The organism is Curtobacterium pomorum, assembly GCF_044497295.1.
In the GTDB taxonomy this organism is placed as follows: domain Bacteria; phylum Actinomycetota; class Actinomycetes; order Actinomycetales; family Microbacteriaceae; genus Curtobacterium.
The window spans coordinates 1,756,804-1,813,964 of sequence record NZ_CP172409.1 but is presented as its reverse complement, the minus strand read 5'-3'; the positions used below and the strand labels follow the sequence as shown (position 1 = coordinate 1,813,964).

Sequence of the window (57,161 nt, the reverse complement as noted above, 5' to 3'; positions counted from 1 at the left end):
CTGCGGCTCCACCGGGGACTACGGCCGCCGGCTCACCGCGGTCGTGATCGGCTTCGGGGCCACCGCCCGCGGTGCCGTCACCGCGCTGAACGCCCACGGGATCCACGACGTCCGCGTCCTGACCAACCGCGACATCGCGGCCGTGGGGTCGCCGATCCCCTCCGTCGACATGCTGCAGATCAGCCAGGACGACCACGACCCCAGCGGCAACACGGTGAAGACCGAGGACGGTCCGGTGCCGCTGGCGCCGTACCTGGCCGAGAACGACATCGTCGTGAACTGCACGCTCCAGGACCCGAACGCCCCACTCACGTACCTGCGCACCGAGGACCTGGGCGTGTTCCGTCCGGGCAGCCTCATCGTCGACGTCTCGATCGACGTGGGGATGGGGTTCGAGTGGGCGCAGGCGACGACCTTCGGGGAACCGATGATCACCGTCGGCGAGAGCACGAACTACTACGCCGTCGACCACAGCCCGTCGCTGCTCTGGAACTCGACGACGTGGGAGATCAGCGAGGCGCTCATGCCGTTCCTCCGACCGGTGATGGAGGGCCCGTCGTCGTGGGCCGAATCGGACACGATCCGACGCGCCGTCGAGATCGAGGACGGCCACGTGCGCAACCCGGCGATCCTCGCGTTCCAGGGGCGCTCGGACGAGTACCCGCACGTGGTGGCCGGCTGACGCGGGCGCTGAGGGCTGGTCGGCGCTGACCCGATGCGGAACGACGAGGTCGACGTCGTGCGACAACGGCCTCGTCGTACCGCGTCGGCGGTGCTCACCGGAGCGCCGCAGCAGCCTCCCGCAGCTCGGCGAACGCTGCGAGCGCATGACCCGCGAGTCCGTCGTCATCAGCGCGTGCCGCACCGGCCCACCGGTCGAACCCCTGCTTGAAGGCGAGCACGCCCATCTCGCTCGCGAGCCGGGCCGTCGGTTCCGCGACCCCGCGCTCGATGAGCGCATCGGTCATCGCGGCGGCCATCCCGACGCTCTTCAGGGCGTCGCGCTCCTGGAGCTCGGCGCTCGCGGCGACCGCGGCCTTGAGTCGCGGACCCAGCTCGCGGTTCATCGGACCCATCTCGCCCGATGCACGTTCGAGTCCAGCAGCGACGGCGTCGAGCGGTGAACGTTCGGGCGCCGCGTCGGTGATCCCCTCGGACAACAAGCGGCTCAACGTCTCCTGCCCGGCGACGAGCAGTTCGCGCTTGTCCGGGAAGTGTCGGAAGAAGGTGCTCTTCGTGACCCCCGCGCGCTCGGCGATCTGCGTCACGGTCGTCTCGTCGTACCCCTGTTCGGAGAACAGGTCGACGGCGGCCAGGACCAGCCGTTCCCGAGCTCCCGGTTCCCATCGCGCCATGGGAGCATCCTACGGGACGGGACAATTGTCTCATCACGGGTGTACGGTGACGAGACACTTGTCCCATCACTGGAGGATCCATGCGCGTCTTCATCACCGGCGGCACCGGCACCATCGGTACGGCCGTCGTCGCCGAACTCATCACCGCAGGCCACAGCGTCACTGCGCTCGCCCGCTCGGAACGCTCGGCCGCAGCCCTCACCGCGGCGGGCGCCGAACCAGTCCGGGGCGGTCTCAGCGACCTCGACGTCCTCCGTGCCGGTGCGCGCGCCGCCGACGGCGTCGTCAGCCTCGCGTTCTCGAACGACTTCAGCTCGCCGGAAGCCCTGACCCGGGGCATCGCCGAGGAAGCGGATGCGATGGCCGTACTCGGCGAGGAACTCGTTGACTCCGACCGCCCGTTCGTCGTCGTGTCCGGCACACCGTGGGTCCCGGGCAGGGCGTCGACCGAGGCGGACCCCCTGCCCCTCGAGGGACCGGTCGCCGGTCGCGCCCGATCGGTGCTCGCCGTGCTCGACCTGGCCGAGCGTGGCGTGCGGGTGTCCGCGATCCGGTTGCCGCGCACCGTGCACGCCGACGGCGCGGGCGGCTTCGCCGGCATCCTCACCGAGACGGCCCGAGGCAGCGGTGTGGCCGGGTACCCCGGAGACGGCGAACAGCGCTGGCCCGCCGTGCACGCGCGGGACGCTGCCGTCCTCTTCCGACTGGCGCTGGAGGTCGCACCGGCCGGCACGGTCTGGCACGCCGTGGCCGACGAGGGCGACCGGGTGCGCGACCTCGCCGAGGTGATCGGCCGACGGCTCGGACTGCCGGTCGAGCGCGTCGCGGACGAGGCGTTCGGGGCGTTCGCCCCGATCTTCGTGATGGACCAGCCGGCGTCGAGCGAGCACACGCGTCGCACGCTCGCTTGGGAGCCGGTCCACGAATCGCTGCTGGCGGACCTGGAACACGTCGAGCGCTGACGTCGTGCCCTGGGCGCGACGTCAGGGACGGACGGGAGGCGCGGTGCAGGCCCGCACCGCGCCTCCCGTCCGCCGTCGGCGCACGTGACCCGCGCCGCGTCGGTCGCGCGGACCGGTGCGGTCGGTCAGGCGGTGCGGTCAGTCGCCGGGCGCCGACACCCAGACGTTGGGAGCGAGCTCCTGCAGCGGGTCCGCCCCGACGCTCGTGTACCCGTCGGACACCAGGAGGGTCTGGTGCTCCTGCTCGTCGATCATGCTCGTGACGACGGATGCCCGATGGATGTCCTGCCTCCCCCCGCACACCGAGTAGTTCGCGGCACTGTCGGGGTCGCCGTTCCACGCGACCAGGCACGCTCCACCGTCGGCGACGGCAGCGATCCAGTAGGCCGTGCCGTCGTGCTCGACGGCGAACCGCGCGCTGTTCGGGACCATGTCGTCAGGAGTCGTCGTCAGATCCGCGGGCAACGCGTCCCGCGCAGCGATGGGCTTGCGCAGGATCGAGAAGAAATCGGACGCGTCGCTCGCCGTGTCCGACACGGTCGTCGGCGTCGTGTCCGGGCGGTGCGTACTCGACGACGGGTGCGGAGCAGCGTCGCCGTCCGAGCAACCCGTGAGCACGACGACCGAAGCGACCGTGATCGCAGCGACCGCGCCGAGCAACCGCAGGGTTCGTGGTGCACCGATCACCGGGTCAGTTCCCCCACACGAGGAACGCGATGACCCCGCCGATCAGGACCGCGCCGATCGGGACGAGGTACACCCAATCGTGACGGATCGGACCCTGTCCGGGCTGGTGGTCGCGCTGGAACGGTGCGACCGGGTTCCCACTCGTTCCCGGCAGGAAGTCGACAGAGTGCTGTCGGACCGGTTCGTGTCGTCGGCTGTTCATCGGACCCCCGTGATCGCTTCTGCGGTGGGCTCTGGCGGGCTCGAACCGCCGACCACTTCGGTGTAAACGAAGTGCTCTACCAACTGAGCTAAGAGCCCGCGACTCGATCCTAGAGGTCGATCCCCCGTATCGTGGCGCTGGACAGCCCGGCCGCGAACCAGTTCAGTGCTCGGCTTCATTTCGCCGATAGTAAGCCGTACACTTAACCCATGTCGGACGAGCCCATCTACGCCGTGATCCTCGACCTCGTCGACTCCCGCACGCTCGAGGACCGCCCCGCCGCGCAGCGCGACGTCGAGCGGGCGTTCCGCGAGACGACCGACGTCACCCCGGTGGACCCGGTGCACGCGACCGTCGGCGACGAGTTCCAGGTGATCTACGCAACGCTCACCGACGCGCTCGTCGCCAGCACCGCGGCAATGCTCGCGCTGCCACCGACGGTGCAGGTCCGGCTCGGGATGGGTCGCGGGACGGTGCGCACGGTGGGGTCCGGCACGAGCGGTCCGCTCCAGGACGGCCCGGCATGGTGGTCCGCCCGCGACGCCATCAACGAGACGCACCGCCGCGAAGACGGCCGGACGTCCTTCCTCCGGTCGTGGTTCCACGCGTCCGACGACCGCCACGGCACCGAGGAGCGACTCGTGAACGCCTACTTCCTCAGTCGCGACCACGTCGTGGCCCGCCTGACACCACGGGGCCGACGCATCGCGCTCGGACTCGTCCAGGGCCGGACCCAGGCGCAGATCGCCGCGACCGAGGGGATCACCCCGTCAGCGGTCTCCCAGTCGGTGCAGAAGTCGGGCGTGGCCGCGATCGTCGAGGGTCTCCGGGTCCTCGCGGGACAGGAACGCTGATGCTCGCCGGGATCCTCCTCGCACTCATCGGGCTGGGCGACGTCGTCCGGGCACGGACCGGTACTGACGCGCACCGACAGCGCACGCTGACCACCATCGCTATCGTCGTGCTGTGGGCCGGGGTGTCCGCTGTGGCCTGGCTCGGTCTCGGTGTCCCCGTGTGGAGCGTCCTCGTCACGGTGGTGCTCGCAGCGGCGTGGATCGCCACGACCGCGCCGGTCCGAGCCGGTGGCGGGACCGCGGACGGCGACCGTGGCGAACCGACGGCCCGGGGGCTGCTGCGAGGGTCCGGGTCCTGGCCCGCGGTACTGCTCGCCGTCGCCGTCGCCGTGCTGCTGCTCTGGGGGCCACTGCCCGACGGCACGGGCTTCGTGGTCGACTGGCACGACGGCTCGGGCCTGGCGTTCGTCGACGCCGTTCCGCTCGCCGCCGTCGTGGGCGGTGTCGGCTCGGCGCTGTTCCTCGTCGACTCCGCGAACGTGGTCGTCGCCCAGGCACTCCCGCCGGGACTCCAGCGCGGAGCCGTCACGGGCGCCGAGGCCGATGACCTCCGCCGCCGGTTCGGGCGACGCCGACGCTCCGACGCCGACGCCGAACAGTCCGGGGACAGCACGGTGCGTCTCAAGGGCGGTCGCCTGATCGGCCCGATCGAACGACTGCTGCTGGCCGGGTTCGCGGTGGCGGGGGCCTTCCCGGTGGTCGCTGCGCTGATCGCGGCCAAGGGCATCGTCCGGTTCCCCGAGATCCGCCGAGAGACCACCGGCTACCAGGCGGAGTACTTCCTGATCGGCAGCCTGGTGAGCTGGGCGATGGCCTTCGCGGCCGCCGGCATGTGCTGGCTCCTGGCGCACAGCTGACCCGCGCGGAGCCCGTCGGCCCGCCCGTCCCGTCCCGTCCCCCGAGGTTCCGAAATCTCGGCATCTCGCGGCCCTGAGCACGTCAGTGTGGAACCTCGGCGACGAACGCACGGCGAGTTGTGGAACCTCGGCGCAGCGAGTCCACCCGCACCGCGCCGCTTCGGAGACGCGTCAGGCCGCGTGTCGGGCCCGACCCTCGACCTGGCGTTGGACGAAGGCCTGTCGGAGTCGCTCGAACAACACTGCCGGACGCCCGGTGTCGGCGGATGTTGCGTGGATGACGATCCAGCCGTTCACCGCGAAGCCGTTCGACCGGCGCTGATCGTGCTGGAAGGTCCGGCGGTCACGGTGGTGATCGCCGTCGTACTCGAGGGCGATCCGGAGCGTCGGCCACGCGAGGTCTGCTCGGCCGAGGAAGGAACCATGGTCGTCCACGACGTCGACGTTCACCTCGGGTTCCGGGAACCCCGCATCGACCACGCCGAGCCGGAGACGGGTCTCCATGGGCGACTCGACTCCGGTCCGCACCCTGTCGAGTGCGGCTCGTGCTCGTCGTGCCGAGCGACTCCCGGCAACAATCGCGGCCGCCAGTCCGTCGATGGTGGCGAGCCCGCTCGGACCGACGAGGTGGTCACCCAGGACGACGAGTTCGACGACGGTGAGCAGTGACGCCGATTCGAACCACGCGCGCGCTGGCGGGCTGACCGGGATGCCGCGGACGAGTTCCGGCCGGAAGCCCTCGATCCGAAGCCGGTGCGGGATGACCTGGGGGCGACGCATGATCGGCGCGGTCCCGATCGCCGTCACGTGCACGAGTTCGTCGTCGAGCCGTGACGGGAGCGGCGCTCCCCAGAGCCGAGCGGCCGTGGTGTGGCTGACGAACTGGTCGCTCCGGAGGACGACGGCGATCGCTTCCACGACCGTCACGGGGACGTCCGCTCGGACGCGGACGCCGTGGACCGGAGCCCTGAGGTCGCGGCGGGTCAGCCGCGATGGGCTCGCTCCGGCCGCCAGCGCCTCTCGCACCGGGAACGGCCTCGGCGAGTGGTCGACGCGTGCTCGATTCCCCATGACGAGAGCATCGCGCACGAGGTGTCGGGCCCGACCCCGGTGGGACGCATCTGTGGAGAACGACGCGGGACGGGCCTCCAGTCCGAACCAGAAGGACGTGGCGAGGTTCCACGACATGCCGCGCGATGATCGCCGAGGTGCCGATCCCGGGCGAACAGCGGCCCGAGATGCCGAGATTTCGGAACCTCGGGGCACACCGCGGAACCTCGGGGCAGCACGGACCGACGGACGGACGACGGGCGGGCGGGCAGCAACGGCGCGTACCCTCTCCCTCGTGAACGGTGCCGGTGTCCTCGACGAATCCGGGCGGCTGCGGCTCCTCGGCTCCGGGGTGACGGGTGCGGCGTTCGCGGTCGTCCTCGTCATGCTCGTGTTGTCGTCGTGGACCGAGGCGACCACCACCGTCCTGGTCTCCGTCGGCATCCCGTCCGCGGTGGCAGGTGCCGCGATCGCCGTGTACCTGCAGTTGCGCGCCTGGCGTGCCGAGGGCGGGTACGAGCGCTCGATCGCGGTGCGCGAGTGGATCGCCGACGGTCAGGTGCCGTACGGGGTCCCGGCGGAACTGTGGATCCCGCTGGTCCAGGCGCAGGCCGACCGCGAGGGCGCTGGCTGGGGCAAGGTCGTCCTCGGCACGCTGTGGATCGCGATGACGTGGTCGATGCGCGACCAGCACGACGCCCTCATCACGACGATGTTGATCCTGCTCTGGGCCGGAATGGTGCTGTGGGCGGCGGTGTGGGTCATCCCCCGCGCTCGAGCGGCCCGTGCGCTCCTCCGCCGCGGGGTCTCCACCATCGGCTGAACGACGGCGCGAAACCATCGGCTGAACGACCGCGCGAACCCGCTGACTACGATCGGCGCCATGCAGAGTCGCACCCTCGGCCGAACCGGCCGCGAAGTCTCCCCCATCGGTCTCGGTACGTGGCAGTTCGGCGGTGACTGGGGTCCGGTGAGCGAAGCGGACGCGAACGCCGTGATGGACGCCTCGGTCGAGTCCGGTGTCACGCTCTTCGACACCGCCGACGTGTACGGCGACGGTCGCAGCGAGCAGCTCATCGGTGCGTGGCGTGCGTCCAACCCCGATGTGCCGCTGACGGTCACGACGAAGATGGGCCGCCGCGCCGAGCAGGTCCCGTCGAACTACGTGGCGACGAACTTCCGCGAGTGGGTAGACCGCTCGCGCACGAACCTGCGGCAGGACACGCTCGACCTGGTGCAGCTGCACTGCCCGCCGTCGGAGGTCATCGGCGACGACGCCGTGTACGACGCCCTCGACGCGCTGGTCGCGGACGGCTCGGTCGCCGCCTACGGCGTCAGTGTCGAGACGGCCGATCAGGCGTTGGCCGCGATCGCCCGGCCCGGCCTCGCGAGCGTCCAAATCATCCTCAACGCGTTCCGGCTCAAGCCGCTGGACCGCGTGCTGCCGGCGGCCCTGGAGGCAGGGGTCGGCATCCTCGCGCGCGTCCCGTTGGCCTCGGGGTTGCTGTCCGGCAAGTACACGACGGAGACGTCGTTCGCCGAGGGCGACCACCGCAACTACAACCGGCACGGCGAGGCCTTCGACCAGGGCGAGACGTTCAGCGGTGTGGACTACGACGACGGCGTGCGCGCGGCGCAGACCTTCGCGGCGTCCCTGCCCGACGCCGTCTCCGTGCCGCAGGCGGCGCTGGCGTGGGTCATCGCGCAGGACGGCGTGACCGCCGCGATCCCCGGAGCACGGAACCCGGAGCAGGCGCGCTCGAACGCGGCCGCCGGTGACCTGCCGCCGATCGAGGGCCTCGACGCCACGGTGCACGACCTGTACGACACGTGGTTCCGCGCCACGGTCCACGACCGCTGGTGAGGACCCGCGTCGTCGCGGTCGCGGTGGCCGCACTCCTGCTGCTGTCGGGCTGTGCCGCGCCGGGGGCGGGGACGTCGCGCGACGCTCCACCCTGGCCGCGGCCGACCGACCTGTCCGCCCGTGCCGACGTGGCGGGCTTGCGGAACGTGTGGGGTGAGCGGCTCGCCGAGCACGTCCACACCCACCTGACGATCCTGGACGGCGACGACCCGGTGACGGTCCCCGCGAACATCGGGCACTCGGACCGGGGGAAGTTCGCCGCCGAGATCCACACGCACGACACCTCGGGCATCGTGCACGTCGAGTCCCCCACCGAGCAGACCTTCACGCTCGGCCAGTTCTTCGACGAGTGGGGTGTCTCGCTCGGTCCGGAGCACGTCGGCGGCCTGCGTGGCGAGCTCACCGTGTGGGTGGACGGCCACCGCCGGATCGGCAACCCGCGTTCGATCGAGCTGACGAACCGGCGCGAGGTCGTCCTCATCGTGACGACGATCGGCGAGGTCCCGCACCTGCCCGCCCCCTTCGACTGGCCACCGCAGTACGGCTAGCGCGAACGGTGCGAGGTTCCGTATCCGGTGCGCCCCGCCGGGAGTCGCACCGAAGACGGAACCTCGCACCGAACCGAACCGAACCGCCCGCGTGGCTGCCCGCTCACGCCTCCTTCGGCGCGACCCAGGCCAGGTCGAGCTCCCACTGGTCCACCGCACCGGCCGGCAGCTGCCAGACGTACTCGTTCTTGAGCTTCTTGCCGTCCTCGCGGAACGGCCCCGTCCGGTACTGGTAGAACGCCACCGTCGGCAGGGTGCCGGGCGGCGCCGTCCGGATCGCGTTCGAGAAGTCCTTGTTCAACCGCCGCAGCTCGGTGATGACCGCGGAGCGAGCACTGTCCGAGTCGAACCCCGCCGCCCCGGACGCGAGCTGGAACGCGATGTGCAGCTGTCGGTCGCCCCGGTCGTCCTCGTAGCTGATCAGCCGGTGGTTCTCGACGGCCTCGAGCAGCTCGGGGTCGTCGTAGACCACGTCGCGCACGACGTCGGGCGCGACGACCGCACCGTTGTAGTCGACGGACAGGTCGGAGCGGCCGTAGTGGAACAGCAGGGGCAGGTCGAGCTCGGCGGCGTCGGCGAGCTCGTCGAAGCCGTGTGCGCGCAGCGTCCGGCGCAGCGAACGCATCCGCACGACGTGCCCGCGGTCGTGGATGTTGTACCGGATCCGTGGACTGATGTTCTCGGACCGGGTGATGGTGACGACGAGTTCGCCGAGGTCGTTCGTCTCGATCAGGTACCCGAACGGGTTGAACTGGAACACCATCGGCAGCACGCCGTACTCGGCCTGCTTCGTCAACGCGGCGGACAGCTCGGATGACGCAGCGATCGCCCGGCGCAGCTGCACGCTGAACGGCGTCTCGATGCCGAGGTTGATCTCGAGGTCGCTCGCCCCGTAGGAACCGAGGACGGCCTGCGCGTACTGCTCGATGTGGGCGCGCATGTTCTCGCTGATGCCCTCGCCACCGAACGCCGCGACGATCGTGTACTCGCTCCAGTCGAGCCGGTCGTCCTCGAACAGCGCCTTCAGGAAGGGCGGGTAGCTGCAGATGATGTAGGTGAAGTCGGTACCGAACTCGCGCATCGTCTGCACGATCTTGTCGCGGTCCGGCCCGATCGACTTGATCATCGACGACTCGGTGAGCGACGCCGTCACGTTCATGCCCGTGGCCCACGCCCCGAGCGAGAAGGCGTTGAGCACGAACGGCTGCTTCGGCAGGTCCTTCGCGGTGCGCGAGAACCCGAGTTGCAGCAGTTGCCGGGTGGCCTGCCGTTCGTCGGGACCGCGGACCCAGCTGGTCGGCGTGCCGCTCGACCCGCTCGACTCGTCGACGACCACGCCGCGCCGTGGCAGCCGTCCGTCGACGCAGCGCTCGGGGATGCTCCACCGTCTGACGTAGGAGTCCTTGTCCATCTCGGGCAGGCCCGAGATCGCCGCGGCGATCCCGCCACGCGTGTCGAGCCGGGAGGCCCGTCCCGCCTCCGCCAGGAACGCCCCGTAGGCGGGTACCCGCTTCGCAGCCCGCTCCACGGTCCGCCAGGCGCGCCAGCGTCCGAGGGTCCAGCGGAGCGGCTCGATGCCCGGCGTGAGCAGGAGCTTGTGGGTGCCGACGCGGGGCATGAACAGCGCCACGAACGTCTCGACGACCCACACGACCGTGAAGACCGCCGCGCGCTTCACCGTGCACCCCCGAGCGTCATGGCGGCCGCGGGTCTGCGGTGCGCCAGGGGCGGTGGATCGCTGTGTCCGAAGCGGAACAGCATCCAGGCCATCCGGCCGTCGGACTCGTCGACGCCGGCGCGTTCGACGAAGGCGGCGTGCGACCGCGGGTTCGTGATCACGGTGCCGAACGGGTGCAGGGCGATCCCCCGCGCGCTGAACTCGAGCCAGATCCGCATGAACACCCGGCCGGCCTCGACGTAGTCGGCCGGCGTGCGGAAGGGCCCCTCGAGCCACCCGAGCTGCCGGACGCCGCGCATCGTCGACAGGTACACGCGCTTGAACACCCCACCGACACCGGGTGCTTCCCACAGCCCACGGTGCTCCATCGCGAACCGCAGGACCGGTCCGGGCATGAGCATCGTCTCCGCCGACAGCCCGTCGCCGGTGGTCACCGCCTGCCGCTTCGAGAACCGCAGCCAGTGCAGGATCTCGTCGTGCACGGCGTCGTGCTGCAGGTCGTCGAACAGGGTCTCCTGGTTGACCCGGACGATCTCGTCGACGGTCGCCCGGTCGGACGTGGTGCGGAACCGCTGCCCGGCGGCCGACGCGATGGCGGACGCGGCGTCCACGGCGGCGTCGTCCACCAGGGTCGCGTCGTAGGGCCTGCGCGAGGTGCGCCGTGCCAGGAAGACGGCCAGGGCCTCCCGGTCGTCCGCGGTGACCGCCCGCGGACGCAGGCGCACCGTGCCCAACCGGTGCAGGTGGTCGTCCGCCGCCCCGGAGTCGCCGGCGTCGAGCCGGCCGAAGTCCATCTCGGCGTGGTCGAGCCGCTCCTGCACGGCGAAGCCGTGCGCTCGGGCCACGACCTCGAGCCCGGCCAGGAACACCCCGGCGCAGACGTGCCCGAACGGGATGCCGAACGACTCCGCCGGCAACCCCCGCCGCAGGTCGTAGAAGACGGTCGCGGTGCGGTCGTCCTCGACGCGCACGACGATCGGTTGCGAGTTGTGCGGCGACGGGTAGTGTCGCGCGTCCTCGATGATGCCGGTCCACGGTGATGCCATCGGTTCCCCCTCGGTGGTCTCTCGCACCGATCATACGAACCGCCCCCGACGCCCATGCCGTTGCGGGCATGCGGTTCCGCCGCGACCTGCGTAGCCTGCAGCCATGAGCACGATCCGGACCGGGACCGACCTCGCCGCGGTCGAGGACGTGGTGGCGGGCATCTCGGCGCACGGCGAGCGGTACCTGGACCGGCTCTTCACCGTCCGGGAGCGCACCGACGCGGGCGACGACCCGGAGCGCCTGGCCGCCCGGTTCGCGGGTAAGGAGGCCGTGGTGAAGCTCCTCCGCCCCGCACCGGACCAGGCGATCCCGCTGCGCGAGGTGGCGATCGTCCTCGACGACCACGGCGCGCCGACGGTGGAGCTGACCGGGACCGCCGCCGCCCTGGCCGATGCGATCGGGTGCGGCGCGATCGCGGTGTCCCTCGCCCACGAGCGGGGTCTGGCCGTCGCGACGGCGGTGGCGCTCTCCGACCGCTGACGTCCGCCTGTGCCGCGGCACAGGCGGTGCGGATCGCGTGCGGTTTCCCGCACCCGCACGGCGGTTTCCCGAGGCCCGGTTCTCCTTATGGTTGCCAGCATGGACCAGGAACACCAGCACTCGAGCACGACCGCGACGCTGCTCGACCCCACGATCGAACAGGCCGTGCGCCGCGCACTCGCCGACCACGGGCGCCTGACCGTGGACGCACAGGACGTCGCCTCGATCGCCGACCTGTACGCACTCGGGCTGTCGTCGCACGCCACCGTGAACGTCATGCTCGCGGTCGAGTCCGAGCTCGACGTCGAGTTCCCCGACTCGGTCCTGAACCGCTCCACCTTCGCCACCGTCGAGTCGATCGTCGCCGCTGCGGAGCTCGCCTCGTGACCCTGACCCTGCCGACGACACCGGTCGTCGACCGCTTCGCCGAGCGCGCCGCCGCCGTGGCTGCGGTCGCCGCCCAGTTCGCGGACGAGGTCGACCGCGACGCCCGCCCGCCGCGCGAGGCCATCGCGGCCATGCGCGAGTACGGTCTGCTCGCCGCCGCGGTCCCCACGGAGCACGGTGGCGAGGGCGCATCCGTGTCCGAACTCTCGGCGATCGCCACCGAGCTCGGCCGGGCCTGCGCCGCCACCGGCATGGTCTTCGCGATGCACCAGGGCCAGGTCATGGCGCTCTGGCGGCACGGCGGCGACGGTGCCGGCGTGCTCGACACGATCGCCGCGGTCCGGGACGGCGCGCTCGTCGCCTCGGCCACCACGGAGCGCGGGGTCGGCGGCGACGCCCGCCGTTCGACCTGCTCGATCGAGGCCACCGACGACGGCCGCATCCGCCTGCGCAAGGACGCGCCGGTGATCTCGTACGCGACCGAGGCCGACGCGGTGTTCGTCACCGCCCGCCGCGACCCGGACGCCCCGGCCTCCGACCAGCGCCTGCTCATCTGCCGGACCGACTCGATGGTGCTCTCGCAGACCTCGACCTGGGACACGATGGGCCTGCGCGGGACCTGCAGCAACGGCTGGATCCTCGACACCGAGACCACCGTCGACCGGGTGTTCCGCGACGACTACGCGGCGATCTCGGCGCAGACGGTCCTGCCGGTCTCGCACGTGCTCTGGGCCTCGGTCTGGCTCGGCATCGCCGCCTCGGCGAGCGAGCGCGCCCGGACCGCGGTCCGCAAACAGGCGCGTGCCGCGATCGGGACGACCCCGCCCGGAGCGCTCCGGCTCGCCGAGCTCCTGGTCGACCTGCAGGCCCTCGCCGACTCGGTCCGGCACGCCGCGGAGCGGTTCGACGCCGCGGCCGACGACCCCGAGGTGCTCGCCTCGAGCGCCTACGCCCTCGCCGCGAACGCCCTCAAGATCGGTGCGTCCGAACGCGTCACCGACATCGTCACCAAGGCGCTCCGCATCGTCGGGATCGCGGGCTACGCGGCCTCCGGCCCGATGAGCATCGCCCGACACCTCCGAGACGCCCACGGTGCCGCCGTCATGGTGAGCAACGACCGTCTCCTCAAGAACGACGCCGACCTGGCCCTCATGACGGGAGTGATCCTGTGACCCTCACGGACCCCACCACCAGCACGACCACCGCGACCAGCACCACCGCGCCGGACCTCGACGCCGCGCGGGCCGCCCTCCGTGCCCGCCTGCTCGCCGACCGCGTGCTCATCGACCTCGGCTCGCCCGGGCTGTACGGCCGGACCGGCGTGTTCGAGCGCGTGTACACGGCCGTCGACGCCGCGGCCGTCAACAGCCAGCAGGACCTCGACGCCGAGGTGCTGCGGTTCCCGCCGGTCGAGCCGCTCGCCGCGTTCGAGCGCACCGACTACATCGCGTCGTTCCCGGACCTCGCCGCGTCGATCTCCGGCTTCACCGGCGACGACCGCACGCACCGGGCACTGCTCGCCGCCCGCGAGCGCGGTGAGCGGTGGGAGGGCTTCCTCGAGCCCGCCGACCTCATGCTCACGCCGGCGGTCTGCCACCCGGTGTACGGCCTGGTCGGCGACACGATCCCGCAGGAGGGCCGGTTCTTCGACATCGTCGGCGACTCGTTCCGCCGCGAGCCGTCGCTCGACCCGATGCGCCTGCAGGCCTTCCACATGCACGAGTTCGTGCACATCGGCACGCCGGCGTCGGCCCAGCAGCACCGCGACGGCCGGATCCCGGTGATGCGCGAGCTGCTCGAGTCGTTCGGGCTCGAGATCGACGTGGTCCCCGCCAACGACCCCTTCTTCGGTCGCGTCGGGCAGATGCTCGCCCGCAACCAGGTCGAGCAGGCGCTGAAGTTCGAGTTCGTCACGCCCGTCTACGGCGACGACCACCCGACCACGGCGATCAGCTCGGCGAACCTGCACGAGGACCACTTCGGCACCTCGTTCGGTCTCCGCACCGCCGACGGCGAGGTCGCCCACAGCGCCTGCATCGCCTTCGGACTGGAGCGCATCACCATCGCCCTGTTCGCCGCACACGGCACGGACGTCGACGCCTGGCCGGCGCCGGTCCGCGCGGCGCTCGCGCTGTGACGACGCTGCACGGGTGGTCCGGTTCGCCGGCCGTCCGCGCCGCCGTGCAGCTGCCGCCCGCTGCGCGGGCCGGGGTCGTCATCTGCCCGCCGCTGGGGCAGGAGGGCGTCATCGCGTACCGCACGCTCCGCCTGCTCGCAGACCGCCTGGAGGCCCGTGGCATCGCCTCGGTGCGCTACGACCCGTCCGGACGTGGTGACGGCGCACCCGACACCGACCCCGACGCGCAAGTCCGGTCCGCGCGTCACGCCGCCGCCGTGCTCCGCACGTCCGGGGTCCGGCACGTCGCGTTCGTCGGGCTCGCCTCGGCCGCCCTCGTCGCCGCGACCGCCGCCGAGGAGGCCGACGCCCTGCTCGTCTGGGACGCACCGGCCTCGGGCCGCGGCTGGCTCCGCCGCCAGCGCGCGCTGGCGACCATCACCATCGGCACCGAGCGGTTCGTGGACGGCGTCGAGAGCCTGATCGGCATCGAGGTCGAACCGGACGAAGCGGCAGCGCTCTCCGCCCTGGCGTTCGCGCCGCGCACCGGTCCGACCGTGGCGCTCGTGCGACCGGAGACCCGTGCCCCGAAGACCCTCGGGCCCGTCGAGACCGTCGAGGTGCCCGGCAGTGCCGAGCTGCTCGACGGCACGAGCATCCACGCGCGGATCCCCGGAGCCGCCGTGGACGCCGCCGTCGCCTGGCTCGACGCCTGGGCCCCCGCGGCGTCGGGACCGGTCGTGCCGACCGTGCTCGACGAGGTCCTGGACGTCGACGGCCGGGTGTCCGAGCGCATCGTCCGCCTCGGTCCGGACGAACTGTTCGCCGTCGAGACCGTCTCGTCCGCACAGCACCACGACGCTCCCCTGGTGGTCCTGCACAACGGTGCCGCCGAGCACCGGGTCGGTGCCACCGACTACCAGGTCGACCTCGCCCGGGCGCTCGCCCGTGACGGTGCCCGCGTCGTCCGGGTCGACCGCCGGGCCACCGGTGAGAGCTCCACCGTGCGCGACGACGAACGCAGCTTCCTCTTCGCCCAGGAGTGGGTCGAGGACCAGTCCGCCGTCGTCGCCGACCTCGGCACCCCGTCGGACCGCCTGGTGCTCGTCGGCATGTGCGCCGGCGCCTGGCTCGCCGGTCGGTCCGTCGACGAGGCACCCCGCCTGGTCGTCGAGATCAGCCCGAACGACTACCGCCGGCAGCCGGCCGCCCCCGGCAGCTACGAGGACGCCGTGCGGGCGATCGACGCCCCCTCGCCCGGTCGCCTGTGGGTCCGCCAGCGGTACAACGCCGTCGTGCCGAAGGCCCTGCGCGAGTGGATCGCCCGGCGGGACCGCGTCGGCGGCGTCGTCGAGCACGTCCGACCGCTCGTGGAGCACGGCACCGACGTCGTCGTGATCGCCGCTCCGGACGACGCCGCCCTGTTCGACCGGCTCGGCGGCCAGAAGGCCTTGCGCCGCTACGGCGGGGTCGGCCGGCGCGGCTCGGTGTCGATCGTGCGGGTCGAGGACGGCGACCACTCGCTGTTCTCCCCCGTGATGCGCCGAGCCGTCCGCGCCGAGGTGCGTTCCCGCGTCGCGGCGACGTTCCCCGTCCCCGCCTGATCGTCCGCAGGGGTCAGGTGAGCCCGAGCTCGCGCGCCACGGCATCCGGGTGCTCGACGTGGGCGAAGTGCCCGCAGTCGTCGAGCAGCACCGTGCGGAGCTGCGGCACGAGCTCCCGCACGGCCTCGAGGTCCGAGACGCGCGCGAACACGTCGTCGCGCCCGGCGATCGCGGTGACCGGGCAGGCGATCCCCCGCCAGCGACCGAGGTCGTAGCCCGCCGCGGTCCGTGCCGCGTCCGTGAACCGGGTCGGCCGGAGCTCCTGGACGAAGGCGTCGAGCACGCTGCGGTCGAGGCGCCGCACGTGCGTGAACACCGGCGCAGCGAGCAGCGGCAGCAGCCCGACACGCGACAGTGCCCGGAGCACCGGCCGCGCGGCCTCGCCGGTGATCGACAGCCCCGCACGCAGGAGCGTGAACGCCGGTAGCGTCCGGAGCGCCCGGACGGGGTGCCGTGCGGCGGCCGCCGTCGCGACGGTCGTGCCGGACACCAGGGCCACCGACCGCACGCGCAGGGGCGCCACGACCGCCAGGTGCATCCCGACGAAGGCGCCCATCGAGTGCCCGAGGACGTCCACCGTCGCGATCCCGAGCGCTTCCAGCACCGTGGTCAGCGACCCGGCGACGTCGTCGAGGTCGAACGGGTGTGCCGGTGCCGGGGACGATCCCCACCCCGGCAGGTCGACGAGCACGAGTCCCCGGTCGCCGACGCCGTCGGCAGCGGTCAGCAACGGGGTCCAGGTCGACCAGGATCCCGCGACGCCGTGCAGCAGCAGGAGCGGGTCGGGGCCGGGCCGGTGGTGCACCACGACGGGCCCGGTGGGCGTCGGGACCTCGGTGCGCCGGAGGTGCCACGTGGCGGGCGTGGGCGACACCGGGTACGGGGCGTAGGCCTCGGTGGTGACCACACGGTCACGTGCGTCCGTCTCGATGGCGTGCACCGGGCCTCCTGTCCGTCGTCGACGCGGATGCGTCGCAGGAGGGGTTCGGAACGCTAGCCGACCGGGACGGGTGCGGTGCAGGCGGCGAGCCGGTCGAGGGCTGCCTTGTACTCCGCGACGTCGCGCTGCAGGCCGGGCTCGGTGATGATCGAGGCCTTGATGCGGCCCTGCACGTCGATCACGAAGGTCGCGCGGGTGGCGAAGCCCTTGTGCTCGAGGAAGACGCCGTACTCCTTCGAGACCGCGCCGTGCGGCCAGAAGTCGGCGAGGAGCTCGAAGTCGTAGCCGTTGAGCTCGGCGAAGGAGCGGAGCGTCGCCTTGGAGTCGACCGAGATGCCGATCAGCTCGACGCGCTGGTCCTGGAACATCGCGACGTTGTCCTGCAGGGCGCAGAGCTCGTTCGTGCAGTTCGACGAGAACGCCAGCGGGAAGAAGACGAGTGCGACCGGGCGGTTGCCGCGGAAGTCGCTGAGTCGGACGTGCTCACCGAACTGGTTCGGGAGCTCGAAGTCCGGCGCGAGAGAGCCGATCTCGAGAGCCATCGGTACGTGTGCTTCTTCCTCGGGTGTGGGGTGTGCCCGTCGGGTCCGTGCGCACGCGGGTCGCGTGTGCACGATCGGCCATGCTACGCCGACGACACGCGAAAGCAAGCACCCGTCCACCTGCACGGCACCATCAGCATCCGAGTCGGTGCTGGGGCCTAGAGTGGACGGGGCCCCATCCGGTCGCGACCCGACCACCGGAGCCACCATGTCCACCACCACGAGAACGAACGAGGTCAAGGGTGACGGTGAACGACCAGGACCCGTACAGCACCGGGGCGAACGACCAGGACCCGCAGGAGACCGCCGAATGGCGTGAGTCCCTCGACGGATTGGTCCAGACCCACGGACACCAGCGCGGTCGCGAGATCATGCTGAGCCTGCTCAAGCGGTCCAAGGAACTGCACCTCGGTGTGCCGATGGTCCCGACGACGGACTACGTGAACACCATCGCGCCGGAGAACGAACCGGAGTTCCCCGGCGACGAGGAGCTGGAGCGCCGGTACCGCCGGTGGATCCGCTGGAACGCGGCCATCACGGTGCACCGCGCGCAGCGTCCGGGCATCAGCGTCGGCGGCCACATCTCGACGTACGCGTCGAGTGCCGCGCTGTACGAGGTGGGCTACAACCACTTCTTCCGTGCGCAGGACCACGCGTCCGGCGGCGACCAGGTCTTCTTCCAGGGCCACGCCTCCCCCGGCATGTACGCCCGCGCCTACATGGAGGGGCGTCTCGGTGAGGACCAGCTCGACGGCTTCCGTCAGGAGAAGTCCCATGCCGGCGGCGGTCTGTCGTCGTACCCGCACCCGCGCCTCATGCCGCACTTCTGGCAGTTCCCGACCGTGTCGATGGGCATCGGCCCGATCAACGCGATCTACCAGGCGCAGCAGGCCAAGTACCTGACCAACCGCGGCATCAAGGACGCCTCCGACCAGCAGGTCTGGGCCTTCCTCGGCGACGGCGAGATGGACGAGGTCGAGTCGCGCGGACAGCTCCAGGTCGCCGCGAACGACGGCCTCGACAACCTGAACTTCGTGATCAACTGCAACCTGCAGCGGCTCGACGGTCCGGTGCGCGGCAACGGCAAGATCATCCAGGAGCTCGAGGCGTTCTTCCGCGGTGCTGGCTGGAACGTCATCAAGGTCGTCTGGGGGCGTGAGTGGGACGACCTGCTCGCCCGCGACACCGAGGGCGCACTGCTCAACCTGATGAACCAGACGCCGGACGGCGACTACCAGACGTACAAGGCCGAGAACGGCGCGTACGTCCGCGAGAACTTCTTCGGGCGCGACCCGAAGGCGCTCGAGCTCATCGAGGGCTACAGCGACGACCAGGTCTGGAACCTCAAGCGTGGTGGCCACGACTACCGCAAGGTCTACGCCGCGTTCAAGGCCGCGACCGAGCACAAGGGCCAGCCGACGGTCATCCTGGCGAAGACGGTCAAGGGCTACGGCCTCGGCCCGAGCTTCGAGGGGCGCAACGCGACCCACCAGATGAAGAAGCTCACGCTCGACAACCTCAAGCAGTTCCGCGACGAGATGCGCATCCCGGTCACCGACGCGCAGCTCGAGGAGAACCCCTACACGCCGCCGTACTACCACCCGGGCAACGACGACGAGGCGATCCAGTACATGCACGAGCGTCGTCAGGCGCTCGGCGGCTACGTGCCGGAGCGTCGCACGAAGTACACCTCGATCACCCTGCCCGAGGACTCGAAGTACCAGGTCGTGAAGAAGGGCTCCGGCAAGCAGGAGATCGCCACCACCATGGCGTTCGCCCGACTGCTGAAGGACCTGCTCCGCTCCCCGGACTTCGGCGACCGCGTCGTCCCGATCATCCCGGACGAGGCGCGCACGTTCGGCATGGACGCGTACTTCCCGTCGGCGAAGATCTACAACCCGAACGGCCAGCACTACACGTCGGTCGACCGGGAGCTCCTGCTGGCCTACAAGGAGAGCCCGCAGGGCCAGATCATCCACGTCGGCATCAACGAGGCGGGCGCCCTGGCGGCGTTCACCGCGGTCGGCACCTCGTACTCGACGCAGGGCGAGCCGCTCATCCCGGTCTACGTCTTCTACTCGATGTTCGGGTTCCAGCGCACCGGCGACGCGATCTGGGCGGCGGGCGACCAGATGGCCCGTGGCTTCATGATCGGCGCCACCGCCGGTCGCACGACCCTGACGGGTGAGGGCCTGCAGCACGCCGACGGCCACTCGCTGCTCCTCGCGACGACGAACCCGGCCGTGGTGTCCTACGACCCCGCGTACGGGTACGAGATCGGGCACATCGTGCAGGCCGGCCTCGACCGGATGTACGGCACGAACGAGGACGGCTCGCCCAAGCACAGCGACCCGAACGTCATGTATTACCTGACGGTCTACAACGAGCCGATCGTCCAGCCGGCGGAGCCCGAGGGCGTCGACGTCGACGGGATCGTCAAGGGCATGTACCTGCTCAAGCCGAGCGAGCACGACGGCCCGAAGGCCCAGCTGCTCGCGTCCGGTGTGGCGGTGCCGTGGATCCTCGAGGCGCAGCAGCTCCTCGCCGAGGACTGGGGCGTCTCCGCCGACGTCTGGAGCGTCACGAGCTGGGGCGAGCTGTACCGCGACGGTCTCGACGCGGAGCAGCACGCGTTCCTCAACCCGAACGAGTCGCCGCGCACGCCCTACGTCACCGAGCGCCTGCTCGCCACCGAGGGGCCGGTCGTCGCGGTCAGCGACTTCATGCACCAGGTGCAGGAGCAGATCCGTCCGTTCGTGCCGACCGACTACGCCACGCTCGGCGCCGACGGCTTCGGCTTCTCGGACACCCGTCCGGCCGCGCGCCGCTTCTTCCACATCGACGGCCCCTCGGTCGTCGTGCGGACGCTGCAGCAGCTCGCCCGCCAGGGCAAGGTCGACGGCGCACTCGTCCAGCAGGCGATCGACAAGTACCGCCTGCACGACGTGACCGCCGGCACCACGGGCAGCGCGGGCGGCGAGAGCTGATCAGCCGGTGACGCCAGTCCGACCGGAAACCGATGGCCTGACCAAGGCCCAGAGCCAGGAGAGCGCGCGCGAGCGGGCGCTCTCCTGGCTCCGTCAGGTGTCCGGGGAACTCTCCACCGCCACCATCAAGCGGCTCGAGGACACCCTCCCCTGGTACAGCGAGATGCCACCGGGGCGCCGCTCCGCCGTCGGGCTCGTCGCCCAGGCGGGCATCACCTCGTTCATCAGCTGGCTCGAGGGCACCGCGTCGACGCCGTGGATCGCCGCGGCAGACGTGTTCGGGTCGGCTCCGCGTGAACTCCTGCGCTCGGTGAGCCTGCAGCAGACCCTGCAGCTCATCCGCGTGGTCGTCACCGTGGTCGAGGAACGCGCCGCCGACGACGAGATGCTGCAGGAGGCGATCCTCAAGTACTCGCGCGACATCGCCTTCGCGGCGGCGGACGTCTACGCCCGCGCCGCCGAGGCCCGCGGGCTGTGGGACGCCCGACTCGAGGCGCTCGTGGTGGACTCGATCCTGTCGGGCGAGTACGACGACGAGCTCCCGTCCCGGATCGCGGCCCTCGGCTGGCACGGACACGGCGAAGTGGCAGTGCTCGTCGGCACGGCGCCGAAGCAGCTCGAGGTCGACCAGGTCCGCCGCACCGCCCGTCACATGGACGCCGACGTGCTCGTCGGGGTGCAGGGCTCGCGGCTCGTCGTGGTGATCGGCCGCTCCACCCCGCGGGACGACGTGCCCGAGGGCGAGGACCCGGTGTCGTTCACCGCCATCGCGCAGGCGCTCGAACCGCTGTTCGGCGAGGGCCACCTGGTCCTCGGCAACGAGGTCCCCGGGGTCGTCGACGCCTCCACCAGCGCGAAGGCGGCCCTCGCCGGGTTCGCCGTCGCACGCGCCTGGCGGGGCGTGCCGCGTCCGGCGCTGGCCGACGACCTGCTCCCCGAGCGCGCCCTGGCCGGCGATCCGCTCGCCCGGTCCGCCCTGGTGCAGCGCATCTACGTACCGTTGAAGGACCAGTCCACCGAACTCCTGCAGACCCTGTGGTGCTACCTGGACACCGGGCGGTCGCTCGAGGCCACGGCGCGCGAGCTCTTCGTGCACCCGAACACCGTCCGCTACCGCCTGCGCCGCGTCGCGGACATCATCGGGTGGGACGCCACGCACGCGCGGGACGCCCTGATCGTGCAGTCCGCCCTGATCCTCGGCGCCATGTCGGAATCGGCCACGGGTCGACGCCGGATCACCCCGCGCCGGTAGGGAACCGACAATGTCACGCGGGGTTTCGTGTGGGAAGCCCACACGGGCCCCGCGGTGCATGAGCGACAGGATTGTCCGGTGATCGTCGTCGTCGCGCCCGGACAGGGCTCCCAGACCCCCGGCTTCCTCGCCCCCTGGCTCGAGGACGCCGCCGTTCGTGAACGTGTCGGGCAGTGGTCCGAGTCGATCGGGGTGGACCTCGCCGCGCACGGCACCACGTCGGACGCCGACACCATCAAGGACACCGCGCTCGCACAGCCGCTCATCGTCGCCGCCGGTCTCGTCACCGCCGACGCCCTGCTCGCCGACGGCCGCCGTGCGCTGGTCGGCGGGGTCGCCGGACACTCGGTCGGCGAGTTCACCGCCGCCGCGGTCGCCGGGATCCTCGAACCGACCGACGCCGTCTCGCTGGTCGCCGAGCGCGGCCGGGCCATGGCGGACGCCGCTGCGCTCGAGCCGACGTCGATGGCCGCCGTCCTCGGTGGCGACGCCGACGCCGTCGCGGCCGCACTGCAGCAGCACGGACTCGTCCCCGCGAACCACAACGGTGGCGGCCAGACCGTCGTCGCCGGCGCCGCCGACGCCATCGCCGCGCTCGTCGCCGACCCGCCCGCAAAGGCCCGCGTGATCCCGCTCGCGGTCGCCGGCGCGTTCCACACCCGGTACATGGCCCCCGCCGTCGAGCGGGTCGCCCCGGTCGCCGCCGCCACCACGGTGCAGGACCCGACCCTGCCGATCTGGACGAACGCCGACGGCTCCCGGGTCGATGACGGTCGCCGGTTCGTCGACCTCATGGTCCAGCAGATCGCGAACCCCGTGCACTGGGACGCGGTGATGGAGTCCTTCGCCGCCGCCGGCGTGACCGGCATCATCGAGCTCGCACCGGCCGGTGCCCTCGTCGGCCTGGCGAAGCGCGGCCTGCGCGGCACGCCGTCCGTCGCCATCAAGACCCCCGAGGACCTGCCCGCAGCGATCGACCTGCTGCAGCGCGCGGGCCAGGAAGCAGACGCATCCGCATGACCGAACGCCCCGCACTCTCCCAGCGCCGCGGCCACGAGTTCACCCGCATCCTGGCGTTCGGCGCCGCCCGCGGTGAGAACGTCGTGCCGAACGACGACCTCGTCGGCCCGATCGACTCGTCCGACGAGTGGATCCGCCAGCGCACCGGGATCATCACCCGCAAGCGCGCCGGCAAGGACGTCGAGGCCGTCGACCTCGCCGAGACCGCCGCGCGCGAGGCGATCGAGAAGGCCGGCGTCGAGCCGTCGCAGATCGGCGTCGTCCTGGTCAGCACCGTGACGCACACCGTCGCGACGCCGTCGATGGCGTCGCTGCTGGCCGAGCGGATCGGCGCCACCCCCGCGGCCGCGTACGACATCAGCGCCGCCTGCGCCGGGTACGCCTACGGCATCGCCCAGGCCGACTCGTTCATCAAGTCCGGACTCGCCGACCACGTCCTGGTCGTCGGGGCCGAGAAGCTCAGCGACGTGGTCGACCCGACCGACCGTTCGATCTCGTTCCTGCTCGGTGACGGCGCCGGCGCGGCCGTCGTCGGCCCGAGCGACTTCCCCGGCATCGCCCCCACCATCTGGGGTTCCGACGGCTCCAAGTGGGACGCCATCGGCATGACCGCGACCTACAACGAGTGGGAGGCCGGCGCACCCCGCCCGACCATGCGCCAGGCGGGCCAGACGGTCTTCCGCTGGGCCGTGTGGGAGATGGTCAAGGTCGCCCGCGAAGCCCTCGAGACCGCCGGCGTCCGGCCCGAGGACCTCGCCGCGTTCGTGCCGCACCAGGCGAACATCCGCATCATCGACGAGTTCGCGAAGCAGCTCGGCCTGCCCGAGTCCGTCACGATCGCCCGCGACATCACCACCACCGGTAACACCTCGGCCGCGAGCATCCCGCTCGCCACGCACCGCCTGCTCGAGGAACACCCCGAGCTGTCCGGCGGGCTCGCGCTGCAGATCGGCTTCGGAGCCGGACTCGTGTTCGGCGCGCAGGTCGTCGTGCTCCCCTGAACCCACCCGGCCGCGCATCCGCGCGACCACCCCGACCAGCCTCCGGGCGCGAGCACGCTGCGTGCCCTAGGCTGGTCCACGGTCAAACGACACCCCCTCAAGGAGAAACTCATGGCCCTGTCCAACGAAGAAGTCCTCGCCGGCCTGGCCGAGCTGATCAACGACGAGACCGGTATCGCCACCGACACCGTCGCCGCCGACAAGTCCTTCACGGACGACCTCGACATCGACTCCATCTCGATGATGACCATCGTGGTCAACGCCGAGGAGAAGTTCGACGTGAAGATCCCGGACGAAGAGGTCAAGAACCTCAAGACCGTGGGCAACGCGGTCGACTACATCGTCAAGGCCCAGGCCTGACACGAGCTTCCTGAGCGCCGCGGCCAGCGGTCACCGTCGGCCGCGGCGCTCATCTTGTTCCCCAACGAAAGAACCGTCGTTCCATGACCAAGAAGACCGTCGTCGTCACCGGGATCGGTGCGATCTCACCCCTCGCCGCGACTGCCCCGGAAACGTGGGACGCGCTGCTCGCCGGCAAGTCCGGCATCACCCGCATCGAGGACCCGCGCTACGCCGAGCTCGAACTCCCCGTGGAGTTCGCCGGCCAGGCGCGCCGGTTCCTCACCGACCAGCTCACCCGCCCCGAGTCGAAGCGCCTGGACCCGTCGTCGCAGCTGTCGCTCGTCGCGGCGCGTGAGGCGTGGGCCGACGCCGGCATCGACGCCGAGTCCGTCGTCCCCGAGCGCCTCATCGTCGACTGGGCGACCGGCATCGGCGGCGTGAACACCCTGCTCGACGCCTGGGACACCCTGCGCGAGAAGGGCCCGCGTCGGGTCCTGCCGATGACGGTCCCGATGCTCATGGCGAACGGCCCGGCCGCCGCCATCGAGATGGAGTTCGGCGCCCGTGGCGGCGCCCGCACCTACCTGTCGGCCTGCGCCTCGTCGACCGAGTCCCTGGCCGAGGCCTACCGCCACGTCGCCGACGGGGACGCCGACATCGTCATCACCGGTGGCGCCGAGGCCGCCCTGCACCCGCTGCCGCTGGCGGCGTTCGCGGCGATGCAGGCCCTGTCCCGCCGCAACGACTCCCCCGAGACCGCGTCGCGTCCGTACGACGTCACGCGTGACGGTTTCGTGCTCGGTGACGGCGCCGCGGCGCTCATCCTCGAGTCGAAGGAGCACGCCGAGGCCCGCGGGGCGACGATCTACGCCGAGGTCGCCGGAGCCGGCATCACCTCGGACGCGTTCCACATCACGGCACCGGACCCCGAGGGCAGCGCTGCCGCCCGTGCGGTCCTGCAGGCGCTCGACCACGCCGGCGCCAGCCGCGAGGACGTGGTGCACGTCAACGCGCACGCAACCTCGACGCCGGTCGGCGACGTCGCCGAGTACCACGCGATGCGTCGCGTCTTCGGCGACCACCTCGACGACATCGTCGTGTCGGCGACCAAGGCGTCGACGGGTCACCTGCTCGGCGGTGCCGGTGCGATCGAGGCCGCGTTCACGGTCCTCGCCCTGCACAACCGCGTCGCACCGCCCACGATCAACCTGCACGACCAGGACCCGGAGATCGTCATGGACGTCGCGCGCGAGCCGCGTGCGCTGCCCGACGGCGACCTGCTCGCGGTGAGCAACTCGTTCGGCTTCGGCGGCCACAACGCCGTGGTCGCGTTCCGCAGCGTCTGATCCGTCGCACCCTGCCAGGAGGCCCGTCCCGCGTCGTCGGGGCGGGCTTCCGTCGTCCGGTGGCACCGTCCAGGGCCCGGCCCGCTGGGCCGAGTGTCCGTCAGCCGACGCGGTGCAGCCAGACGACGGGGTTGCCCTCGGCTGCGTGGCGGAAGGGCTCGAGCTCGTCGTCCCACGCCTGGCCCAGGGCGAGTCGGAGCTCGCGGTGGAGTTCGAGCGCGTTGCTGCCCGCGACCTCCATGGCGTAGCGGACGCGGTCCTCGGGGATGACCATGTTGCCCGTGACGTCGGTCTGCGCGTAGAACACCCCGAGGTCGGGGGTGTGCATCCAGCGGCCGCCGTCGGACTCGGTCGTCGGTTCCTCGGTGACCTCGTAGCGCAGGTGCTCCCAGCCGCGCAGCGCGGAGGCGATCGCGGCACCGGCACCCACCGCACCGGTCCACGTGAACTCGGTCCGACGTGCACCGTCCTGCGCCGGCTGGTCGAGCCACGAGAAGTTCACGGCGCGGTTCATCGCGCGACCGGCTGCCCATTCGACGTGCGGGCAGAGCGCGCGGGGTGAGGAGTGCACGTAGAGCACTCCTGTCGTCGTTCCGTTCACGGTTCCTCCGATACGTCAGGTGCGACTTCCCCATCGACCTGGTGCGGAGGATCCGAGCGGCTGCGAGCCACGGAATCATTCGGTATGCGATTGTGATGTCCCGACAGGACACGCCCATTATGCAGCGTTCCGGCTGGGAACGGCAAGGACCTCGCCGGGTGCGATCCGGTTCAGTGCAGGACGGCGCCCGCGGTGTCGACGGGGTGCCGCTCCCCCGCCGTGATCGGCACGGTGACGCGGTTGTCCTCGGGTGGGATCGGGCAGGCGAACTGGTACGAGAACGCACACGGCGGCAGCACCAGCAGGTTCCAGTCGAGCTCGACCGGGCCGGCAGCACCGGGGTCGTCGAGGTACAGGAACCGGCCCATCGAGTACGTGCTGCCGGGGTCGTCCTCGGGCAGGGCGCTCGTGGCGTCCTGCACGATGAGCTGCAGCCGGGGTGCACCCCGGAACGCTGCCGACCGGACCGCGACGAAGCGGACCGTGGTGCTGCCGACGGCCGTTTCGATGTGCCCGGCGACCGGCAGGGCGTCGCCGGCGGCGTCGAGGACGCTGCCACGGGCCTCCCGGTCCTCACCGGCACCATCCCCCAGCGGGACGTACGTGCCGGACCGCACCCAGTCGTCGGACCGGTCGAACCGGGCGATCCGCGCGAACCGCTGGATCGGCTCCGCGGCCGGGTCCCAGACGCGCAGCGTCGAACCGGACACGGTGCCCGCGAAGCTCTCGGGGAACACGACGACGGACGGCACCACGGCGGTGTCACCGGCGACGAGGACGGTGCCGTCGACCGGCACGTCGTCCACGACGACGCCGTCGGCAGCGGCAGCCGTCACGGTGAGGCCGCCGGCCGCCGGCGCCCAGGTGCCCGGCACCGGCCACACCGGCTGCGGGTGGTCGACGCGCTGGGCGTTCACGAGCGCGAGCGGACCCCGGGGGCCGCGCGCCCAGCGATCACGTTCGGTGACGTGGGCGGCGAAGGCGGCGTCGGTCACGCCAGCTCCTGGCGCGGGTAGATGACCTTCTGCACGATGATGATCACCGACGCGGCAACGGGCAGGGCGACCAGGGCACCGAGCACGCCGCCGATCGTGCCGCCGGCCACCGCGGCGATGACCACGAGGGCACCGGGCACCTGCACGGCACGCGACATGATGCGCGGCGAGATCAGGTAGGCCTCGACCTGCATGTAGACGAGGTAGTAGATCGCCGCGGCGAGGGCGGTCGCGGGCGACGCGAACAGGCAGAGCAGCGAGATCACGACCGCGGCGCCGAGGGTGCCGACGAGCGGGATGAGTGACCCGAGGAACGCGAACGACGCCAGCAGCACCGGCAGCGGTGCACCGATGATGAGCAGGAACACCAGGCTCAGGATGCCGTTGATGAGCGCCTGCGACACCTGCCCGACGACGTACCGACCGACCGCCTGGGTGATCTGCTCGCTGACGTCGATGAAGTTCTCGCGGCGGGACGCCGGCACGAACCGGTACGCCGCACGCTTCATCCCCCGCATCGACGCGAGGAAGTAGAGCATGAGGATGAGGACGATGAGGACGCCGGTGAGCCCGGACAGGATGCCGCTGCCGACCGCCAGGATCCCGCCGCCGACGCTGAGCAGGTTGCCCGGGTTCTCGACGAACGACTGCACGGACTCGAGGGCGTGGTCGATGTCGAACGACCCGGCGAACTGCTTCGACAGGTCCTGCACCCACTGCTGCTTCGAGATGTCGTCGACGACCTCGGGGAAGTTCTGGATCAGGTTCGTCGCCTGCTCGACCAGGATCGGGACGACGGCGAACACCACCGCGGCGAACACCCCGAGGACGCCCACCACGACGATCGTGATCGCCGCCCACCGCGGGATGATCCGCTCGAGGAACGACACGAGCGGGTCGATGCCCAGCGCGAGGAACAACGCGACGCCGATGTAGACGAGTACGGTGCTGAGCTCGCCGATGATGGTGCCGGCGAGCAGGGCGACGAGCACACCGATGGCCCCCATGAACCCGATGCGGAAGGCGTTGACGCGCACGCCGGTGCCACCACGGGTCACCTCGAACGTCACGTTGGGCGTCGGGCTGTGGTCCTCTTGCTGCGACGTGTCGCGCTTTCTCGGCAGGTGCACGTAGGGCGGGCGGGACTTGAACCCGCGAATCGTTCGGTTATGAGCCGACTGCCTTGACCAGCTTGGCTACCGCCCCTCGACGACCCTCAGGCCACCGGTTCCCCACGATACAGCGCCTCGAACGTCGAGAGCGTGCGGTTGATGTCGTGTGCCTCGATCATGGCCGTACTGCGCTGCCGCATCGCCGTGTACTCCGCTTCGGGGGCCGTGAGCACGGCCTCGAGCTTGGCGGCGAGGTCGTGCTCGTCGCCCGGGACGAACAGGTACCCGTTGCCGTCGATCAGGTGGGGCAACGCCATCGAGTCCGCGGCGACGACCGGCAGTCCGGACGCCATCGCCTCGAGCGAGGAGATGCTCTGCAGCTCGGCGGTCGAGGGCATCGCGAACACGGTGCCGTTCGTCAGGGCGGTGCGCTTGGCCTCGTCCGAGACGAACCCGAGGAAGCGGACGCGGTCCTCGAGCCCGAGCTCCTTCGCCAGGGCGGTCAGCTTCGGGATCATCTCGCCGTCGCCGACGATCGTCAGGGTCGCCGCCAGCGAACCGGGCAGCAGGGCCACGGCGCGGACCAGGACGTCGAGGTTCTTCTCCGGCGCGACCCGGCCGACGAACACGATGTCGTTGTTGGCCGGGCGGCCCTCGCGCGCGACGTAGCGGGACGCGTCGATGCCGCACGAGATGGCGAGCACCCGCTGCCCGGCGATCGCCTTCCGCAGGTAGTCGGCGGCCAGGTTGGTCGGCGTCGTGATGGTGTCCGCGAGCCGGTAGGTCTTCGCGGCGTCGCTCCACGCGATCTTCAGCGCGATCGGCAGCGTCCACTTGCCGAACGGCGTGTACTCGAGCAGGTTCTCGGGCATGAAGTGGTTCGTCGCGACGACCCGGATGCCGCGCGCGTTCGCCTCGGGGACGATGCCGCGGCCGATGACGACGTGCGACTGGATGTGCAGGACGTCCGGCTTGACGGCGTCGAGGATCGGGCCGGTCCACTTCTTGACGCTCCACGGCCACACGAAGCGCAGCCAGGCGTGCAGCGGCCACTTGTACGACTTCAGGCGGTGCACGACGAGGGTCACGCCCTGGTGCTCCTCGTCGAAGGTGCCGTACTGGCGGCTCGACGCCGGCGCGACGACGTGGACCTCGTGCCCGCGCTCGGCCAGGCCGACGGCGAGCTGCTCGGCGAAGGTGGCGGCGCCGTTGACGTCCGGCGGGAAGGTGTCCGCGGCGATCAGGACGCGCAAGGGTCGGTGTCCGCCCGTCGCACCCGTCGGTTCGGCGGTGGCGGTGGTGACGTCTCCTGACACGGCGGGCGTCGTCCTCTCGTGGGCGATTGCTGGTCGGACTGCGACGGTACCGCACCTGGTTCCGCTGCCGCGTCAGCCGCGCGGAGGACCCCGTGGTACCCCGGGGTGACCGGGTCGTCGCCGCCGCACCGCGGTGCGACCGTGGTCAGGCGCGGGTCTGCGGGTGGTGCTTGGCGAGCAGGAACACCCCGGTGATGGCGATGCCGGCCGCGACCACGAACCCGGCGACCGCACCCCACGGCGCCCCGGACGCCTCGTCGAGGACGATGACGCCGATCCCGACCGCGACGATCGGGTCGATGACCGTCAACCCCGCGATCACCAGGTCGGCCGAGCCGCTCGAGTACGCGTTCTGCACGAAGTACCCGCCGAGCGACGCAGCCACGACCACCCCGACGATCGCGAGCACCGTCAACCAGTCGAACGTGCCGTTCACGAAGCGGTTCAGCACGACCTTCGCCAACGTCGCCACGAAGCCGTACAGGACGCCGGCGCCGACGATGTAGTAGAGCGCGCTCTTGTGCTTGGCCACGAGCCGGAACGACACGAGCACCAGGACGAGCACCACGGCCAGGATCACCAGGACGGTGACGAGCTGCTGGCGGGTGATGGCGCTCTCGTGCCCGACGAAGGCCGCGATGCCGACGAAGATCGCGACACCGATGATGCACGTCCACACCGCACGCCGCGCGCGACGCCCCAGCGGCACGCCCGACCACCGGGACGAGAACCACGTCGTGATCACGAGCGCGACGGCGCCGAGGGGCTGCACCACGATCAGGGGCGCGAACGTGATGCTCACCAGCTGCAGGACGACCGCGATGCCGAGCATCAGCGTACCGAGCACCCAGGAGCCGCTCGAGAGCAGGCCGACCACGTGCCGGACGCTCAGTCCCTTCGACTGCCGCCCGAGCCGTGCCTCGACCCGCTGCACGCCGCGACTCTGGAACTGCGCACCGAGGGACAGGAACACCGCACCGATGAGCGCGACCGGGATCATGAGCGCCTGGAACGGCGTGAGGTTGCTCACTGCGTCCGGCAGCTGGAGGTCCGTCGTCACGCGTCGAGGCTACCGTTCCGCGCCGGATAACCTGGGTGAATGGCCGTTCTCCCGATCCGCATCACCGGCGAACCCGTCCTGCACGAGCGTGCAGCCGAGGTCACCGAGTTCGATGACGACCTCCGTTCGCTCGTCGCCGACATGTTCGAGACCATGGACCTCGCCCCCGGCGTCGGGCTGGCCGGACCCCAGGTCGGCGTCGGCAAGCGCCTGTTCGTGTACTCGTACACCGACGACGACGAGGTGCTGCACCGCGGTGCCGCCGTGAACCCCGTCCTCTGGATCAGCCCGCCGGTCCCCGAGTCGGTCGACGAGCTCGACGAGGACGACGAGTCCGAGGGCTGCCTGTCCGTGCCGGGCGAGCGCTTCCCGCTCCGACGCTCCGGAAGCGCCCTGCTCCGCGCGTTCGACGAGCACGGCGAACCGTTCGAGGTCCGCGCCGACGGCTGGCTCGCGCGCGTCTTCCAGCACGAGTACGACCACCTGGACGGCTGGCTCTACGCCGACCGCCTGGTGCACCCCTACGGCAAGCAGGTCGCCAAGGCGATCCGCAAGAACAGCTGGGGCGGCCCCGGCCAGTCGTGGCTGCCGGGTCGCGACCACCCCGAGGGCTGACGGCCAGGAGGCCCGGCTCAGCTCCGGTACGTCGACAGTGCGTCGCGCAGGTGGTCGGTCTCCGGGTGCCCGGGGCAGTACTGCAGGAGCCCTGCGGCGACGTGCGCGGCGCCGTCGTCGGCCACGGCCGACGTCCACGGGTCCGTGCCGGTCACGGCGCAGGCGCTCGCGAGCTCGACGAGCGTCGCGTCACCGCGGGTCGCGTCGACCGCGGCCTGCTGCTGCGCCGACGGCACCGAGCCCGTGAGCCGCTTCGCGGTGCACGAGGTCCGCTCGTCCTCCCACACCGCGGAGTACGTCGTGTAGGTCTCGCGGTCGCCGTCGTCGCACACGAACGCGAACACGACCGGCGAGGCACCCGACCCGAGCCCGGTCTCCGAACTCGTGGGTTCCTCGGACGAATCGGTGTCCGGTCCGGCACCGCTGCACCCGACCAGCACCGGCGCGACCACGACCGCGAGCAGCACGCCGAGGAGCGCGGCGCGGGGCGGACGGGATCGGTGCACCTGTGAACGCTAACAGCAACTGCCCGGCAGGAGCCGCACGGCCGCTCCTGCGATGATGGTCGGGCACGCCCCGCCCTGGAGGTCCTCATCCCCCGCCTGCACTCCCGCCCCGTCCGCGTCGCCGCCCTCGTGGTCGTCGCCGTGGCTGCCCTGTTCGTCGCCGTCTGGCACCTCGGCCGCCCGACCATCGTCAACGACGAGTTCGTGTACCTGCGGGCGAGCTGGGCCTACGTGCACGGCAACTTCTCGCTCAACCTCGAACACCCACCGACGGCGAAGTACCTGTACGGCATCGCGCAGCTCGTCGTCGGGCAGGGACCGCTCGGGCCCCGCCTGGTCGCCGCGGCCGCGATGCTCGGCACCGGCGTGGTCCTGCTCGTCTGGTTGCGGCGCGAGGTCGGGTTCTGGACAGGACTCCTCGCCGCGGGCGCGTGGTGGCTGACGCCGCGCGGGTCCGGCGCCAGCTGGGCCGAGGCCGGCTCGGTCATCGGCGCGCGGATCGACCGCTTCGCGATGCTGGAGCCCCTGATGGTCTTCTTCGCGGTCGCCTCGCTCGCAGCCGCCTGGACCTGGATGCGCACCGGCAACCGCTGGTGGATCGCGGCCGCGGGTGCGCTGCTCGCGATGTCGGTGACGTCGAAGGTCTCGACCGCGGTGCTCGTGCTCGCGATCGGCGCGTTGCCGCTGCTGTTCCGGCGCTGGCGCGACCTGGGCGTCGGTGCACTGTTCGGCGGCGTCGCGTTCGTGGTCGTCTTCGTGCTCCTGTACCTGCCGGTGGGGCTGTTCACCGCCATCGGGCACATGCTGAAGTTCCAGGCGCAGCAGAACGCGCACGGACACCCGACGACGATCCTCGGCACGATCTACCCCGCGGCCCCGTGGTGGGCGAACTTCGCGTTCCTGGCGGCCGGCACCGGCTGGTTGCTGCTCTCGGTGCTGCTCGTCGGTGTCGTCTGCGCGTTCGCGATCCGGCCGGACCGGCTGGTCGCGTACCTCGGCATCGCGCTCGGCGTCTTCCTCGTCTTCTACGTCATCGTCGCGAACGTCTCGCTCCCCTACTACTACGACGCGTGGATGCCGCTCGTCATCGCGCTCGCGGCGATCGGGTACGCCCGGCTGGCCGCGGTGCGCCCGCCCGTCGGTCGCATCGTCGCCACGATGCTCGTGGCGTCGTTGCTCGTGCCGGCGGTACGGCTCGGCGTCGCGGTGGCGCAGTCCCGTCCGAGCGGCATCGCCCTGCTCTCCGATGCGCTCCAGGTGCGCGGCAAGGACTCCGAGGGCGTGCTGTTCGCCCGGTTCAGCGCGAACACCTGGCGGATCTACCTGCCCGAGCGCGGCACGCAGAAGCCGCAGTACGGACCCTTCGACGCGATCGTCGTCGGGCACGACGACCGCCGCGCCATGCCGCACCAGGTCACGGAGTTCCTGTCCGAGTACGCCGACCAGCTCGACCACTTCCGGCTCGACTACCTCGACGTCTACGTGACCAAGACCGGCACGATCGACGACAACAACCGTGACGGCACGCTCCGCATCGAGCCGGACACCCCCGCGTCCTGACCGGCGCGCCCGCGCGACGCGCGGCCGTGGGCACCGCCCCTGAGACACAAACGCCCCCGGAAACGCAAACGGCCCGGATCCGTGAGGATCCGGGCCAGACGCTCCCCGAGTTGGACTCGAACCAACAACCTGCCGGTTAACAGCCGGCTGCTCTGCCAATTGAGCTATCGAGGATCACTGTCCGCTGGCGAATGTCGTGCGAACAACGGGTAACAGCATAGCAGCACCGTGGGGACACTCACCGCATCGGACACGCCGCCCGGGCGCGCCGCGACGCGCACCCCGGTGCAGCGCTGTTCCTCAGTACCCGGCGACCGGGTCGACGACGCCGACGAACCCCTCGCCACTGCCGGCGAGGAACGCCGTGGTGTTGAGCCGCACCCGCTCGGCGAGCAGCGGCGCGACCATCTCCGGGGTGTCCGCCTGGTGCGGCGTGATGACCGCGCCGGGCTCCGACCACAGCGGGTGGCCGTCTGGCAGCGGCTCGGGGTCGGTGACGTCGAGCCCCGCGCCGGCGATCGCACCGGTGCGCAGGGCGTCGACCAGGGCGTCGGTGTCGACGAGTCCCCCGCGGGCGACGTTCACGAGCCGGACGGACGGCTTCATGATCGCGAACTGCCGCGCACCGAACAGCTTCGCGGTGCCCGAGGTCATGGCGGCGGCGATCATCACGACGTCGGCGTCGGGCAGGACGGCGTCGAGCTGGTCGGTGGTGACGGTGCGGGAGGCGCCGTCCACCGGGTCGGCCGAGCGACGCACCACGGTGACGTCGACGTCGAACGGGGCGAGCAGGCGGATGTACTCGAGCGCGATCCCGCCCGCGCCGATGACGAGGACGTTGCGCCCGTACAGCGACACACCCTCGGGCTCGGTCGCCCACGAGGACGCGCGGGCGCGCTTCGGCAGCACCCGCAGCGTCCCGAGCGTCAGGGCCAGGGCGTGCTCGGCGACGGGTTCGGCGTACGCGCCCTTCGCCGAGGTGAAGAGCACGCGGTCACCGTGCTCCTGGATGAGGTGCGCGAAGGCGTCGACGCCGGCGAACGGCAGCTGCACCCAGCCGACACCCGGAGCGGCGTCGAGCGCGTCGGCGAGGCCGGACGGGTCGCGGGGGTCCAGCCAGACGAGCCCGCGGGTCTGGGCGTCGAGCGGCGCGACGGTCCCGCCGGCCTCGGTCACCGCGGTGACGTGCAGGTCGGTCGGTTCCGGCAGCACGGCGACGGGACCGGACTGCGGCGCGTCGATCGGCAACGGTGCGCCGGAGGTCGGGACGACGGCGCGGTGGCCTCGGGCGGCGGTGCTCACGGGTTCTCCTGTCGGTCCGCGCGGGGGCCGGTGCCGGCGGCGACCGGTCGGCGCGGCGCCGTCGAGCGGCGCGGGGCGGTGGGCGCCGGACGTCGCTTGACGCCGCGAGCCGCGGTCGCGGCCAGGGTCTTCACGTAGGGGTCGACGGGGTTGTCGAGGACCTCGTCGAAGGTGCCGAGGCCGACCAGCCGGGCGTCGGCCATCACGGCGACGCGGTCCGCCAGGGCACCGGCTTCGCGCAGGTCGCTGGACACCACGACGGCGGAGAACTGCCGGTTGCGCTGCAGGGTCGCCAGTGCCTCGAGCACCGACTGGCGCACGAGCACGTCGACACCGCGGGCGGGCTCGTCGGCGACCAGGAGCTGCGGTTCCAGCACGAGGGCCCGCGCCAGGGCGACGCGCTGCCGCTGCCCGCTGGACAGCTCCCACGTGTTCAGGCGCATCACACCGAGCGGCAGGTGCACGGCGTCGACCAGTCGGGCGACGATCAGGCCCGCTTCCCTCCGGTCGAAGCGACGGTCGCGCTGGTAGATCGGTTCGGCGATGGCCTCGCCGACGGTCAGGTCCGGGCTGAGCCGGTCGGCACCGTCCTGCGGCAGGTAGCCGATGCGTCCGCTCAACCGCTCGAGCTTCCGTGACGAACCGCGCAGGCCGCGGGTCTTCTGGCCGAGGACGGTCAGTTCGCCCCCGACGATGTGGCGACGGAGCGCGCCGTCGCCCTCGCCGTGCGACCCGAGCTGCCCTGCGATCGCGGCGGCGAAGGTCGACTTGCCGGACCCCGACTCGCCGAGCAGCGCGAGGATCTCGCCCTGCCGCACGGTCAGGCTGACCCCGTCGACCGCGCGGATCGACTCGGACCCCCGTCCGCCCCGGTACTCGATCGACACGTCGTCCGCGACGACCGCCGGTCCGTTGACCGCGATCATGGGTCCCCTTCCACGCCGCCCCCTGGCGGCGGTTCGCGACGGACCGCGCTGGCAGGACCGTCGTGCGTACAGCTGTGGAGGCGACCGCCCAGGAGGCCCGGCGTGCGTCGACGACGCAGGTCGGGCCTCCTGGGCGGGTCACGTCGGGTCAGGACCCGGCGTTCTCCAGTTGCTCCAGCGTACGCCGTCGCTCGGCCTGCTCCGCAGGGTCCGGCACCGGGAGCGACGCCAGCAGGCGCTGCGTGTACGGGTGCTGCGGGGCGCCGAGGACCTGCGCCGTCGTGCCCACCTCGACCAGGTCACCGCGGTAGAGCACGGCGATCCGGTCGGACAGCGCGCCCACGACCGCCAGGTCGTGGCTGATGAACAGCGACGCGAAGCCCAGGTCCTGCTGGAGCTCGAGGAAGAGCTCCAGCACGCGGGCCTGCACCGACACGTCGAGCGCGCTCGTCGGCTCGTCGGCGATGAGCAGCTTCGGCCGGAGCGCGAGCGACCGGGCGAGCGAGGCGCGCTGGCGCTGACCGCCGGAGAGCTCGTGCGGGTAGCGGTCGCCGTACGCCTTCGGCAGCTGGACCGCCTCGAGGAGCTCGTCGACGCGCTGGCGGGCCGCACGGGGGCTCGACACCTCCTTGTGGACGACCAGCGGCTCGGCGACGCACTCGGCGATCGTGAGCAGCGGGTTGAACGAGGTCGCCGGGTCCTGGAACACGAACCCGATGTCCTTCCGCAGGTGCTTGAAGTCCCGTTCGCGGTAGCCGAGCATCTCCGCACCGAGGACCTTGAGGGACCCGCCGGTGACCTTCGTCAGGCCGGCCATCGCGCGCCCGATCGTGGTCTTGCCGGAACCGGACTCCCCCACCAGCCCGAGGACCTCGCCGGGACGGATCGCCAGGTCGACGCCCTTCACGGCCTTGAACGCGGGCGAACCGAGGCGGCCCGGGTACTCGATCTCGAGCCCCTTCGCCTCGACCAGCGGGGTGACGTCCTCGGTGATCGCGGCACGGCGGGCGGTCCCCGTCGACGCCTCGAGCCGGGGCACCGCGGCGAGGAGCCGCTTCGTGTAGTCGGCCTGCGGCCGCGCGAAGAGGTCCGTCGCCGACGCCTCCTCGACGATCTCACCCTGGTACATCACGGCGACGCGGTCGGCCAGGTCGGCCACCACGCCCATGTTGTGGGTGATGATCACGATCGCCGTGCCGAACTCGTCGCGGCACCGGCGGAGCAGGTCGAGGATCTCGGCCTGCACCGTCACGTCGAGCGCCGTGGTCGGCTCGTCGGCGATGATCACCGACGGCTCGAGGGCCAGCGCACTCGCGATGACGACCCGCTGCTTCTGCCCGCCGGAGAACTGGTGCGGGTAGTGGTCGACACGGGTCTCGGGGTCGGGGATGCCGACGCGACCGAGGTAGTCGATCGCCTTCGCCCGTGCCTCCTTCTTCGACATCCCGCCGTGGGCGCGGAGCCCCTCGGCGATCTGCCACCCGACGGTGAACACCGGGTTGAGGGCGGTCGACGGCTCCTGGAAGACCATCGCCCCGGCGGTCCCCCGCAGGCTGCGGAGCTTCTGCGCGCCCACGCGCACCACGTCGGTGCCGTCGAGCAGCACCGCGCCGCCGAGCGTCGCCGTCTCCGGCATCAACCGGAGCATCGCGCGAGCGGTGACGGACTTGCCGGAGCCGGACTCGCCGACCAGGGCGAGGACCTCGCCGGGACGGACGTCGAGGCTGACGCCCTTGACCGCGTCGACGGCGCCGCCGTCGGTGGCGAAGGTGACGGTCAGGTCGTCGACGACGACGACGGGTGCGTTCTCGGTGTCGGTCGTCATGCGCCCGCTCCATCCGCGGTGGCCGTGTTGCGCGCGTCGCGCGTGGACACCAGCTGCTTCAGCCGTCGGCGCGCACGCAGACGGGGGTCGGAGATGTCGTTGAGGCTCTCGCCGATGAACGTCACACCCAGCACGAGCACCACGATCGCGACACCCGGGTAGACACCGGTCCACCAGACGCCGCTCGCGACGTCGGACAGCGCGCGGCTCAGGTCGTAGCCCCACTCGGCGCCGGACGTCGGACCGATGCCGAACCCGAGGAAGCCGAGGCCGGCCAGGGTCAGGATCGCGTCGCTGGCGTTCAGCGTCAGGATGAGCGGCAGGGACCGCGTCGAGTTCCGCAGCACGTGCCGGATCATGATGCGCCACGGGTTCGTGCCCATCACGCGCGCCGACTCGACGAACGCGTCGTTCTTCAGGCGCACGGCCTCGGCACGGACCACCCGGAAGTACTGCGGCACGTAGACGACGGTGATCGAGATCGCCGCCGCGATGATGCCGCCCGAGTAGCTCGAGTTGCCACCGGAGATCACGATCGACACGACGATCGCGAGCAGCAGCGAGGGGAAGGCGTAGATCGCGTCGGCGACCACGACCAGGACCCGGTCGAGCCAGCCGCCCAGGTAGCCGGAGACCAGGCCGAGCAGGACGCCGACGATGATCGACACGACGACCGCGACGATCACGACGAGGACCGCGGTGCGGGCGCCGTAGACGACCCGGCTGAACACGTCGAACCCGCCGACGGTGGTACCCCAGATGTGCTCGGCGCTCGGAGCACCGGTGCGCGGGAAGCTCTCGCCGTCCGCGCCCTGCAGCTGGCCGAAGCCGTACGGGGCCAGGAGCGGCGCGAACACCGCGACGAGCAGGTACAGGGCGCAGATGACCACGCCGACGATGAGCATGGCGCGCTGCCAGCCGGTGCTCTTGCGGAGCTGGACCACCACGGGCAGCCGCTTCCAGAGCGGCTCGTGGCGGTCGACGAGGGTGGTGTCGGCCATCGTCAGAACCTCACTCTCGGGTCGATCAGGGCGGCGACGACGTCGACGATGAAGTTGGTCACCGCGACGATCACCGCCAGCATCGCGACGATGCCCTGCACGGCGACGAAGTCACGGGCCGACAGGTACTGGTTCAGCTCGAAGCCCAGGCCGCGCCACCCGAAGGTGGTCTCGGTCAGGACCGAACCGCCCAGCAGCATCGCGATCTGCAGGCCCATCACGGTGATGATCGGCACGAGCGCGGGGCGGAACGCGTGCGTCCGGACGAGCCGCGACTCGCGGACACCGCGGGAGCGGGCCGCGTCGACGTACTCGGAGCCGAGCGACCCGATCATGTTCGCGCGCACCAGGCGCAGGAAGATGCCGGCGGTCAGCAGCCCGAGCGTCAGCGCCGGCAGGACCGCGTGCTGCAGCACGTCGCCGATGACGGCGGCGTTGCCGGTGCGGAGCGCGTCGATGATGTAGACGCCGCTCGCACCGGGGATGCCGTCCAGGATGAGCTCCACCCTGGTCGAGGCACGGTCGCCGAGCGGCAGCCAGCCGAGCCAGACCGAGAAGACGAGCTTCAGCAGCAGGCCACCGAAGAACACCGGGGTCGCGTAGGTCAGGATCGCGAGGGCGCGGAGGAGCACATCGGGCCACTTGTCGCGCGTGTACGCGGCCAGCATGCCGAGCGGGATGCCGAGCACGAGCGCGACGACGAGGGCGTAGAACACGAGCTCGGCGGTCGCCCCGCCGTACTGCAGGATGATCTCGGTGATCGGCCGGTTGTCCGTCGACGCGTTGCCGAAGTCACCGCGCAGGATGTTGCCGAGGTACTCGAAGTACTGCACGAGCACGGGACGGTCGTACCCGGCGGCGTGCAGGCGTTCCTGCAGCTGCGTCGGGGTGAGTCGACCGCCGACCGACGCGGTGATCGGGTTCCCGATGACGCGCATCAGGAAGAAGACGAGCGTCACCAGGATGAAGACGGTCGGGATGATGAGGAGGAACCTGACGAGGATGTACCGGCCGAGTCCGCCGCCACTGCTCTTGGCACGACGTTGTGCCTGTGGCTTGGTTGGATCGGTGCCGTTCACGTCCTGGGTCGCCTCTGGGGTGCTCAGGGTCACGGGGAGGGGTGCCTTTCATGCCGGTGCGCAGGCCGCGGGCGTTCCTCGTGGGAACGCCCGCGGCCTGCGCGAGGGGCGTGGTGCTACTTGCTGAGGGTGGCGTACCGGAACTTGAACGAGGCGTCGAGGGTCAGGCCCTTGACGTCCTTGCCGGCGACGGCGACGGACTTGCCCTGCAGCAGGGGCAGCGTCGAGATCTGCGAAGCCTCGCGCTCCTGGGCCTGCTCGATCAGGTCGGCACGCTTGTCCGGGTCGGACTCCGCCTGCTCCTTCGCGATGAGGTCCTGGATGACCGAGTCGTCGTAGTGGTTCTGGACGAAGTTCTCCTTGGTGAAGAACGGCGACAGGTAGTTGTCGGCGTCGGAGAAGTCCGGGAACCAACCGAGCTGGTACTCCGGGTACGCGTCCTTCGTGCGCTCCTGCGCGTAGGTCGTGTAGACCGTCGACTGGATGTTGACGGTGAACAGGCCCGAGTCCTCGAGCTGCGTCTTCAGCAGCGCGTACTCGTCGTCCGAGGCCGAACCGTAGTGGTCGGGCGCGTACTGGATGTCGAGCTGCACCTTGCCGGAGACACCGGCGTCGGCGAGGGTCTTCTTCGCCTTGTCGACGTCGGGGCCGCCGTCGCCGTCGCCGTACATGTCCTTGAACGGCTGGACCGCACCGGTGAGGCCGTCCGGCACCATCGAGTACAGCGGCGTGAAGGTGTCGTTGTAGACCTCCTTCGCCAGGGCGGCGCGGTCGACCACGTCAGCGGCGGCCTGGCGCACGGCGAGGGCCTTCGCCTCGTCGGCGTCGTCCTGACCGGTGCCGAACGGCTGCGTCTTGAAGTTGAAGACCACGTAGCGGATCTCGCCGCCGGGGCCGTCGGTGACCTTGAGGTCGTCGTCCTTGCGCAGGTCCGAGATGTCGGTCGGCGTCAGCGAGCGGTACGCCACGTCGACGTCGCCCTGCTGCACGGCGAGCTTGAGGTCGGTCTCCTTGGTGTAGTAGTTGGCCGTCACCTCGTCGGTCTTCGCCTTGCCGAGCAGGCCGTCGTACTTCGGGTTCGTCTTGTACTGGACCAGCTGGTTCTCCTTGTAGGAGCTGATCTGGTACTGCCCGGCGAACGCCTTGCCCTTGACGATGTCGTCGGCGCTGGTGAGCTTCGTCGCGCTGAAGACGTCCTCGTCGACGATCGGACCGGCGGGGCTCGAGAGCACCTGCGGCCAGGTCTGGTCGGCGTGGTCGAGGTTGAACACCACGGTCGTGTCGTCCGGGGTGTCGATGCTCTTGAGGTTGGCCAGCAGCGACTGCGGACCGTTCTCGTTGTTGATCTTCAGCTCACGGTCGAACGAGAACTTCACGTCGCTCGAGGTGAGCTTGTTGCCGTTCGCGAACTCGAGCCCGTCCTTGAGGGTGACCTCGTACGTGGTCGGGTTCGTGAACTCCGCCTTCGTCGCGATGTCCGGCTCGACGTCCGGGCTGCCGACGGGCGTGTTCATCAGGAACGGGAAGACCTGGTTCTGCACGGCGAAGGAGCCGTTGTCGTAGGAACCGGCCGGGTCGAGGGACGTGACCTTGTCCGTCGTCCCGATGCTCAGGCCGTTCAGCTCGGTGTCGCTCACGCTGCTGCTCGCGCAGCCGGTCAGCACCAGCGCCGTCGCTGCTGCTCCGGCGCCGAGCGCGATGCCGCGCCTGCCCCACGTGGCTGTGTGCTTCTTGAACACGGATGCCATGTTCGATGCCTCTCTTGAAGATGGGTGCAAGTGTCCTGACCGGCGGGTGGAACGTCTGTGTGCCCGGCCAGGAACGCTCATTGGTATCACCCTGTCACGGAACAGATCGAACCGGGAGCGATTTGTTTACACCGCTGTAATGCAAGCACCCGTCGCGTGATGCATCATTCGTGCGCATCGAACCGGCGCGCCGCACACGAAAGTTGCGCCGTGCAACGCGCCGCCCGGGCGAGCCCGGGCCCGCTCCCGGCTCGCCTCCGCCCCCGCCTCCGGCTCGCCCGAGGTTCCGAAATCTCGGCATCTCGACGCTCGTCCGGCCCGGCATCGGAACCTCGGCGGAGCGCACGCGGCGTGTTGTGGAACCTCGGCACGCCGACCGGGAGGCCCGGCCCCAGCCCCCTTGCCTCCGCCGACCAGTCACGTCCCGCCCGCCCGCGCGCCCCGCCTGCGATCCCGCCTCGCCGCGCCCCCGCCCGGCCCCGCTCCAGGTTCCGAAATCTCGGCATGTCGACGCTCGTTCAGCCCGGCATCGGAACCTCGGCGGAGCGCACGCGGCGTGTTGTGGAACCTCCGCACGCCGACCGGGAGGCCCGGCGCATCTCCACCGCGACCGTCACCTCGCCGACGTGGTCGCGCCGCACGGCCTCAGTCACGCTGTGCGGTCACGTCACCGCGGCACTCGTGCTCGCCGAGGTTCCACGAAGGGCCGCTCGAGTGCGGCCAGATGTGCAGATTTCGGAACCTGGACGAACCGCACACGGCCGGCACCCGGGCACCCGGGCACCCGGGCACCCAGGCGCTCGAGCGGCTCGAGCAGCCTCGGGCCGGCGGCCGGGCGGCTCGGGGGCTAGGACGCCTCGGCGTCGGCGCGCAACCGCATCCGCTGCGCATCGATGTCCACGAGCTGCCGCTGGATCTCGGCGCGACGCTCGGCCTGCTCGTGCGGGTCCGCGCGCTGCAGCTGTCCGAGCAGCGAGGCCTTGCGGGCGAGCAGGTCCCGCTCGACCAGGGCGACGACGATGCTCCGGCAGTACGCGGCGAGGTCCTCGGCGTTCCGCGCAGGGATCGGCGCGAGGGCCAGTTCGTGCGTGAGGGTGCGCAACGGCGTCGGCACGTCGGCGAGCAACCGGTCGAGCCAGTCCTGCGCCCCGATGACGTCGACGTTGGCGACCACCGCGTCCCGCACGACGGCGAGCATCGGTGCCGAGAACGTGGCGGACGCGGCGAGCCCGAGCAACGGCGCCCCGACGGAGGTCGGCTGCTGCACCATCGCCATCACGGCGTCGCGCTCCATTCGGCTGATCGGGTCGTTCGGCAGCGAGCGGATCCCGGCGACGGGCTCCTCGACCACACCGGCCCCGTCGGTGGCGTGACCGGCGCGACCGTCGCGCCCCGGGCCTCCTGACCGATCGTCCGTCGACCCCGCGCGACGACGCGCGGTCTCGACCGCTCGTCGGACCTCGGGCATGTCCATGCCGAGCCACCCGGCGAGCTCACGGACGTAGCCCTGGGTGAGCGATCGGTCGCGGATGCCGGCGAGCACGGGGGCGGCGGCGCGGAGGGCACCGACGCGACCCTCGACCGTCTCGAGGTCGTGGCCCTCCAACGTGCGGCGGATCATGAACTCGAACATCGGACGCTTGTTGGTGATGAGACGGCGGATGGCGTCGTCACCGCGGGCGAGCCGGAGGTCGCACGGGTCGAGGCCACCGGGCGCCACGGCGACGAAGGTCTGCGCGGCGAACCGCTGTTCCTCGGCGAAGGCGCGAGAGGCGGCTCGCTGCCCGGCCTCGTCCGGGTCGAACGTGAAGACGACCTCGCCGTTGGCGTTCGGGTCGGCACCGGCCAGGTCGCCGAGCATCGGGCGCAGCACCTTGATGTGGTCGACGCCGAACGAGGTGCCGCACGTGGCGACCGCGGTGGTGATGCCGGCGACGTGGCAGGCCATGACGTCGGTGTAGCCCTCGACGATCACGACCTGCTTCTGCTTCGAGATGTCGCGGCGGGCCAGGTCGAGCCCGTAGAGCACCTGGCTCTTGTGGTAGATCGGGGTCTCGGGCGTGTTGAGGTACTTCGGGCCCTTGTCGTCGTCGAGCAGGCGCCGGGCACCGAACCCGATCGTCGCCCCGGTGACGTCGCGGATGGGCCACATCAGGCGCCCGCGGAACCGGTCGTACGGCGACCGGTCACCCTGGCTGACGAGCCCGGCCGAGGTGAGTTCCTCGAGCGTGAAGCCCCGACCGCGCAGGTGGTCCTTGAGCATGTCGTACGACTTCGGCGCGAAGCCGACACCGAAGTGCTGCGCCGCCAAGGGGTCGAACCCGCGCTCCCCCAGGAACCGCCGTGCGGGGTCGGCCGCGGCGGTGGTGAGCTGCGCCGTGTAGTACTCGAGCGCGGCTTCGTTGGCGGCGATCAACCGGGCGCGGGTGTTGTAGTCGGTGCGCGGCCCGTCGCCCTCTTCGTAGTGCAGGGTGAAGCCGATCTTCGCTGCCATGCGCTCGACGGCCTCGGCGAAGGTGGTGTGGTCCTGCGCCATGATGAAGCTGAAGACGTCGCCGTCCTCACCGCAGCCGAAGCAGTGGTACCGGCCGACCTGGGGCCGGACGTGGAACGACGGGGAGCGTTCGTCGTGGAAGGGGCAGAGCCCCTTCATCGAGCCGACGCCCGCGTTCTTCAGCGTGACGTAGTCGCCGACGACGTCGGCGATGTTGACACGCGAGCGGACCTCGTCGATGTCGTTCCGCGCGATCCTGCCAGCCACCCTCTGATCCTAGTTCGTGGCACCGACCTCGGCCGACCGCGGCCCCGAGATGTGGACGAACCACCGAGGCCCCCGCTCACACCGGGATGTGGATCGACTCCCGCTCGCCGACCACCAACCGCCTGTGCCAGGCGATCGCGCCCTGGTCCGTCAGGCTGGCGACCTGGTCGACCACGGCACGGAGTCGTCCGTCGTCGTCGTTCGCCGCACGCCAGTCGGCCGCGAAGCCGGGTTCGAGGTCCGACGGCCCGGACGCCGCCAGGGCATCGAGCAGCTCCGTCAGGATCCGCCGCTGGTCCTCGTACACGGGCTGCCGATCGCCCTGGGTCATCACGAACGCTGCGACGATGCCCTTGAGCACCGCGATCTCCCCGATGATCTCGGGCGGTGTCACGACCGAGGCCGCGAACCGGACGAGGGACCCGGAGGCGTAGGACTCGCGTGTCGCTGCCGTCGCCGTCCGCGCGAAGCGTCCGATCAACTGCGAGGTCAGGTTCTTCAGGCGCGCCGCGTCGCGGCGGGAGCCGTCGTACGAGGTCATCCAGAGCGGCAGTGCCCGGAGGCGGTCGAACGCCTCGAGCAGTTCCTCGCGGCTCAGGTCGTCGCCCACCCACGCGTGCATCGCGGTGACGATGTCGTTCTCGCCGACGCGGTCACCGAGGGCCGCGACGTCGATGAACCCGGCGACGACGGCGTCTTCGAAGTCGTGCACCGAGTAGGCGATGTCGTCCGACAGGTCCATGACCTGCGCCTCGATGCACCGCTGGCGCCGCGGGGCCCCGGCGCGGAGCCACTCGAAGGCGTCGTGGTCGTCGTCGTAGAAGCCGAACTTGGTCCGGCCCGATGACGACTCGGAGACGCCCTGCGCCGCCGGCCACGGGTACTTGCAGCTGGCGTCGAGCGACGCCCGGGTCAGGTTCAGCCCGAACGGACGGTCCCCGCCCCCGGCAGTGCCGGCATCGGCGCCCGGCCGCAGCCCGTAGACCTTCGGTTCGAGCCGGGTGAGCAGCCGCAGCGTCTGCGCGTTGCCCTCGAAGCCGCCGATGCCGGCGGCCCAGGCGTTGACGGCGGTCTCACCGTTGTGACCGAACGGCGGGTGGCCGATGTCGTGCGCCAGGCACGCGGTGTCCACCACGTCGGGGTCGAGGCCGAGCGAGTCCGCGAGTTCACGACCGACCTGCGCCACCTCGAGCGAGTGCGTCAGGCGGTTCCGGGCGAAGTCGAGTCCGGTCGTCGGGCTGAGCACCTGGGTCTTGGCGGCGAGGCGTCGGAGCGCACTCGAGTGCAGCAGCCGGGCGCGGTCGCGGGCGAAGTCCGACCGGCGGTTGCCGTGCTCTTCCGGCAGCCAGCGCTCGGCGTCGGCCGGACCGTACGAGGCGGTGGCGCTCATCCGCCGCTGTGGTGCAGCTCGGCGGCGGCGAGGACCTTGCGGAACTCGCTGTCGACGTCGCGGGACTCGAGCCAGCGGTCGGGCAGGGCGGTGCGCTTCGGGTTGCCGGAGCGGCCGCGGGGCCCCTCGGCGTCGACCCCGGGGTACGGCGCGTCGTGGTCGAGCTGCCCGATCAGGTCGTCGATCTCCTGCAGGCTGGACGCCATCGCGAGTCCGGACCGCACGTCGCTGCCGATCGGGTACCCCTTGAAGTACCAGGCCACGTGCTTGCGGATGTCGCGGCAGCCGTGCTCTTCGGACCCGAAGAACTCGACGAGCAGTTCGGCGTGCCGGCGGAAGCCGTCCGCGACCTCGCCGAGCGAGGGCATGTACCGCAGCCCCTCGCCGCGGAACGCCGCTGCCAGGTCACCGAACAGCCACGGACGCCCGAGGCATCCGCGCCCGACGACGACGCCGTCGGCACCGGTCTCGTCGACCATGCGCAGGGCGTCGGCTGCGGACCAGATGTCCCCGTTGCCGAGGATCGGGATGTCCGTGACGGCTTCCTTCAGGGTCGCGATCGCGGACCAGTCGGCGTGACCGGAGTAGTGCTCGTTCGCCGTGCGCGCGTGCAGCGAGACCGCGGCGACGCCGGCGTCCCGCGCGATGCGTGCGGCGTCCAGGTAGGTGAGGTGGTCCTCGTCGATGCCCTTGCGCATCTTCACGGTGACGGGAACGTCGCCCGCCGCGCGGACGGTCTTCGTGACGAGTTCGCGGAACAGCTCGAGCTTCCAGGGCAGTGCCGCCCCGCCGCCCTTGCGGGTGACCTTGGGCACCGGGCAGCCGAAGTTCAGGTCGATGTGGTCAGCACGGTCCTCGCCCACCAGGATCGATGCCGCCTCGGCCACGGTGTTCGGCTCGACGCCGTACAGCTGGATCGACCGCGGGGTCTCGGACTCGTGGTGCTGGATGAGCTGCATCGACACGGGGGTGCGTTCGACCAGCGCGCGCGAGGTGATCATCTCGCAGACGTACAGACCGGCGCCGTACTCGCGGCAGAGCCGGCGGTACGCCATGTTCGTGATGCCCGCCATCGGCGCGAGCACGACCGGCACGTCGACCTCGATCGGACCGATGCGCAGAGGCCGTGCTGGGGCTTGTGTGATCGTCATACCTGCTCCATCCTCCCACGTCGGTGCGCGGCGGTAGCGTTCTCCACATGACGATCGACGCCAGCACCCGGTTCGACACCGACGCAGCGGCCCGCGGCCTCACGGTCGAGGTCGTCGAACGCCCCGCCGCGGACTCCCTGCAGCAGGCCGCCGAGATGCTCGGCATCGACCCCGGCGACATCGTCAAGACGCTCGTCGTCAAGCGGCACGACGGCGGTTTCCTGCTCGCCCTCGTGCCGGGCGGTCGGAGCATCGCGTGGAAGAAGCTCCGGACCGTGGTCGGCGTGAACAAGCTCTCGATGCCCGACGCGGCGACCGCGCTCCAGGCGTCCGGCTACGAGCGCGGCACCATCACCCCCATCGGTGCGACCGGTGACCTGCCCGTCTACGCCGACGAACGGATCGTCGGTCGACGGGTCGCCCTCGGCGCCGGTCGCCACGGCGCGAGCGCCTTCGTCGAAGCGGACGCACTCGTCGCCGCGTACGGCGCGACCGTCGCCGACATCACCGACGAGGAACCGCAGCGCGACTGATCGCGTCGGCAGCAGCGCGACGCGCAACCGACCGATCGCGCCCCCGCACAGCCGTTGCGCCCCGCAGAGTCGGGGCGCAACGACCGCACGGGAGCGCGGGACCACCAGCGCGCGACGCGCGACTGACGGAGTCGTCAGTCCGGCACCTCGGACCAGTCGCCCTCGGCGCCGGCGAACGAGCCGGCGTCGATCAGGCACGAATCACCATCGCAGACCGGCGCACCGCCGGGCGTGACCATCGTGAGCAGGCCGGGGCGCGCCTCCAGACCGGAAATCGCATCCGGGACCGACAGGGCGGACGGGAGGCCCGCCCCACCCCCGGCGGTGAGCGTCGCGCCCGTCATCGGGTCGCCGCCACGTCGGCGCTCGCGTCGTCCGCAGCGCGTTCGGTCGCCGAGGCGACCTCGTCGGGCGTCGTCCCGCGCAGCGCGACGACCTGCGTCAGCACCTGCTCGAACGCGGCCGGGTCCTGCGCGCCGGAGACGCCGTACTTGCCGTCGATGACGAAGAAGGGGACGCCGTTGATGCCGAAGGCCTGCGCCTGGGCCTGGTCGGCGCGGACGGCGGCGAGCTGTGCGTCGTCGCGGAGCGTCGCGAGGACCTCGTCGCGGTCGAGCCCGATCTCGGCGGCCAGGTCAGCCAGCGTCGCCTCGTCGCCGACGTGCTCGCCGCGTTCGAAGTAGGCGGTGAACAGGCGCTCGACCATGTCGAGCTGCTTGCCGTGCTGCTTGGCGAGGTGGATGACCTGGTGCGCCTTCACCGTGTTGGTGTGGTGCATGGCCTCGAAGTCGTAGTCGAGCCCGACGCTCGCGGCGATGCCGGTGACCTGGTCGAGCATCTGCTGCGCCTGCTCGACGGGCATGCCCTTGTGGTTGGACAGGAACTCGGCCTCGGTGCCCTCGAAGTCGACGGGGGTGTCCGGGCTCAGCTCGAAGGAGTGGTACTCGACCTCGACCGGCAGGGAGTCCGACGAGGCGCCGAACGCGGCCACGCCGGCCTCGAACTTGCGCTTGCCGATGTAGCACCAGGGGCAGGCGATGTCCGACCAGACATCGACCTTCACGGAGTCGTTCATGCTGATGCCAACGCGCGGCGTGCGCCCGCATTCCCGCAGAACCTGGTTCCGGACACGACACCACGGATCTGCGTGGTGCTGTGTCCGGAACCTGGTTCCGACGCCCGCGAAACCCCTACGCGCCGAGCAGCCGCTGCGCCAGGTAGCCCTGCAGCTGATCGAGGGCGACCCGCTCCTGCGCCATCGTGTCGCGCTCGCGCACGGTCACGGCCTTGTCCTCGAGCGTGTCGAAGTCGACCGTGATGCAGAACGGCGTGCCGATCTCGTCGTGGCGACGGTAGCGGCGGCCGATCGCGCCGGCGTCGTCGAAGTCCACGTTCCAGTTCTTGCGCAGGTCGTCGGCCAGGCCACGGGCGACGGGCGAGAGCTGTTCGTTGCGCGACAGCGGCAGCACCGCGGCCTTGACGGGCGCCAGACGCGGGTCGAGGCGCAGCACGGTGCGCTTGTCGACGCCGCCCTTCGCGTTCGGCGCTTCGTCCTCGTGGTACGAGTCGAGCAGGAACGCCATGAGCGCACGGGTCAGGCCGAACGACGGCTCGATGACGTACGGCACGTACTTCTCGTTGGCGGCCTGGTCGAAGAACCGGAGGTCCTGGCCGGACGACTCGATGTGGTTGTTGAGGTCGAAGTCGGTGCGGTTCGCGACGCCCATGAGCTCACCCCACTCCGAACCGGTGAAGCCGAAGCGGTACTCGATGTCGGCGGTGGCGTCCGAGTAGTGCGCCCGCTCGCCGTCCGGCACGTCGAAGCGACGCAGGTTCTCCGGGTCGATGCCGAGGTCGGTGTAGAACGCGACGGAGTCGGCGATCCACTGCTCGTAGTGCTCGCCCGCCTCGGCCGGCGGCACGAAGTACTCGATCTCCATCTGCTCGAACTCGCGGGTGCGGAAGATGAAGTTGCCGGGCGTGATCTCGTTGCGGAACGCCTTGCCGACCTGACCGATGCCGAACGGGGGCTTCATGCGGCTGGTCGTGACGACCTGCGCGAAGTCGACGAAGATGCCCTGCGCGGTCTCGGGGCGCAGGAAGTTCAGGCCCTCCTCCGACTCGACCGGGCCGAGGTAGGTCTTGAGCATGCCGGAGAACTCGCGGGGCTCGGTCCACTCGCCGCGGGTTCCGCAGTTCGGGCAGGCGATCTCCGCCATGCCGCCCTCGGGGTCGCGGCCCTTCTTCGCCACGAACGCCTCGGTCAGGTGGTCCGCACGGAACCGGTGGTGGCAGTGCAGGCACTCGACCAGCGGGTCGGTGAAGGTCGCGACGTGGCCGGAGGCCTCCCACACCTTGCGGGGCAGGATGACGGCCGAGTCCAGGCCGACCATGTCCCCGCGGCCGCGGACGAACCGCTGCCACCACTGGCGCTTGATGTTCTCCTTGAGCTCCACACCGAGGGGCCCGTAGTCCCACGCGGAGCGGGAGCCTCCGTAGATCTCACCCGACTGGAAGACGAAGCCGCGGCGCTTGGCCAGGGCGATGACGCTGTCGAGACGGGAGGGCTGTGCCAAAGGGTGCTCCAGAGGTCGCCGAGCTGGGTGCTCGGTGCGGAAACGGTCCGGGCAAGACTACCGGCGTTCGTCGGCCGGGAGGCCCGCCCCGCGTCCGCCGTCCGCGCTCACCTTCCCGACGCGCCCGGACCCACCCCGCCCAGCGCGGCGACGACGTCGGTCACGTCCGCCTCGTCGTTCCACAGGTGGAACGCGATCCGCAGTCGCCCCGCACGTCCGGAGGCGGTGAGCCCCGCGGCGGTGAGGGCACGGAGGGCCGACCCGTCGGCGTCCGCGAACGTGACGATCGCCTGCCCGTCGCCTTGCCGAGGCGACCCGAGGGCGTCGCACAGCCGATCTGCGAGACCGGTGGTGTGCCTCCAGACCGCTTGCTGGTCGAGCGCGACCGCGTGCTCGAGCGCGGCCACGGCACCGGGCCACGCCTGCCAGGCTGGCGAGACGTCGAAGCGACGGGCGTCGTCGGCCAGGTGCATCGCGGGTCCGTAGCAGGACGACCACACGTCCTCCCCCGCGTACCAGCCGGCCTGCACGGGGCGGAGCCGGCCGAGGGCGGTGTCGGAGAGTGTCATGAAGGCGACGCCGCGCGGCGCGCAGAGCCACTTGTAGGCGTGCGTGAGCGTCACGTCGAACGGTGCCGCGTCGACGGGCAGGACCCCGGTGGCCTGCGTGAGGTCGCAGAGGGTCAGGGCGCCGACGCGGCGGGCCGCGGCCACGACCGGGTCGGAGTCGGTGACCGCGCCCGTGGCGGACTGCACCGCGGACCACGCGACGAGGGCCGTGTCGGGCCCGACGGACGCGGCGAGCCGGTCGAGCGGGACGCTCCGGACCCGGGCGCCGCGGTGTGCCTGGGCGAGGAACGGGAACACGACCGAGCTGAAGTCGCCGTCGGGGACGACCACCTCGGCACCGTCCGGCAGCGCGTCGGCGACGACCGCGGCCATCACCGAGGTCTGCGAGCCGGTCGCGACGTGGGACGCCGGGACCCCGACGAGCTCCGCGAAGAGCGAGCGTCCCTGTTCGACGAGTGCCCCGTAGTGGGCCGGCGACGTCTCGGCGCGGGACCACGCGTCGAGGTCGGCGCGCTGGGCCGCGAGGGTGCCGTGGGTCGGCAGACCGGCGGTGCACGCCGCGAGGTAGCCGCGGCCGGCGGGGAAGGAGTCCATGCGGACAGCGTCCCGACTCGCTTCCCATCACACCAGGGCCGGTTCGTTGTGCCACCGATAACATGACGTGATGGACGAGATCGATCCCCAGTTGCTCCGGGTGCTCCGCGCCGTGGCCGACGGCGGGTCGATCACCCGTGCCGCCGCAGCGCTCGGGTCGAGCCAGCCGGCGGTCAGCCAGCTGCTCGCACGTGCCGAACAGCGGCTCGGGCACGCACTGGTCCTCCGCTCGGGTCAGGATGGTCGTGGCGGGCGCGGCGCCACGCTGACCGACGCCGGTCGGGTGCTCGCCGACCACGCGTTGCACGTGCAGGCCGCACTCACCGCCGCGCGCGAGGACCTGGACGCCGTCGGCGGGCTCAGCCGCGGTCGGGTGCGCCTCGCCGGGTTCCCGAGCGCCTCGTCGGCCCTCGTGCCCGCGGTGCTCGCGCGACTGGCGGCCACGGCGCCGGGCGTGACGACCTCGTACATCGAGGTCGAACCGCCCGAGGCGCTCGACCTGCTGCGGAGCGGCGAGGTCGACGTCGCCCTCACCTTCACCTACGTCGGCGACGAGGTCGGAGCCACCCCGGACCCCGGGCTCCTCACCCGGGCGCTGGGGCGCGACCCGCTCGCGCTGGTGACGCCGTCCGGGGCCGCGGGGCCCGGTGCTGCGGACTCCGGCGCAGCGGGTTCGGGTGCTGTCGACCTCGCGTCGCACCGCGATGCCCGCTGGATCGGCGGCTGCCCACGGTGCCGAGGACACCTGCTCGCCTCGTGCGCCACCGCCGGGTTCACGCCCGACATCGTGCTCGAGACCGACAACGCGGCGGCGGTCGTGGGGCTCGTCGCCGCCGGACTCGGGGTGGCGCTGCTCCCCCGGCTGGCACTCGCGACGACGGTGATCCCCGCCGAGGTCCGGGTCGATCCCGTCGACGACGACCTGGCTCGACGCGTCGAGGTCGTCGTGGCACGCGGGGCCGAGCGAGTGCCGAGCGTCCGTGCGGCCCTGGATGCCGTGCGGTCCGCGGCGCACCTGCTCGACGGGCCCGGCTGACGGTTCCGCTACGCGGTCGGGGCGTCGACCGCGCCGCCGTAGCGCCGGTCGCGGCGTGCGTACTCCTCGATCGCGCCCCACAGGTCGGTGCGGCGGAAGTCCGGCCACAGGCGGTCCAGAAACACCATCTCGGCGTACGCCGACTGCCAGAGCAGGAAGTTGCTCGTGCGCTGTTCCCCCGAACTGCGGAGGAACAGGTCGACGTCGGGCATCTCGGGCACGTACAGCCGCTTCGCCAGGGCCTTCTCGGTGACCTGGCTCGGCTTGAGGCGCCCGGTGGCGACCTCTTCGGCCATTCCCCGCACGGCGTCGACGATCTCGTTCCGGCCGCCGTAGTTGACGCACATCGTCAGGGTCAGCACGTCGTTGCCCGCGGTCATCTGCTCGGCGCGGTCGAGTTCGTCGATGACGCTCCGCCACAGCCGCGGACGCCGACCGGCCCACCGCACCTTGACGCCCCACTCGTTGAGCTGGTCGCGCCGTCGGCGGATGACGTCGCGGTTGAAGCCCATCAGGAACCGGACCTCTTCCGGGGAACGCTTCCAGTTCTCGGTCGAGAACGCGTACGCCGAGATGTGCTTGACGCCGATCTGGATACCGCCGGCGACGACGTCCAGCAGCGAGGCCTCACCCGCCTTGTGCCCCTCGATCCGGGTGAGCCCACGGCCGTTCGCCCACCGGCCGTTGCCGTCCATCACGATGGCGACGTGGTCCGGCACGAACCGGGCCGGGATCGCCGGGGGCGTCTGGCCCGTCCAGTCGATCGGGCGGAACGGCTCGGCGTCGTCGGGGCGGCGGGGGCTCATGCGGTGGGGGTTCCTTCGGCGGCGGGATCGAGGTCGGAGTCGGCGGGGTCCGGGACGGAAGGCGCCGGGGTGGAGGCGACCGCACGGGCCGTCGCCTCGGGCCCGTCGTGGGTCAGCGGCACCGGCAGCGGGTGCTCCGACCGGTCGACGTGCGGCAGGGACCGGAGCGATCGTTCCAGGTGCCACTGGGCGTAGGCCGCGACCACGCCGGAGGCCCGTGACCGCGTCCGCTCGTCGGTGGCGTCGACGCTCGCCCAGTCGCCGGCGAGCAGCGAGCCGAGCACCCCGAGGGTCGCCGGGTCGAGCCGCGGCGTGCCGGGAGGCGCAGCGCGATCGGCGACCACGCCGCCGAGCTGCACGACGAAGGCCGAGTGTGGCCCGGGCTCCCCGGTGACCGCACAGTCGCCGAACGAGGGCGCCCACCCCGCGATGCTCATCGCGCGGAGCAGGTAGGAGTCGAGCGTGGCGCTGGAGTGGTGCTCACCGCGGGACAGCGACCGCAGCGCACCGACGAGCAACAGGTACTGCTGCAGGCCGGCGTCGGCCTCGCTCAGGCGGTCGGCGGTCTCGACCATCGCGCTGGCAGCCGTGTACGCGCCGTAGTCGGCGACGATCTGCGCGCCGTAGGCGCCGAGCGACTCGGCCTGCGTGACGATGTCGAGCGAGCGCCCCTCGTAGAACTGGGCGTCGACGACCATGAACGGCTCGAGGCGGCTGCCGAACTTCGACGCGGTCCGCCGCACGCCCTTGGCCACCGCTCGGATCTTGCCGTGCTGCCGGCTGAGCATGGTGACGATGCGGTCGGCTTCCCCGAGCTTGTGGGTGCGCAACACGACGCACTCGTCCCGGTACAGCGGCATGCCCCCAGTATCCCCCGCCCCGCCGACACCGCGCCGCGCGGGCTGGGCGTGCGCGGGCTGGGCATGCGCGGGGCGTACTTTGCGGAATCGGGCGTACCTGGTCGAAAGAAACGACCAGGTACGCCCGATTCAACGTGCCATCGCGCGTGACGGGGGAAGTACCGCGCGTGTCAGGCGGAGACGAGCTCCGGCGAGTCGGCGCCGGTCGCGGCTCCCGCGCGGACCGCACGGTTCACCGCGGAGACGATCGCCTTGAGGGACGCCGTCGAGATGTCGGCGTCGATGCCCACACCCCAGAGGCGGACACCGTCGACGTCGAGCTCGACGTAGGACGCCGCCTTGGCGTCACCGGAGGCGCTCATCGTGTGCTCCGAGTAGTCGTACAGCGTGACCTGGACGCCCTGCTCGGCGAGGACCTTGAGGAAGGCGTCGATCGGACCGGTACCCACGGCGTCGGCGGTGACGGATCCCTCGTCGACGCGGAGCGCGACCGACAGCGAGGTCGTGCCGTCGAAGTCGCTCGACGTCGCCGTCTTCGTGAGCTCGTAGCGGCCCCACTTGTCGTCGTCGGTCGATGCGGGCAGGTACTCGTCCTGGAACACGTCCCAGATGCGCTGCGACGAGAACTCGCCGCCCTCGGTGTCGGTGTGCCGCTGCACGACGCCGGAGAACTCGATCTGCAGCTTGCGGGGCAGGTCGAGGGCGTGGTCGGTCTTGAGCAGGTAGGCGACGCCGCCCTTGCCGGACTGCGAGTTGACGCGGATGACGGCCTCGTACGACCGGCCGATGTCCTTCGGGTCGACGGGCAGGTACGGCACCGCCCACTCGATCTCGTCGATGTCCTTGCCCGCCGCCGCCGCCTTGGCCTTCATCGCCTCGAAGCCCTTGTTGATGGCGTCCTGGTGCGAGCCACTGAACGCCGTGTAGACGAGGTCGCCCGCCCACGGCTGACGCTCCGGCACCGGCAGCTGGTTGCAGTACTCGACGGTGCGCTTCACCTGGTCGATGTCCGCGAACGAGATCTCCGGGTCGATGCCCTGCGTGAACAGGTTCATGCCCAGCGCGACCAGGTCGACGTTGCCGGTGCGCTCACCGTTACCGAACAGGCAGCCCTCGATGCGGTCCGCGCCGGCCATGTAGCCCAGCTCCGCGGCGGCGACGGCGGTGCCGCGGTCGTTGTGGGGGTGCAGCGACAGGATGACGTCCTGACGGTGGGCGAGGTTGCGCGACATCCACTCGATCGAGTCGGCGTAGACGTTCGGCGTGGCCATCTCGACGGTCGCGGGCAGGTTGATGATGACCTTGCGCTCGGGCGTCGGCTCGAAGACCTCGAGCACGGCGTTGCAGATCTCCAGTGCGACCTCGAGCTCGGTGCCCGTGTAGGACTCCGGCGAGTACTCGTAGTAGACCGTCGTGTCGTGCTGCAGCGTCGCCTCGGCCGCCTTGCACAGCTTCGCGCCGGCGACCGCGATGTCGACCACACCCTGCACGTCGGTGCGGAACACCACCTCGCGCTGCACGATCGACGTCGAGTTGTACAGGTGGACGATGGCCTGCTTCGCGCCGTCGATCGCCTCGTACGTGCGCTGGATGAGGTGCTCGCGCGCCTGGGTCAGCACCTGGATCGTGACGTCGTCGGGGATCGCGCCCTCGTCGATCAGCGACCGGACGAAGTCGAAGTCGGTCTGCGAGGCGCTCGGGAACCCGACCTCGATCTCCTTGTAGCCCATGCCGACGAGCAGGTCGAACATCGCGCGCTTGCGCTCGGCGTCCATCGGGTCGATGAGGGCCTGGTTGCCGTCACGCAGGTCGACGGCACACCAGCGCGGCGCCTTGTCGATGCGCTTCGTCGGCCAGGTGCGGTCGGGCAGGTGGACCGAGATCTGTTCGTGGAAGGGGACGTACTTGTGGATCGGCATCCCGGAGGGCTGCTGCGTGTTCTGCATCGTTCGTCGCTTTCGTGTGCTCTGGGTGAGGGCGGCCACGACGGACTCCGCGACGAGGTGGGCCGGTGTGTCAGGCCTCGTCGCGGCAGCGAAGGAGGAGGAGTGCCGAGTACATCGGGTCCACGGTAGCACCGGCCGCGACTCGTGTGACAGCGAGGGGCGTTCGAGTGGTCACGACATGCCGTCGGCCGGACGCCGAGGTTCCACGAACCGTCGTCGGCGGCCGTCCGGAGTCCAAGATCGTGGAACCTCGGCGAACGCGAGCGGCGTTGCGGGCGCGGCCGGGACGGTGGAGGTACGGGACGACGGACGGGAGGCACGGTGCCAGCTGGCACCGTGCCTCCCGTCCGTCGCGTGGGCCGACCACGGCCGCTCGTCAGTCGACCGCGAGCGCTTCGGTCGGGGGCACGCGCATCGCGCGCCGCACCGGCGCGATCGTCGCGACGACCGCGAGCACGAGCGCTCCGACGACGACGATCCCGATGGTGAGCGGCGGCAGCACGGGCGTGACCGGGGTGCCCAGCGACCCGAGCAGCGTCTGCCCGCCGACCCAGCCGTAGAAGGTGCCGAGCACGAGCCCGGAGACGACGGCCGCGACGACCATCTGCACGGCCTCGGTCACGATCATCCGGCGGACCTGCGCCCCGGTGAGTCCGAGGACCCGCAGCAGCCCGAGCTCGCGGCGACGCTGCAGGACCCCGAGTGCGAGCGCGTTCACGACCCCGACGGCGGCGATCACGGCGGAGAACCCGACGATGACGCTGACGACGGCGTTCAGCTGCACGAAGAAGTCGCGCTGCGCCTGCACCATCTCGGTCGTCATCTGGCCCTGCCCCAGGTCCTCGAGCTGGGCCTCGAGCACGTGCTGCATGATGCCGAGCGCGACCGCGAAGGTGACGAGCAGGGTGACGCCGATCACGAGCCCGATCGTCGCCCGCGAGGACCGACCCGGCGCACGCATGGCGTTGCGGCCGGCGAGCAGGACGACGGGGTCGTGCGAGCCGATCCGGCCGATGAGCTGCAGGACGGGCGGCATCACGATCGTCGCCCCGACCGCGACGCCCGCGAAGGACACGAACCCGCCGAGTGCCGCCGGCAGCACCGCGATGGGCGAGCTCGCACTGACCGCGAGCCCGATGAGCATGAGCGCCGCGCCGCCGGCCATGAGCACGATCGCCCAGACCTTGCGGGCGGTGCCGGAGCGGACGTCGTCGTGGCTCGGTTCGACGCTCGACGACAGCGCCTCGAGCGGGGTGACGGTCAGCACCCGGCGGGAGCCCGCGGCGAAGGCTCCCCACGTCGCCAGGACGACGGCGACGACCGGCAGCGCGAGTTCCCACGGCAGGAGCGTGTAGTCGGTGTCGGGCAGGAACCCGTTGCCGCGCAGGACGACCACGAACACCGCGGACAGCCCGGTTCCGACGACGGCGCCGATCAGTCCGCCGAGCACCCCGACGACCAGTCCGGTGCGGGTGATCCGGGCCCGGAGCGTGGCGCCGGTGGCACCGACGAGACGCTGCAGCGCGATGATGCGGGTCTGCCCGGCGATGAGGGTCGCGCAGGTGTTGGCTGTCACGATCGCACCGACGTACAGCGCGATCCCGAGGAACAGCCACCCGACGACGGACAGGATCGACTTGACCGGTCCGAGGTCGGCGAGCCCGGCGGCGCCGAGCGCCTCGGTCACGACGCCGGGGGCGATGACGAGTGCCGAGCCGAACGTCGTTCCGAGCGCCGCGACCAGCACGGTCGGGGCGAAGGAGCGGACGCCGTTCACGCTGCTGCCTCCATCCCCAGCATCGTGGTGGAGATCGCGCCGGCGTCCATCGCCGGACGGTCGGCGACGACGCGGCCGTCGGCGAGGAACAGGATCCGGTCGGCGTTGGCGGCCGCGACGGGGTCGTGCGTCACCATGACGACGCTCTGCCCCCACTCCTGCACGGCGCCGCGCAGGATCGCGAGGACGTCACGGCCGGTGCGCGAGTCGAGGGCACCCGTCGGCTCGTCGGCGACGACGACTGCCGGCCGCGAGGCGAGCGCCCGGGCGATGGCCACGCGCTGCTGCTGCCCACCCGACAGCTGGTGCGGCCGGTGCGAGAGCCGGTTGCCGAGTCCGAGCTGGTCGACCAACCGGTCGATCCACGCGCTCTCGTCCTTCGACGGCTTGTGCCC

General features: G+C 71.3%; 54 protein-coding genes and 3 tRNA genes (2 of these 57 only partly in view). 22 read left to right on the top strand and 35 right to left on the bottom strand.

Annotated elements, in window-relative coordinates:
• Positions 1-682, top strand: partial view of a N(5)-(carboxyethyl)ornithine synthase gene (locus ACGH48_RS08710; RefSeq protein WP_396291026.1) — the 3' portion only. The gene continues 485 nt to the left of window position 1, outside the view; only the last 682 of its 1,167 coding nucleotides appear in the window; the start codon falls outside the window, past its left edge; the stop codon is at positions 680-682.
• A 94-nt stretch (positions 683-776) separates the two neighbouring features.
• Here ACGH48_RS08710 and ACGH48_RS08705 read toward each other — a convergent pair whose 3' ends face one another.
• Complete coding sequence (locus tag ACGH48_RS08705; protein ID WP_123292596.1) at positions 777-1,355, bottom strand: TetR/AcrR family transcriptional regulator; 579 nt, start codon at positions 1,353-1,355, stop codon at positions 777-779.
• An 80-nt stretch (positions 1,356-1,435) separates the two neighbouring features.
• On the opposite strand from ACGH48_RS08705, the gene ACGH48_RS08700 reads away from it, so the two are divergent.
• The gene (locus ACGH48_RS08700; protein ID WP_396291025.1) at positions 1,436-2,317 is read left to right on the top strand and encodes an NAD-dependent epimerase/dehydratase family protein; all 882 of its coding nucleotides are present in this window, start codon (positions 1,436-1,438) and stop codon (positions 2,315-2,317) included.
• A 138-nt stretch (positions 2,318-2,455) separates the two neighbouring features.
• On the opposite strand, the gene ACGH48_RS08695 is transcribed toward ACGH48_RS08700, so the two are convergent.
• The 3 genes from ACGH48_RS08695 to ACGH48_RS08685 all read right to left on the bottom strand — a co-directional run bounded on the left by ACGH48_RS08695 (position 2,456) and on the right by ACGH48_RS08685 (position 3,304).
• Positions 2,456-3,004 carry a hypothetical protein gene (locus tag ACGH48_RS08695; protein WP_396291024.1) on the bottom strand — a complete coding sequence of 183 codons (549 nt, stop codon included), beginning with the start codon at positions 3,002-3,004 and terminating at the stop codon, positions 2,456-2,458.
• 4 nt (positions 3,005-3,008) lie between these two features.
• Positions 3,009-3,206 carry a hypothetical protein gene (locus tag ACGH48_RS08690; protein WP_123312854.1) on the bottom strand — a complete coding sequence of 66 codons (198 nt, stop codon included), beginning with the start codon at positions 3,204-3,206 and terminating at the stop codon, positions 3,009-3,011.
• 25 nt (positions 3,207-3,231) lie between these two features.
• Positions 3,232-3,304: transfer RNA gene (locus tag ACGH48_RS08685), tRNA-Val, on the bottom strand.
• A 111-nt stretch (positions 3,305-3,415) separates the two neighbouring features.
• Between ACGH48_RS08685 and ACGH48_RS08680 the strand changes: the two genes are divergently transcribed.
• Entirely contained in the window at positions 3,416-4,060 is a 645-nt protein-coding gene (locus ACGH48_RS08680; protein ID WP_396291023.1) for a SatD family protein, read from the top strand.
• Positions 4,060-4,917, top strand: a complete 858-nt coding sequence (locus ACGH48_RS08675; protein WP_396291022.1) for a hypothetical protein — start codon at positions 4,060-4,062, stop codon at positions 4,915-4,917. The genes ACGH48_RS08680 and ACGH48_RS08675 overlap by 1 nt, the downstream gene beginning before the upstream one ends.
• A gap of 171 nt (positions 4,918-5,088) precedes the next feature.
• On the opposite strand, the gene ACGH48_RS08670 is transcribed toward ACGH48_RS08675, so the two are convergent.
• Positions 5,089-5,844: a hypothetical protein gene (locus tag ACGH48_RS08670; protein WP_396291021.1), complete on the bottom strand. Its 756-nt coding sequence runs from the start codon at positions 5,842-5,844 to the stop codon at positions 5,089-5,091.
• Positions 5,845-6,262: 418 nt separating this feature from the next.
• Here ACGH48_RS08670 and ACGH48_RS08665 point away from each other — a divergent pair, with 418 nt between their 5' ends.
• Genes ACGH48_RS08665 through ACGH48_RS08655 form a run of 3 tightly spaced genes read left to right on the top strand, consistent with a single transcriptional unit; the run spans position 6,263 to position 8,379 of the window.
• The gene (locus ACGH48_RS08665; RefSeq protein ID WP_396291020.1) at positions 6,263-6,790 is read left to right on the top strand and encodes a hypothetical protein; all 528 of its coding nucleotides are present in this window, start codon (positions 6,263-6,265) and stop codon (positions 6,788-6,790) included.
• 60 nt (positions 6,791-6,850) lie between these two features.
• Positions 6,851-7,831 (top strand): aldo/keto reductase, encoded by a 981-nt coding sequence (locus ACGH48_RS08660; protein ID WP_396291019.1) that lies wholly within the window; start codon positions 6,851-6,853, stop codon positions 7,829-7,831.
• Positions 7,828-8,379, top strand: a complete 552-nt coding sequence (locus ACGH48_RS08655) for a hypothetical protein (protein ID WP_396291018.1) — start codon at positions 7,828-7,830, stop codon at positions 8,377-8,379. Before ACGH48_RS08660 ends, ACGH48_RS08655 begins: the two co-directional genes overlap by 4 nt.
• A gap of 103 nt (positions 8,380-8,482) precedes the next feature.
• On the opposite strand, the gene ACGH48_RS08650 is transcribed toward ACGH48_RS08655, so the two are convergent.
• Both ACGH48_RS08650 and ACGH48_RS08645 read right to left on the bottom strand, forming a co-directional pair.
• The gene (locus tag ACGH48_RS08650) at positions 8,483-10,057 is read right to left on the bottom strand and encodes a CoF synthetase (protein ID WP_396291017.1); all 1,575 of its coding nucleotides are present in this window, start codon (positions 10,055-10,057) and stop codon (positions 8,483-8,485) included.
• On the bottom strand, positions 10,054-11,103 hold the full coding sequence (locus ACGH48_RS08645; protein WP_396291016.1) for a hypothetical protein: 1,050 nt from the start codon (positions 11,101-11,103) through the stop codon (positions 10,054-10,056). The genes ACGH48_RS08650 and ACGH48_RS08645 overlap by 4 nt, the downstream gene beginning before the upstream one ends.
• 103 nt (positions 11,104-11,206) lie before the next feature.
• Between ACGH48_RS08645 and ACGH48_RS08640 the strand changes: the two genes are divergently transcribed.
• The 5 genes from ACGH48_RS08640 to ACGH48_RS08620 all read left to right on the top strand — a co-directional run bounded on the left by ACGH48_RS08640 (position 11,207) and on the right by ACGH48_RS08620 (position 15,691).
• Positions 11,207-11,584, top strand: a complete 378-nt coding sequence (locus ACGH48_RS08640) for a holo-ACP synthase (protein WP_123312862.1) — start codon at positions 11,207-11,209, stop codon at positions 11,582-11,584.
• A 99-nt stretch (positions 11,585-11,683) separates the two neighbouring features.
• Positions 11,684-11,971 carry an acyl carrier protein gene (locus ACGH48_RS08635; RefSeq protein ID WP_123312863.1) on the top strand — a complete coding sequence of 96 codons (288 nt, stop codon included), beginning with the start codon at positions 11,684-11,686 and terminating at the stop codon, positions 11,969-11,971.
• Positions 11,968-13,143, top strand: a complete 1,176-nt coding sequence (locus ACGH48_RS08630) for an acyl-CoA dehydrogenase family protein (protein WP_221180546.1) — start codon at positions 11,968-11,970, stop codon at positions 13,141-13,143. The genes ACGH48_RS08635 and ACGH48_RS08630 overlap by 4 nt, the downstream gene beginning before the upstream one ends.
• Positions 13,140-14,108: an amino acid--[acyl-carrier-protein] ligase gene (locus ACGH48_RS08625; protein WP_340195752.1), complete on the top strand. Its 969-nt coding sequence runs from the start codon at positions 13,140-13,142 to the stop codon at positions 14,106-14,108. Before ACGH48_RS08630 ends, ACGH48_RS08625 begins: the two co-directional genes overlap by 4 nt.
• Positions 14,105-15,691: a hypothetical protein gene (locus tag ACGH48_RS08620; RefSeq protein ID WP_340195751.1), complete on the top strand. Its 1,587-nt coding sequence runs from the start codon at positions 14,105-14,107 to the stop codon at positions 15,689-15,691. Before ACGH48_RS08625 ends, ACGH48_RS08620 begins: the two co-directional genes overlap by 4 nt.
• 13 nt (positions 15,692-15,704) lie before the next feature.
• Here the strand turns inward: ACGH48_RS08620 and ACGH48_RS08615 are convergent, their stop codons facing one another.
• Together ACGH48_RS08615 and ACGH48_RS08610 are read right to left on the bottom strand one after the other, a co-directional pair.
• Positions 15,705-16,631 carry an alpha/beta hydrolase gene (locus ACGH48_RS08615; protein ID WP_340195750.1) on the bottom strand — a complete coding sequence of 309 codons (927 nt, stop codon included), beginning with the start codon at positions 16,629-16,631 and terminating at the stop codon, positions 15,705-15,707.
• Positions 16,632-16,684: 53 nt separating this feature from the next.
• Positions 16,685-17,173 carry a peroxiredoxin gene (locus tag ACGH48_RS08610; protein ID WP_111085695.1) on the bottom strand — a complete coding sequence of 163 codons (489 nt, stop codon included), beginning with the start codon at positions 17,171-17,173 and terminating at the stop codon, positions 16,685-16,687.
• Between the two features lie 242 nt (positions 17,174-17,415).
• Between ACGH48_RS08610 and aceE the strand changes: the two genes are divergently transcribed.
• From aceE to ACGH48_RS08580, 6 genes are all read left to right on the top strand, one after another.
• Complete coding sequence (gene aceE / locus ACGH48_RS08605) at positions 17,416-20,160, top strand: pyruvate dehydrogenase (acetyl-transferring), homodimeric type (RefSeq protein ID WP_222660852.1); 2,745 nt, start codon at positions 17,416-17,418, stop codon at positions 20,158-20,160.
• Between the two features lie 7 nt (positions 20,161-20,167).
• On the top strand, positions 20,168-21,412 hold the full coding sequence (locus ACGH48_RS08600; protein WP_396291015.1) for a PucR family transcriptional regulator: 1,245 nt from the start codon (positions 20,168-20,170) through the stop codon (positions 21,410-21,412).
• A gap of 78 nt (positions 21,413-21,490) precedes the next feature.
• Entirely contained in the window at positions 21,491-22,432 is a 942-nt protein-coding gene (locus ACGH48_RS08595) for an ACP S-malonyltransferase (protein WP_396291014.1), read from the top strand.
• The gene (locus ACGH48_RS08590) at positions 22,429-23,433 is read left to right on the top strand and encodes a beta-ketoacyl-ACP synthase III (RefSeq protein WP_396291013.1); all 1,005 of its coding nucleotides are present in this window, start codon (positions 22,429-22,431) and stop codon (positions 23,431-23,433) included. Before ACGH48_RS08595 ends, ACGH48_RS08590 begins: the two co-directional genes overlap by 4 nt.
• 111 nt (positions 23,434-23,544) lie before the next feature.
• Positions 23,545-23,793, top strand: coding sequence for an acyl carrier protein (locus ACGH48_RS08585; RefSeq protein WP_017886710.1), 249 nt, complete (start codon positions 23,545-23,547; stop codon positions 23,791-23,793).
• A gap of 83 nt (positions 23,794-23,876) precedes the next feature.
• Positions 23,877-25,121, top strand: coding sequence for a beta-ketoacyl synthase (locus ACGH48_RS08580; protein WP_123312870.1), 1,245 nt, complete (start codon positions 23,877-23,879; stop codon positions 25,119-25,121).
• 100 nt (positions 25,122-25,221) lie between these two features.
• On the opposite strand, the gene ACGH48_RS08575 is transcribed toward ACGH48_RS08580, so the two are convergent.
• The 6 genes from ACGH48_RS08575 to ACGH48_RS08550 form a co-directional block, all read right to left on the bottom strand.
• Positions 25,222-25,722 carry a DUF3145 domain-containing protein gene (locus ACGH48_RS08575; RefSeq protein ID WP_235035923.1) on the bottom strand — a complete coding sequence of 167 codons (501 nt, stop codon included), beginning with the start codon at positions 25,720-25,722 and terminating at the stop codon, positions 25,222-25,224.
• Between the two features lie 170 nt (positions 25,723-25,892).
• On the bottom strand, positions 25,893-26,717 hold the full coding sequence (locus ACGH48_RS08570) for a DUF1684 domain-containing protein (protein WP_396291012.1): 825 nt from the start codon (positions 26,715-26,717) through the stop codon (positions 25,893-25,895).
• Entirely contained in the window at positions 26,714-27,787 is a 1,074-nt protein-coding gene (locus ACGH48_RS08565) for an AI-2E family transporter (RefSeq protein ID WP_311316883.1), read from the bottom strand. The genes ACGH48_RS08570 and ACGH48_RS08565 overlap by 4 nt, the downstream gene beginning before the upstream one ends.
• 61 nt (positions 27,788-27,848) lie before the next feature.
• Positions 27,849-27,923: transfer RNA gene (locus ACGH48_RS08560), tRNA-Ile, on the bottom strand.
• 10 nt (positions 27,924-27,933) lie between these two features.
• The gene (locus ACGH48_RS08555; protein ID WP_340195744.1) at positions 27,934-29,145 is read right to left on the bottom strand and encodes a glycosyltransferase; all 1,212 of its coding nucleotides are present in this window, start codon (positions 29,143-29,145) and stop codon (positions 27,934-27,936) included.
• A 145-nt stretch (positions 29,146-29,290) separates the two neighbouring features.
• Positions 29,291-30,205, bottom strand: a complete 915-nt coding sequence (locus ACGH48_RS08550) for a DMT family transporter (RefSeq protein WP_396291011.1) — start codon at positions 30,203-30,205, stop codon at positions 29,291-29,293.
• Between the two features lie 39 nt (positions 30,206-30,244).
• Here ACGH48_RS08550 and def point away from each other — a divergent pair, with 39 nt between their 5' ends.
• On the top strand, positions 30,245-30,820 hold the full coding sequence (def, locus tag ACGH48_RS08545; RefSeq protein ID WP_123312874.1) for a peptide deformylase: 576 nt from the start codon (positions 30,245-30,247) through the stop codon (positions 30,818-30,820).
• Between the two features lie 17 nt (positions 30,821-30,837).
• Here def and ACGH48_RS08540 read toward each other — a convergent pair whose 3' ends face one another.
• Positions 30,838-31,326, bottom strand: a complete 489-nt coding sequence (locus tag ACGH48_RS08540; protein WP_396291010.1) for a hypothetical protein — start codon at positions 31,324-31,326, stop codon at positions 30,838-30,840.
• 141 nt (positions 31,327-31,467) lie between these two features.
• Here ACGH48_RS08540 and ACGH48_RS08535 point away from each other — a divergent pair, with 141 nt between their 5' ends.
• The gene (locus ACGH48_RS08535; protein ID WP_396291009.1) at positions 31,468-32,886 is read left to right on the top strand and encodes an ArnT family glycosyltransferase; all 1,419 of its coding nucleotides are present in this window, start codon (positions 31,468-31,470) and stop codon (positions 32,884-32,886) included.
• Positions 32,887-32,987: 101 nt separating this feature from the next.
• Here ACGH48_RS08535 and ACGH48_RS08530 read toward each other — a convergent pair.
• From ACGH48_RS08530 to dusB, 10 genes are all read right to left on the bottom strand, one after another.
• Positions 32,988-33,060 (bottom strand) — tRNA-Asn (locus ACGH48_RS08530).
• A 126-nt stretch (positions 33,061-33,186) separates the two neighbouring features.
• Positions 33,187-34,188 (bottom strand): D-isomer specific 2-hydroxyacid dehydrogenase family protein, encoded by a 1,002-nt coding sequence (locus ACGH48_RS08525; RefSeq protein ID WP_396291008.1) that lies wholly within the window; start codon positions 34,186-34,188, stop codon positions 33,187-33,189.
• Positions 34,185-35,114: an ATP-binding cassette domain-containing protein gene (locus ACGH48_RS08520; RefSeq protein ID WP_396291007.1), complete on the bottom strand. Its 930-nt coding sequence runs from the start codon at positions 35,112-35,114 to the stop codon at positions 34,185-34,187. The genes ACGH48_RS08525 and ACGH48_RS08520 overlap by 4 nt, the downstream gene beginning before the upstream one ends.
• 148 nt (positions 35,115-35,262) lie before the next feature.
• Positions 35,263-36,939 (bottom strand): ABC transporter ATP-binding protein, encoded by a 1,677-nt coding sequence (locus ACGH48_RS08515; protein ID WP_340195737.1) that lies wholly within the window; start codon positions 36,937-36,939, stop codon positions 35,263-35,265.
• Positions 36,936-37,940: an ABC transporter permease gene (locus ACGH48_RS08510; RefSeq protein WP_123312879.1), complete on the bottom strand. Its 1,005-nt coding sequence runs from the start codon at positions 37,938-37,940 to the stop codon at positions 36,936-36,938. The genes ACGH48_RS08515 and ACGH48_RS08510 overlap by 4 nt, the downstream gene beginning before the upstream one ends.
• Before the next feature lie 2 nt (positions 37,941-37,942).
• A complete protein-coding gene (locus tag ACGH48_RS08505) occupies positions 37,943-39,019 on the bottom strand; it encodes an ABC transporter permease (protein WP_396291112.1) in 1,077 nt (358 codons plus the stop codon).
• Positions 39,020-39,135: 116 nt separating this feature from the next.
• Complete coding sequence (locus ACGH48_RS08500; RefSeq protein ID WP_123312880.1) at positions 39,136-40,767, bottom strand: ABC transporter substrate-binding protein; 1,632 nt, start codon at positions 40,765-40,767, stop codon at positions 39,136-39,138.
• 847 nt (positions 40,768-41,614) lie between these two features.
• Positions 41,615-43,528 carry a DNA primase gene (gene dnaG, locus ACGH48_RS08495; protein ID WP_396291006.1) on the bottom strand — a complete coding sequence of 638 codons (1,914 nt, stop codon included), beginning with the start codon at positions 43,526-43,528 and terminating at the stop codon, positions 41,615-41,617.
• A 76-nt stretch (positions 43,529-43,604) separates the two neighbouring features.
• Positions 43,605-44,918, bottom strand: a complete 1,314-nt coding sequence (locus ACGH48_RS08490; RefSeq protein WP_396291005.1) for a deoxyguanosinetriphosphate triphosphohydrolase — start codon at positions 44,916-44,918, stop codon at positions 43,605-43,607.
• The gene (dusB, locus tag ACGH48_RS08485; RefSeq protein ID WP_396291004.1) at positions 44,915-46,069 is read right to left on the bottom strand and encodes a tRNA dihydrouridine synthase DusB; all 1,155 of its coding nucleotides are present in this window, start codon (positions 46,067-46,069) and stop codon (positions 44,915-44,917) included. Before dusB ends, ACGH48_RS08490 begins: the two co-directional genes overlap by 4 nt.
• A 47-nt stretch (positions 46,070-46,116) precedes the next feature.
• Between dusB and ACGH48_RS08480 the strand changes: the two genes are divergently transcribed.
• Positions 46,117-46,602 carry an aminoacyl-tRNA deacylase gene (locus ACGH48_RS08480; RefSeq protein ID WP_396291003.1) on the top strand — a complete coding sequence of 162 codons (486 nt, stop codon included), beginning with the start codon at positions 46,117-46,119 and terminating at the stop codon, positions 46,600-46,602.
• A gap of 134 nt (positions 46,603-46,736) precedes the next feature.
• Here ACGH48_RS08480 and ACGH48_RS08475 read toward each other — a convergent pair whose 3' ends face one another.
• The 4 genes from ACGH48_RS08475 to ACGH48_RS08460 form a co-directional block, all read right to left on the bottom strand.
• Entirely contained in the window at positions 46,737-46,946 is a 210-nt protein-coding gene (locus ACGH48_RS08475; RefSeq protein ID WP_396291002.1) for a hypothetical protein, read from the bottom strand.
• Positions 46,943-47,677, bottom strand: a complete 735-nt coding sequence (locus ACGH48_RS08470) for a DsbA family protein (RefSeq protein ID WP_123312886.1) — start codon at positions 47,675-47,677, stop codon at positions 46,943-46,945. Before ACGH48_RS08470 ends, ACGH48_RS08475 begins: the two co-directional genes overlap by 4 nt.
• A 115-nt stretch (positions 47,678-47,792) precedes the next feature.
• Complete coding sequence (locus tag ACGH48_RS08465; RefSeq protein ID WP_123312887.1) at positions 47,793-49,178, bottom strand: glycine--tRNA ligase; 1,386 nt, start codon at positions 49,176-49,178, stop codon at positions 47,793-47,795.
• Between the two features lie 107 nt (positions 49,179-49,285).
• Positions 49,286-50,341: an aminotransferase class V-fold PLP-dependent enzyme gene (locus ACGH48_RS08460; RefSeq protein WP_396291001.1), complete on the bottom strand. Its 1,056-nt coding sequence runs from the start codon at positions 50,339-50,341 to the stop codon at positions 49,286-49,288.
• A 70-nt stretch (positions 50,342-50,411) separates the two neighbouring features.
• Here ACGH48_RS08460 and ACGH48_RS08455 point away from each other — a divergent pair, with 70 nt between their 5' ends.
• Positions 50,412-51,377, top strand: coding sequence for a LysR family transcriptional regulator (locus ACGH48_RS08455; RefSeq protein ID WP_396291000.1), 966 nt, complete (start codon positions 50,412-50,414; stop codon positions 51,375-51,377).
• Between the two features lie 8 nt (positions 51,378-51,385).
• Here the strand turns inward: ACGH48_RS08455 and ACGH48_RS08450 are convergent, their stop codons facing one another.
• From ACGH48_RS08450 to ACGH48_RS08430, 5 genes are all read right to left on the bottom strand, one after another.
• Entirely contained in the window at positions 51,386-52,183 is a 798-nt protein-coding gene (locus tag ACGH48_RS08450) for an isoprenyl transferase (protein ID WP_396290999.1), read from the bottom strand.
• Complete coding sequence (gene recO / locus ACGH48_RS08445; protein WP_123312891.1) at positions 52,180-53,043, bottom strand: DNA repair protein RecO; 864 nt, start codon at positions 53,041-53,043, stop codon at positions 52,180-52,182. The genes ACGH48_RS08450 and recO overlap by 4 nt, the downstream gene beginning before the upstream one ends.
• 170 nt (positions 53,044-53,213) lie before the next feature.
• Positions 53,214-54,989 (bottom strand): 2-isopropylmalate synthase, encoded by a 1,776-nt coding sequence (gene leuA, locus ACGH48_RS08440; protein WP_396290998.1) that lies wholly within the window; start codon positions 54,987-54,989, stop codon positions 53,214-53,216.
• Positions 54,990-55,365: 376 nt separating this feature from the next.
• Positions 55,366-56,766, bottom strand: a complete 1,401-nt coding sequence (locus tag ACGH48_RS08435) for an FtsX-like permease family protein (protein WP_396290997.1) — start codon at positions 56,764-56,766, stop codon at positions 55,366-55,368.
• Positions 56,763-57,161: the 3' portion of an ABC transporter ATP-binding protein gene (locus ACGH48_RS08430; protein ID WP_123312894.1), read on the bottom strand. Its footprint extends 354 nt past the window's final position; 399 of the gene's 753 nt are visible here — the last part of the coding sequence; the start codon falls outside the window, past its right edge — the gene reads right to left on this strand; its stop codon occupies positions 56,763-56,765. Before ACGH48_RS08430 ends, ACGH48_RS08435 begins: the two co-directional genes overlap by 4 nt.

Coding starts and splice junctions, on each gene's coding strand:
- ACGH48_RS08705 (WP_123292596.1), bottom strand. CDS start 1,355: ATGGCGCGATGGGAACCGGGAGCTCGGGAACGGCTGGTCCTGGCCGCC.
- ACGH48_RS08700 (WP_396291025.1), top strand. CDS start 1,436: ATGCGCGTCTTCATCACCGGCGGCACCGGCACCATCGGTACGGCCGTC.
- ACGH48_RS08690 (WP_123312854.1), bottom strand. CDS start 3,206: ATGAACAGCCGACGACACGAACCGGTCCGACAGCACTCTGTCGACTTC.
- ACGH48_RS08680 (WP_396291023.1), top strand. CDS start 3,416: ATGTCGGACGAGCCCATCTACGCCGTGATCCTCGACCTCGTCGACTCC.
- ACGH48_RS08675 (WP_396291022.1), top strand. CDS start 4,060: ATGCTCGCCGGGATCCTCCTCGCACTCATCGGGCTGGGCGACGTCGTC.
- ACGH48_RS08660 (WP_396291019.1), top strand. CDS start 6,851: ATGCAGAGTCGCACCCTCGGCCGAACCGGCCGCGAAGTCTCCCCCATC.
- ACGH48_RS08645 (WP_396291016.1), bottom strand. CDS start 11,103: ATGGCATCACCGTGGACCGGCATCATCGAGGACGCGCGACACTACCCG.
- ACGH48_RS08640 (WP_123312862.1), top strand. CDS start 11,207: ATGAGCACGATCCGGACCGGGACCGACCTCGCCGCGGTCGAGGACGTG.
- ACGH48_RS08635 (WP_123312863.1), top strand. CDS start 11,684: ATGGACCAGGAACACCAGCACTCGAGCACGACCGCGACGCTGCTCGAC.
- ACGH48_RS08610 (WP_111085695.1), bottom strand. CDS start 17,173: ATGGCTCTCGAGATCGGCTCTCTCGCGCCGGACTTCGAGCTCCCGAAC.
- ACGH48_RS08590 (WP_396291013.1), top strand. CDS start 22,429: ATGACCGAACGCCCCGCACTCTCCCAGCGCCGCGGCCACGAGTTCACC.
- ACGH48_RS08585 (WP_017886710.1), top strand. CDS start 23,545: ATGGCCCTGTCCAACGAAGAAGTCCTCGCCGGCCTGGCCGAGCTGATC.
- ACGH48_RS08580 (WP_123312870.1), top strand. CDS start 23,877: ATGACCAAGAAGACCGTCGTCGTCACCGGGATCGGTGCGATCTCACCC.
- def (WP_123312874.1), top strand. CDS start 30,245: ATGGCCGTTCTCCCGATCCGCATCACCGGCGAACCCGTCCTGCACGAG.
- ACGH48_RS08520 (WP_396291007.1), bottom strand. CDS start 35,114: ATGATCGCGGTCAACGGACCGGCGGTCGTCGCGGACGACGTGTCGATC.
- ACGH48_RS08515 (WP_340195737.1), bottom strand. CDS start 36,939: ATGACGACCGACACCGAGAACGCACCCGTCGTCGTCGTCGACGACCTG.
- ACGH48_RS08510 (WP_123312879.1), bottom strand. CDS start 37,940: ATGGCCGACACCACCCTCGTCGACCGCCACGAGCCGCTCTGGAAGCGG.
- ACGH48_RS08500 (WP_123312880.1), bottom strand. CDS start 40,767: ATGGCATCCGTGTTCAAGAAGCACACAGCCACGTGGGGCAGGCGCGGC.
- ACGH48_RS08490 (WP_396291005.1), bottom strand. CDS start 44,918: ATGAGCGCCACCGCCTCGTACGGTCCGGCCGACGCCGAGCGCTGGCTG.
- dusB (WP_396291004.1), bottom strand. CDS start 46,069: ATGACGATCACACAAGCCCCAGCACGGCCTCTGCGCATCGGTCCGATC.
- ACGH48_RS08480 (WP_396291003.1), top strand. CDS start 46,117: ATGACGATCGACGCCAGCACCCGGTTCGACACCGACGCAGCGGCCCGC.
- ACGH48_RS08475 (WP_396291002.1), bottom strand. CDS start 46,946: ATGACGGGCGCGACGCTCACCGCCGGGGGTGGGGCGGGCCTCCCGTCC.
- ACGH48_RS08470 (WP_123312886.1), bottom strand. CDS start 47,677: ATGAACGACTCCGTGAAGGTCGATGTCTGGTCGGACATCGCCTGCCCC.
- ACGH48_RS08460 (WP_396291001.1), bottom strand. CDS start 50,341: ATGGACTCCTTCCCCGCCGGCCGCGGCTACCTCGCGGCGTGCACCGCC.
- ACGH48_RS08455 (WP_396291000.1), top strand. CDS start 50,412: ATGGACGAGATCGATCCCCAGTTGCTCCGGGTGCTCCGCGCCGTGGCC.
- ACGH48_RS08450 (WP_396290999.1), bottom strand. CDS start 52,183: ATGAGCCCCCGCCGCCCCGACGACGCCGAGCCGTTCCGCCCGATCGAC.
- recO (WP_123312891.1), bottom strand. CDS start 53,043: ATGCCGCTGTACCGGGACGAGTGCGTCGTGTTGCGCACCCACAAGCTC.
- leuA (WP_396290998.1), bottom strand. CDS start 54,989: ATGCAGAACACGCAGCAGCCCTCCGGGATGCCGATCCACAAGTACGTC.